47 protein-coding genes, 1 tRNA gene and 3 pseudogenes (2 of these 51 only partly in view) are annotated in these 57,671 nt (G+C 60.5%); 29 read left to right on the top strand and 22 right to left on the bottom strand.

Translation table 11 applies throughout. The features are described 5' to 3' along the window. Positions 1-261: the 5' portion of a LysR family transcriptional regulator gene (locus HAQ05_RS14230; protein WP_190421668.1), read on the bottom strand. Its footprint begins 639 nt before the window's first position; the window shows 261 of its 900 coding nt (coding positions 1-261); it begins with the start codon at positions 259-261; its stop codon lies beyond the left edge, outside the window. A gap of 600 nt (positions 262-861) precedes the next feature. Between HAQ05_RS14230 and nthA the strand changes: the two genes are divergently transcribed. The 13 genes from nthA to HAQ05_RS14170 all read left to right on the top strand — a co-directional run bounded on the left by nthA (position 862) and on the right by HAQ05_RS14170 (position 12,377). Further along, positions 862-1,476, top strand: coding sequence for a nitrile hydratase subunit alpha (nthA, locus tag HAQ05_RS14225; protein ID WP_190421666.1), 615 nt, complete (start codon positions 862-864; stop codon positions 1,474-1,476). Between the two features lie 21 nt (positions 1,477-1,497). Further along, positions 1,498-1,809 carry an SH3-like domain-containing protein gene (locus tag HAQ05_RS29155; RefSeq protein ID WP_202988080.1) on the top strand — a complete coding sequence of 104 codons (312 nt, stop codon included), beginning with the start codon at positions 1,498-1,500 and terminating at the stop codon, positions 1,807-1,809. Further along, complete coding sequence (locus HAQ05_RS29150; RefSeq protein WP_202988079.1) at positions 1,809-2,174, top strand: SH3-like domain-containing protein; 366 nt, start codon at positions 1,809-1,811, stop codon at positions 2,172-2,174. Before HAQ05_RS29155 ends, HAQ05_RS29150 begins: the two co-directional genes overlap by 1 nt. Then, the gene (locus tag HAQ05_RS14215) at positions 2,171-2,524 is read left to right on the top strand and encodes a nitrile hydratase accessory protein (protein WP_190421664.1); all 354 of its coding nucleotides are present in this window, start codon (positions 2,171-2,173) and stop codon (positions 2,522-2,524) included. The genes HAQ05_RS29150 and HAQ05_RS14215 overlap by 4 nt, the downstream gene beginning before the upstream one ends. Positions 2,525-2,541: 17 nt before the next feature. Beyond that, a complete protein-coding gene (locus HAQ05_RS14210; protein WP_190421662.1) occupies positions 2,542-2,733 on the top strand; it encodes a CbtB domain-containing protein in 192 nt (63 codons plus the stop codon). A gap of 174 nt (positions 2,734-2,907) precedes the next feature. After that, positions 2,908-3,900: an ABC transporter permease gene (locus HAQ05_RS14205; RefSeq protein ID WP_190421660.1), complete on the top strand. Its 993-nt coding sequence runs from the start codon at positions 2,908-2,910 to the stop codon at positions 3,898-3,900. Beyond that, positions 3,897-4,946 (top strand): ABC transporter permease, encoded by a 1,050-nt coding sequence (locus HAQ05_RS14200; protein ID WP_190421658.1) that lies wholly within the window; start codon positions 3,897-3,899, stop codon positions 4,944-4,946. Before HAQ05_RS14205 ends, HAQ05_RS14200 begins: the two co-directional genes overlap by 4 nt. Positions 4,947-5,025: 79 nt before the next feature. Next, on the top strand, positions 5,026-6,252 hold the full coding sequence (locus tag HAQ05_RS14195; protein WP_202988078.1) for a sugar ABC transporter substrate-binding protein: 1,227 nt from the start codon (positions 5,026-5,028) through the stop codon (positions 6,250-6,252). 47 nt (positions 6,253-6,299) lie between these two features. Next, positions 6,300-7,829 carry a sugar ABC transporter ATP-binding protein gene (locus HAQ05_RS14190; RefSeq protein ID WP_202988077.1) on the top strand — a complete coding sequence of 510 codons (1,530 nt, stop codon included), beginning with the start codon at positions 6,300-6,302 and terminating at the stop codon, positions 7,827-7,829. A gap of 16 nt (positions 7,830-7,845) precedes the next feature. Beyond that, entirely contained in the window at positions 7,846-9,606 is a 1,761-nt protein-coding gene (locus HAQ05_RS14185) for a nitrilase-related carbon-nitrogen hydrolase (protein WP_190421654.1), read from the top strand. Positions 9,607-9,822: 216 nt separating this feature from the next. After that, positions 9,823-10,986 carry a transporter substrate-binding domain-containing protein gene (locus HAQ05_RS14180; protein WP_190421652.1) on the top strand — a complete coding sequence of 388 codons (1,164 nt, stop codon included), beginning with the start codon at positions 9,823-9,825 and terminating at the stop codon, positions 10,984-10,986. Continuing rightward, positions 10,983-11,576 carry an ANTAR domain-containing response regulator gene (locus tag HAQ05_RS14175; protein ID WP_190421650.1) on the top strand — a complete coding sequence of 198 codons (594 nt, stop codon included), beginning with the start codon at positions 10,983-10,985 and terminating at the stop codon, positions 11,574-11,576. Before HAQ05_RS14180 ends, HAQ05_RS14175 begins: the two co-directional genes overlap by 4 nt. 63 nt (positions 11,577-11,639) lie before the next feature. Then, positions 11,640-12,377: a CbtA family protein gene (locus tag HAQ05_RS14170; RefSeq protein ID WP_190421648.1), complete on the top strand. Its 738-nt coding sequence runs from the start codon at positions 11,640-11,642 to the stop codon at positions 12,375-12,377. A gap of 176 nt (positions 12,378-12,553) precedes the next feature. Here HAQ05_RS14170 and proC read toward each other — a convergent pair whose 3' ends face one another. From proC to HAQ05_RS14145, 5 genes and pseudogenes are all read right to left on the bottom strand, one after another. Beyond that, positions 12,554-13,345 (bottom strand): pyrroline-5-carboxylate reductase, encoded by a 792-nt coding sequence (gene proC / locus HAQ05_RS14165; protein WP_190421646.1) that lies wholly within the window; start codon positions 13,343-13,345, stop codon positions 12,554-12,556. 68 nt (positions 13,346-13,413) lie between these two features. Next, on the bottom strand, positions 13,414-14,868 hold the full coding sequence (locus HAQ05_RS14160) for a short-chain fatty acid transporter (RefSeq protein ID WP_190421644.1): 1,455 nt from the start codon (positions 14,866-14,868) through the stop codon (positions 13,414-13,416). A gap of 48 nt (positions 14,869-14,916) precedes the next feature. Further along, complete coding sequence (locus HAQ05_RS14155; protein WP_190421643.1) at positions 14,917-18,300, bottom strand: molybdopterin-dependent oxidoreductase; 3,384 nt, start codon at positions 18,298-18,300, stop codon at positions 14,917-14,919. Between the two features lie 280 nt (positions 18,301-18,580). Next, positions 18,581-19,231: a GntR family transcriptional regulator gene (locus HAQ05_RS14150; RefSeq protein WP_190421641.1), complete on the bottom strand. Its 651-nt coding sequence runs from the start codon at positions 19,229-19,231 to the stop codon at positions 18,581-18,583. A 113-nt stretch (positions 19,232-19,344) separates the two neighbouring features. Further along, positions 19,345-20,247: pseudogene (locus tag HAQ05_RS14145) on the bottom strand (LysR family transcriptional regulator). A 157-nt stretch (positions 20,248-20,404) separates the two neighbouring features. Between HAQ05_RS14145 and HAQ05_RS14140 the strand changes: the two are divergent. Next, positions 20,405-21,448, top strand: a pseudogene (locus HAQ05_RS14140) (alpha/beta fold hydrolase). Positions 21,449-21,583: 135 nt separating this feature from the next. Here HAQ05_RS14140 and HAQ05_RS14135 read toward each other — a convergent pair. Then, positions 21,584-23,014 (bottom strand): site-specific integrase, encoded by a 1,431-nt coding sequence (locus HAQ05_RS14135; RefSeq protein ID WP_190421639.1) that lies wholly within the window; start codon positions 23,012-23,014, stop codon positions 21,584-21,586. A 130-nt stretch (positions 23,015-23,144) separates the two neighbouring features. Between HAQ05_RS14135 and HAQ05_RS14130 the strand changes: the two genes are divergently transcribed. Then, positions 23,145-23,219, top strand: a tRNA-Ile gene (locus HAQ05_RS14130). Between the two features lie 664 nt (positions 23,220-23,883). Then, positions 23,884-24,102, top strand: a complete 219-nt coding sequence (locus HAQ05_RS14125; protein WP_190421637.1) for a hypothetical protein — start codon at positions 23,884-23,886, stop codon at positions 24,100-24,102. Between the two features lie 490 nt (positions 24,103-24,592). Here the strand turns inward: HAQ05_RS14125 and HAQ05_RS14120 are convergent. The 3 genes from HAQ05_RS14120 to HAQ05_RS14110 form a co-directional block, all read right to left on the bottom strand. Further along, positions 24,593-25,754 (bottom strand): IS3 family transposase gene (locus HAQ05_RS14120; RefSeq protein ID WP_190421635.1). Its coding sequence is split into 2 segments (ribosomal slippage): positions 24,593-25,496 and positions 25,495-25,754, totalling 1,164 coding nucleotides; the frame shifts between segments, so codons are not numbered across the junction. A 59-nt stretch (positions 25,755-25,813) separates the two neighbouring features. After that, positions 25,814-26,119 (bottom strand): hypothetical protein, encoded by a 306-nt coding sequence (locus HAQ05_RS14115; protein WP_190421633.1) that lies wholly within the window; start codon positions 26,117-26,119, stop codon positions 25,814-25,816. A 106-nt stretch (positions 26,120-26,225) separates the two neighbouring features. Then, entirely contained in the window at positions 26,226-27,119 is an 894-nt protein-coding gene (locus HAQ05_RS14110; protein ID WP_190421631.1) for a phytanoyl-CoA dioxygenase family protein, read from the bottom strand. Between the two features lie 253 nt (positions 27,120-27,372). Here HAQ05_RS14110 and HAQ05_RS14105 point away from each other — a divergent pair, with 253 nt between their 5' ends. Continuing rightward, a complete protein-coding gene (locus HAQ05_RS14105; protein WP_190421629.1) occupies positions 27,373-28,266 on the top strand; it encodes an alpha/beta hydrolase in 894 nt (297 codons plus the stop codon). Positions 28,267-28,324: 58 nt separating this feature from the next. Continuing rightward, on the top strand, positions 28,325-29,659 hold the full coding sequence (locus HAQ05_RS14100) for an aspartate aminotransferase family protein (protein WP_190421627.1): 1,335 nt from the start codon (positions 28,325-28,327) through the stop codon (positions 29,657-29,659). Positions 29,660-29,816: 157 nt separating this feature from the next. Here HAQ05_RS14100 and HAQ05_RS14095 read toward each other — a convergent pair whose 3' ends face one another. Beyond that, positions 29,817-30,614: an SDR family NAD(P)-dependent oxidoreductase gene (locus tag HAQ05_RS14095; RefSeq protein ID WP_190421625.1), complete on the bottom strand. Its 798-nt coding sequence runs from the start codon at positions 30,612-30,614 to the stop codon at positions 29,817-29,819. Between the two features lie 247 nt (positions 30,615-30,861). Here HAQ05_RS14095 and HAQ05_RS14090 point away from each other — a divergent pair, with 247 nt between their 5' ends. Next, positions 30,862-32,265, top strand: coding sequence for an APC family permease (locus tag HAQ05_RS14090; protein ID WP_190421623.1), 1,404 nt, complete (start codon positions 30,862-30,864; stop codon positions 32,263-32,265). Between the two features lie 167 nt (positions 32,266-32,432). On the opposite strand, the gene HAQ05_RS14085 is transcribed toward HAQ05_RS14090, so the two are convergent. The 8 genes from HAQ05_RS14085 to HAQ05_RS14050 form a co-directional block, all read right to left on the bottom strand. Then, on the bottom strand, positions 32,433-33,407 hold the full coding sequence (locus HAQ05_RS14085) for an alpha/beta hydrolase (RefSeq protein ID WP_190421621.1): 975 nt from the start codon (positions 33,405-33,407) through the stop codon (positions 32,433-32,435). Further along, positions 33,404-34,885 (bottom strand): flavin-containing monooxygenase, encoded by a 1,482-nt coding sequence (locus HAQ05_RS14080; protein ID WP_190421619.1) that lies wholly within the window; start codon positions 34,883-34,885, stop codon positions 33,404-33,406. Before HAQ05_RS14080 ends, HAQ05_RS14085 begins: the two co-directional genes overlap by 4 nt. A gap of 48 nt (positions 34,886-34,933) precedes the next feature. Further along, positions 34,934-36,097, bottom strand: a complete 1,164-nt coding sequence (locus HAQ05_RS14075) for an iron-containing alcohol dehydrogenase (RefSeq protein WP_190421617.1) — start codon at positions 36,095-36,097, stop codon at positions 34,934-34,936. 46 nt (positions 36,098-36,143) lie between these two features. Then, a complete protein-coding gene (locus HAQ05_RS14070) occupies positions 36,144-36,944 on the bottom strand; it encodes an SDR family NAD(P)-dependent oxidoreductase (protein WP_190421615.1) in 801 nt (266 codons plus the stop codon). A gap of 51 nt (positions 36,945-36,995) precedes the next feature. After that, complete coding sequence (locus HAQ05_RS14065) at positions 36,996-38,138, bottom strand: AraC family transcriptional regulator (RefSeq protein WP_190421613.1); 1,143 nt, start codon at positions 38,136-38,138, stop codon at positions 36,996-36,998. A gap of 530 nt (positions 38,139-38,668) precedes the next feature. After that, positions 38,669-39,232, bottom strand: a complete 564-nt coding sequence (locus tag HAQ05_RS14060; RefSeq protein ID WP_190421611.1) for an NAD(P)-binding domain-containing protein — start codon at positions 39,230-39,232, stop codon at positions 38,669-38,671. A 28-nt stretch (positions 39,233-39,260) separates the two neighbouring features. Further along, positions 39,261-40,139: an NAD(P)-dependent oxidoreductase gene (locus HAQ05_RS14055; protein ID WP_190421609.1), complete on the bottom strand. Its 879-nt coding sequence runs from the start codon at positions 40,137-40,139 to the stop codon at positions 39,261-39,263. A gap of 61 nt (positions 40,140-40,200) precedes the next feature. Then, positions 40,201-41,187 carry an aminotransferase class IV gene (locus HAQ05_RS14050; RefSeq protein WP_190421607.1) on the bottom strand — a complete coding sequence of 329 codons (987 nt, stop codon included), beginning with the start codon at positions 41,185-41,187 and terminating at the stop codon, positions 40,201-40,203. Between the two features lie 304 nt (positions 41,188-41,491). Between HAQ05_RS14050 and HAQ05_RS14045 the strand changes: the two genes are divergently transcribed. The 4 genes from HAQ05_RS14045 to HAQ05_RS14030 all read left to right on the top strand — a co-directional run bounded on the left by HAQ05_RS14045 (position 41,492) and on the right by HAQ05_RS14030 (position 45,469). After that, positions 41,492-42,367: an NAD(P)-dependent oxidoreductase gene (locus HAQ05_RS14045; protein WP_190421605.1), complete on the top strand. Its 876-nt coding sequence runs from the start codon at positions 41,492-41,494 to the stop codon at positions 42,365-42,367. Positions 42,368-42,531: 164 nt separating this feature from the next. Beyond that, entirely contained in the window at positions 42,532-42,759 is a 228-nt protein-coding gene (locus HAQ05_RS14040) for a hypothetical protein (protein WP_190421603.1), read from the top strand. Positions 42,760-42,827: 68 nt separating this feature from the next. Next, a complete protein-coding gene (locus tag HAQ05_RS14035; RefSeq protein WP_190421601.1) occupies positions 42,828-43,955 on the top strand; it encodes a GDSL-type esterase/lipase family protein in 1,128 nt (375 codons plus the stop codon). 158 nt (positions 43,956-44,113) lie between these two features. Next, on the top strand, positions 44,114-45,469 hold the full coding sequence (locus tag HAQ05_RS14030) for a cytosine permease (protein ID WP_190421599.1): 1,356 nt from the start codon (positions 44,114-44,116) through the stop codon (positions 45,467-45,469). A 93-nt stretch (positions 45,470-45,562) separates the two neighbouring features. On the opposite strand, the gene HAQ05_RS14025 is transcribed toward HAQ05_RS14030, so the two are convergent. Continuing rightward, on the bottom strand, positions 45,563-46,678 hold the full coding sequence (locus HAQ05_RS14025) for an AraC family transcriptional regulator (protein ID WP_190421597.1): 1,116 nt from the start codon (positions 46,676-46,678) through the stop codon (positions 45,563-45,565). Positions 46,679-47,225: 547 nt separating this feature from the next. Between HAQ05_RS14025 and HAQ05_RS14020 the strand changes: the two genes are divergently transcribed. From HAQ05_RS14020 to HAQ05_RS13990, 6 genes and pseudogenes are all read left to right on the top strand, one after another. Then, positions 47,226-48,719, top strand: coding sequence for an APC family permease (locus HAQ05_RS14020; RefSeq protein WP_190421595.1), 1,494 nt, complete (start codon positions 47,226-47,228; stop codon positions 48,717-48,719). 187 nt (positions 48,720-48,906) lie between these two features. Then, on the top strand, positions 48,907-49,548 hold the full coding sequence (locus HAQ05_RS14015; protein WP_190421593.1) for a TetR/AcrR family transcriptional regulator: 642 nt from the start codon (positions 48,907-48,909) through the stop codon (positions 49,546-49,548). A 108-nt stretch (positions 49,549-49,656) separates the two neighbouring features. Further along, on the top strand, positions 49,657-50,685 hold the full coding sequence (locus HAQ05_RS14010) for an AraC family transcriptional regulator (RefSeq protein ID WP_190421591.1): 1,029 nt from the start codon (positions 49,657-49,659) through the stop codon (positions 50,683-50,685). Positions 50,686-50,817: 132 nt separating this feature from the next. Then, a complete protein-coding gene (locus tag HAQ05_RS14005) occupies positions 50,818-52,122 on the top strand; it encodes an alginate export family protein (protein WP_190421589.1) in 1,305 nt (434 codons plus the stop codon). Positions 52,123-52,290: 168 nt separating this feature from the next. Continuing rightward, the gene (locus HAQ05_RS14000) at positions 52,291-53,190 is read left to right on the top strand and encodes a phytanoyl-CoA dioxygenase family protein (RefSeq protein ID WP_190421587.1); all 900 of its coding nucleotides are present in this window, start codon (positions 52,291-52,293) and stop codon (positions 53,188-53,190) included. A 694-nt stretch (positions 53,191-53,884) separates the two neighbouring features. Continuing rightward, positions 53,885-54,729, top strand: a pseudogene (locus HAQ05_RS13990) (IS66 family transposase). On the opposite strand, the gene HAQ05_RS13985 reads toward HAQ05_RS13990, so the two are convergent. After that, positions 54,645-55,877 (bottom strand): aminotransferase class V-fold PLP-dependent enzyme, encoded by a 1,233-nt coding sequence (locus HAQ05_RS13985; protein ID WP_190421585.1) that lies wholly within the window; start codon positions 55,875-55,877, stop codon positions 54,645-54,647. The pseudogene HAQ05_RS13990 and the gene HAQ05_RS13985 overlap by 85 nt on opposite strands. A 320-nt stretch (positions 55,878-56,197) precedes the next feature. Then, a protein-coding gene (locus HAQ05_RS13980; protein WP_190421583.1) for an ABC transporter ATP-binding protein crosses the window boundary here: on the bottom strand, positions 56,198-57,671 show its 3' portion. Its footprint extends 266 nt past the window's final position; the window shows 1,474 of its 1,740 coding nt (coding positions 267-1,740); the start codon falls outside the window, past its right edge; its stop codon occupies positions 56,198-56,200.

The raw sequence follows: 57,671 nt of genomic DNA, 5'->3' as shown, positions 1-57,671 counted from the left end.
CAATTGCTCCAGCAGCCCGGAAAACCCGTTGCCCATCAACTCCACCTGCGCGAGCAGGCGGGCGCCTTGGTCATTTAGCTGCAAGCCTGAGCTGCTGCGTTCGAAGACGCTGAAGCCCAGGGCGTATTCCAGCTGATTGATTCTGCGGCTAACGGTCGACTGGTCGATCTTCAGTTGCTTGCCCGCCCGCGAAAGGTTCTGGCACCGGGCGACGTGCATGAAGATCCGTAGGTCATCCCAGCTTAGATTTTCCGGCTTCATGGTGTGCTCGTTGGCGGAAGGAAGGAGGTATTCTGGGCTGCTATGTAGCCAACCTCAAGCATACGGTGCTGGAAATCCACCCAAGTTATCCCGCACTCGTCGCCAATAAATATGGCACAAATCAGTGCGTCCCTCGTAGGCATATAAGCATCGAAGTCATATGCGCGCACCGGATCAGTGCAAGATGGCTAAGTGTGAGAAAAGATTTAAGTTCAGGGTTGCGCAAGCCAACTCGATGTGATTATTCTTGCGCCATCACCGAGTTGGGTAGTTGCTCGGCGACAATAGATTGGACCGCCCCCCTTGCTTAAGGCCGCTGTTCAATCCGCCATACGGACATTGCTGTCCAAGATGGCAACGGCAAAGTAGCCCGTAAGTCTCCAAGAGGCCTACGGTATTTTTTTTGCCCAGAATCCGACAACGACGTCGGCACTAAATGATTTCTTCGAGCTGTTGGTCGAGGAGCCTGTGCCGTACTTCAGTCATGTTGTCGTGACCGATTCCAGCACAAGTGCTTCGGCTCCGGACCCAGGTCTGGAACGACAGCGTTTCGCGGGAGATGACTCTCGCGTACCGATCACTTGCATGCTGGAGTTTCGTATGAGTAGACATGGTCACAATCATTCCCCTTCTCCTTCGCAGTTGTCGCTGCGCGTCAAGGCGCTGGAGTCGTTACTGGTCGAAAAAGGCTACTTCGAATCCGCTGCGCTGGACCGTATCGTCGAGACCTTCGAGCACAAGGTCGGCCCCCGCAACGGCGCGAAAGTGATTGCCAAGGCCTGGGTCGATCCCGCTTACAAGCAGCGCTTGCTGGCAGACAGCACTGCAGCCATCGCTGAACTGGGCTATTCCGGTGCCCAGGGCGAGGACATGGTGGTGGTGGAAAACACTCCCACCGTGCACAACCTAGTGGTTTGCACGCTGTGCTCCTGCTATCCATGGCCGACCCTCGGCTTGCCGCCGACCTGGTACAAGATGCCGCCGTTTCGCTCGCGCGCAGTGATAGATCCGCGCGGCTTGCTCAAGGATGAATTCGACCTTGAGATCGCGGCCAATGTGCAGTTGCGCGTATGGGACAGCAACGCTGAATTGCGTTACCTGGTCATGCCGATGCGCCCAGCAGGGACCGAAGGCTACAGCGAAGAGCAACTGGCCGAGCTGGTGACCCGTGATTCCATGATCGGAGTGGGTCTCGCCCTGGCCGCCACTGCCTGAGACCCCGAGAGGAGTTAGCTAATGAATGGTGCACATGATCTGGGCGGTATGCACGGCCTCGGGCCAGTCAACCCCTATCCCGAAGAGCCACTGTTTCACGAAGAGTGGGAGCGCCGCATCTTTGCCATGTACGTTGCCACGCTGTTTGTCGGTATCTACGCCATCGACGAATTGCGCAAGAACATCGAGGTGATGCATCCCACCCACTATCTCGACTCGACCTATTACGAACACTGGGCGTACTGCGTGGAGAAATCCTTGATCGACCGCGATGTGATCAGCGAAGCGCAAGTGCTCGAACGCATGAACCAATTGGCAGGGGAGGCCGCCTGATGCCGACATTGACCGTAGACCAAGTAGACGCGCGCATCCTCAAGGGCGGCTCTTGCCGCTCCCAGGAGGTCGTCGACGCGGGCTTTGCCGCCGGTGACAGCGTGATCGCCCTGAACATCAACCCGGCCACCCATACCCGTTTGCCCCGTTACATCCGTGGCAAACGCGGCACGGTAGCGTTCGATCACGGTGTGTTCGTGTTTCCGGACACGCTCGCCGAGCGTCAGGGCGAGCAGCCGCAGCACTGCTACAGCGTGTGTTTCACGTTCCAGGAATTATGGGGGCCGCAGGCATCGGCGATCGACTGTCTGTACATCGACATGTTCGAAAGCTACATCGAGCACATCGAGGGGGCGCAGCCATGAGCGACGTCGACCTGAACCTGCTGCCGGCGCGCTACAAAGACATCGAAGGGCCGGTATTTCGCGAGCCTTGGGAAGCCCAGGCGTTCGCCATGACCCTGAAGCTGCACGAAGCCGGGCATTTTACTTGGGTTGAGTGGGCCGATTACCTCAGCCACGAAGTCAGCCATGGCAGCGCTGACGCCGACGGCGGCAGTGATTACTACCGTCTTTGGGTCAATGCGTTGGAGCGCCTGGTGGAGCACAAGCAGCTCTTGAGCGATCACGATCTTCACGGTCGCACCGAGTACCTGGTGGCAAACCCGGTACCCCATGTACATGTCGCCAAGCGCGATCCCATTTTTGTTTGCTGATCGTCGGAGTTAGTCGCATGACCTATTACACTCGCCACAGCAGTACCCATGCGCACACTGACTTGTCGGTCGTCGCGCGTGTCACGCAATTGGGCATGGCTGCCCTGTTGGGGTTGTTCATCGTCGGTATGGTGGGGTTCGCCCACATCGAAGCGGTACACAACGCCGCCCACGATGTACGCCACTCCCTGGCGTTTCCTTGCCATTGAGTGAGCACCTTCGGCGGGTGCCATGGGGACCCGCTGAAGTAATGGCTACACGCAAAACACGCTCCCGTTGAATACATGATTGACAGGGCATCGAGTGCTTCGGTATCGGCCCTGCGGGTACCCTGTGCCCGCGATTTGGATTCTGCCCCTGACCGCGTTAGCAAGGAGGCCACTATGGCCACCCTCATACAGAATACCGTTGAAGCGCCGCCGCCCTGGCGCGGCGTGATGGGCCGGCATCCGGCCTGTTTTACCCTGATGTTGTACATTGTGATGTATGGGATGTACGCAATGTTCGATAGCAAGGCGCTGTCCAGCTACACCTTCACCAACTTGATCAACAATGCCAGCCCGCTTGCGTTGGCGGCGGCAGGCCAGACGCTGGTGGTGTTGGCGCGCGGCTTCGACCTGTCCATTGTCGGCACCTTGTCCATTGCCAACGTGATCATGGCGGTATTGCCGCTGGACGGGCCATGGGGGGCCCTGGCCAGCTTCGCCATCTGTGTCGGCGTCGGTGCCTTGGTGGGCAGCGCCAGTGGTTACCTGGTGGCCTATCGCGGGGTGCAGTCGGTGGCCGCCACCTTGGGCGTGATGATCATTTGCCAAGGTATCGCGCTGCTGATCTTGCCAGCCCCTGGCGGCATGGTGGCGGAGTGGGTCAGCGACGAAATGACCTCCACCCTGTTCTCCCTCGTGCCTGCCTCGATCATCCTGCCGGTCATCGTTGCCGGTCTTTGGATGCTGCTGGGCAAGACCGACCTGGGGACCGCGCTGTACGCGGTGGGGGCTGACCAGGCCGCCGCCGAGCTGTCGGGCATCCCGGTCAAGCGGACCCGCTTGCTGGCTTATGTGATGGCGGGGGCCCTGTATGGCGTCGCCGGCTTCATGCTCAGCGCGCAGACGGCTACTGGCGATCCCAATGCCGGCATGCCATTCCTGCTGCTGTCGTTTGCCGCCGTGGCATTGGGGGGCACCAGCCTTGCCGGCGGGCAGGGTGGCCTGATCGGCAGCCTGATCGGCGCCGCCACCTTGATGCTGATGCAGAAGGTGCTGTTCTCCGGCGGCGTTTCCTCATTCTACATCGGCTTGTTTCAGGGTGTGTTGCTTATCGTCGCGATCGTCATCGGTCGCTTGATCAATCGCAGCCGTACAGGAGATCGCCCATGAATGCCTCACCAGAAACGCTACCGTCCGCCCTGGCGGTGGTTGACCAGCGCGCCGCAGCGAAAACCAATCCCGAAACCGTCACGGCGATCATGCTGTTGCTGGCGACCGTGCTGCTGATATTCGGCTCGAAGCTGATCAGCCCCGCGCTAGGTTCATGGGAGCAGGTGCTGACGATTCTTACCCTGGGCTCGTTCCTGCTGGTGGCAGCCTTCGGTCAAGGCCTGGTGATTCTGACGGGGGGGCTGGACCTGTCGGTGCCGGGCACCTTCATGCTCGGTGGTGTGCTCTCGGCGGCCTGGATCGGCAGCGGCGACGTGCACCTGTGGTTCTTCCTGCCGACCATCCTGCTGCTGGGCGGGGTGGTCGGTGCGGCCAATGGGCTGGGGGTCGTGCTGCTCAAAGTGCCGCCTTTCATCATGACCATGGGCATGAGCATCATCGTCGGCTCGATCGCCCTGGGTTACACCGGTGGGAGCACCTTGGGCGCGGCGCCAACCCTGCTCAAGGCGTTGATGAAGGGTGACACTCTGGGCGTGCCCAACATCGTGTTGCTGATCCTGGTGTTCTCGATAGCGGGCTGGTTGCTGCAAAGCCGGACCCACTTCGGACGCAACCTCTATGCCGTGGGCTGCAGCCCAGCCGCCGCGAGGATCGCGGGCATTCCCATCACGCGCACACTGGTGCTGGTCTATGCGCTCAGCGGTATCGCTTCGGCCTTCGCTGGCGCCTTGCTCACCGGCTACTCCAACGGCGCGACATTGCGAATGGGCGATGCCTACCTGCTGCCCACAGTGGCTGCCGTGATCCTGGGCGGAGCTTCGATTCTGGGCGGCTCCGGCAGCTTCATCAATACCCTGTGCGGGGTGTTGTTCCTGTCCACGGTCGAATCGGTCATCGCCGCTACGGGGCTGGACCAAGGATGGCGGTTGATCATCTCCGGGACCATCATCGTCCTGGCGATATTGATCCAGCAGGCACAAGCGTCGGGTGCCAGGCCGGGCCTCAGCCGCTTGTTCAAACGGTCTTCGGGCCAGCCGAAGTCATAAAAAACCAGCAGCAATCGAGCATCAATCTGCCGAACTGAACGCACTGTTCAATCACTTTCGCTGTATGGGGATACTTAAGATGATTCAATCGATGACTCGTCGGTGGCACGCGCTCGCCCTGACTTTGACCATTGCCGCCGGTGCAGTATTCATGGCTCCGGTGCATGCGGACGAACCAAAGAAGTTCAAGATCTACCTCAGCTTGAGTTACAGCGGCAACAACTGGATGAGTGAGACCGCCAACATCATCAAGGCGCTGGCAAAAACACCGCCCTATGACAAGTTGGTGGATTTGAAGGAAGTGATCTCCGGCACCGACCCACAGGCGCAGATCGCCGCCTATGAAAGCATGATCGATGCCGGTGCCGACGGCGTGATCAGTTTCCCGATTTCGCCCACGGCGCTCAACCGCGTGGTCAAGCGTGGTTGCGAGCGAGGTGTGAAGTTTTTCATGTATGACTCGACCGTCACCGAGAGCTGCGCTTACAACGTGAGCTATATCTCGGCGGGCTTCGGGGAAAACACCGCGCAGGCGCTGGTCAACGAACTAGGCGGGAAGGGCAAGATCTTCATGGTGCGCGGTGTACCTGGCACCTCCGTGGACAAGCGCCACGCCGACGGCGCCAAAGCCATTTTCGCCAAGTACCCGGGGATCGAAGTGGTCTCCGAGTACTACGGCATGTGGGACGACCGTATCGCTCAACAGGAAACCGCCAAGGCGTTGGCTGCTCACCCCGATGTAGACGGAATCTGGTCTGAGCTGGGCGAAGCAGGAACATTGAATGCCGTGGCTGATCGCGGCGGCAAGATGGTACCAATCGTGGGCGAAAACATGAACGGCTTCCGCCTTGGTTTCCTCAACCCCGATTACCAGAAGCGTGGCCTGCAGGGTGTGTCTTCCGGGTCGCCACCCGCGACCGCAGGCTACGCGTTCAAGCTGATGATGGAAATCCTTACCGGCAAGCGCAAGCAGGAGCCGGTCAGCATCGAGTACCCATTGCCATGGGCCACTTCCGAGCAGATCAAGCTGTGCAACGGCAGCAAGATCGAGAATGGCTGCAACGTATTCGACGCTTCGCTAGTACCACAAGGTTTCTCGACCGTGATTCATGACGACGTGCTGCTGCCCGAGATCGACCTGCGCGCGGCGCTGGAAGGCAAGCCGGTGGACGGCATGACCATCCAGCCGCTACCTGCCGCGATTCACCAGGCGCCACCGGAGCCGGGCATCAACTGCCAGCGCTGCGAAGCCCCCGCCGACCATTACAAGCTTACTGTCGTGCAACCCACCGTCGCGGGTCAGTAATCGCGGCTTGATGAGCGCCGGGCGCGCCCGGCGTACAGGAGATGAACATGCCTGATGCAACTGCAGCGACCCTACAAATGCAGGGGATTTCCAAATCCTACGGTGCCACTGTCGCTTTGGAAAATGTCACGCTGACCATTGGCCCCGGCGAGGTTCAGGCCCTGCTGGGGGAGAACGGGGCGGGTAAATCCACCCTGGTCAAGATCCTGAGCGGGGTCGTGCGCCCGGACAGTGGCACCTTGCGCTTGAATGGCGAGGTCTATGCGCCGGGCAGCATTTTGCAGGCCCGCCGATCCGGCGTGACGACGGCATTTCAGGAGTTGAGCCTGGTGCAGAACTTGAGCGTGGCACAGAACCTGTTTTTGCCTTCTGCGCTCAAGGGCATTGCCGGTTTGTCCTCGACCAAAGCCATGCACGCCGCTGCGCGAGATATTCTCGAGCGCTACGGTATTGGCCACCTAGGCGTGGCGACCCAGGTCTCGGAGCTGGCGCTGGCGGAGCGTCAACGCCTGGAAATCGTGCGGGCCATGCAGTTCAAGCCGTCGTTGCTGGTATTGGATGAGCCCACCGCGGCCCTGGCCGACGTGCAATGGCTGTTTCGCCTGGTACGCGAGCTGCAGGTGCAAGGCACGGCGATTCTGTATATCTCCCACCGTCTGGCCGAGATCCGCGAGCTGGCCCAGCGCGCGACCATTCTGCGCAGTGGCCGCAGCGTCAGTACGGTCGACCTCGGCGCTGCCTCCGACGGCGATATATTCGAAATGATGGCCGGCCACGGTGTGGTGCGCAGCACTGTGGTACCACTCAAGCGTGCCAGTCGGCCCAGGCCGGTGCTGGTGGTCAATGACCTGGAAGGCTGTAACGTCAAGGGCGTTTCGCTGACCGTGGGCGAAGGTGAGATCGTCGGCATGGCGGGCCTCGAAGGCCAGGGGCAGCGGGAGTTATTCCGCCTGCTTGCGGGGGACGGCCAACCCAAGGCCGGGCAGATTCTGCTCAACGGCAAGTTGCTGCGCTTGACCTGCCCGCGCGATGCCTTGCGGGCTCCGGGCGGCATTGCCTTCGTACCCGAAGAGCGCAAGGTGGAAGGTATCTTCGCCAGCTTGAGCTCGGCCAATAACATCACCCTGCCGGTACTCGATCGCCTGTCGACCGTGGGGCTGGTGTCGCCACACCGCGAAGCGCGCGCGGCGAAGGCGCCGGCCAAAGAGGTCGATCTCAGCGACCGTTATCTTAATTTTCGCATCGGCAATCTTTCCGGTGGGAATCAACAGAAGGCAATCATCGCCCGAGCCTTGCTCAGTGGCGCCAAGACCTTGCTGTTGTTCGACCCCACCCGGGGTGTCGATGTCGCGACCAAGGAGGCCATCTACCACGCGATACGCCGCCATGCCGCCAACGGCGGCAGTGTGCTGGTGTACTCCTCCGAATTGCCCGAGCTGATCGCTCTGAGCGAGCGTTGCCTGGTGATGTACGGCTCGCGGATCGTGGCCGACGTTGCCGGCTCGGACATGCGCGAAAGCTATCTGGTCGGCCTGCTGACCGGTAACGCCCAGGTCGCCGACGCTGTTTCCCATTGATTGTCGAGTGCGCATCATGAATGAACAAACACAGTACACCGCTGCGGCGGTGCAATTCGAACCGCTGATGTTCGAGAAGGCGCGCAACATCGAGCGCCTCTCGGAACTGGTGATCGACGCGGCCCGCCAGGGCGCGAAGTTGATCGCTACCCCGGAAATGGGTATTACTGGCTATTGCTGGCTGGACCGTGAAGAAGTCCGGCCGATGGTCGAGACCATTCCCGGCCCGACCACCGAACATTTTCACCAGATTGCCCGCGAGCATGATTGCTACATCGTGATCGGCCTGCCGGAAGTCGATCCGCTGACTGGGCTGTACTACAACAGTGCCGCCCTGATCGGCCCGCAGGGCGTGGTCGGTACCCACCGCAAGACGCACCCTTATATCGCCGAGCCCAAATGGGCCGTGTCCGGTGACAAGGGCCACCAGGTATTCGATACGCCCATTGGCCGCATCGCGGTACTGATCTGCATGGACATCCACTTCATCGAGACCGCGCGCCTGGCCGGTGTAGGCCAAGCCGACGTGATCTGCCATATCAGCGCGTGGCTGGCGGAGCGTGCGCCGGCACCTTATTGGATCAGCCGGGCCATGGAGAACCATTGCTACCTGCTGGAAAGCAATCGTTGGGGCCTGGAGCGGACGGTACAGTTCAGTGGTGGCAGTTGCCTGATCGAGCCCGATGGCAAGGTCGCAGCCACGCGCGACACCGGCGATGGCCTGGTGCTGGGTGAGATCGACCTGAGCCGAACCCGTGCCCGGCCTCGTCTGGTCAAGGGGCAAGCGGTGTTCCAGGATCGCCGGCCACAGCTGTATGCGACGCTGATGACCGATACCTACAGCTGGAACCCCAGCGATTTTTTCCCCCTGTACGGCATGAATCCGTTGTCGCCGGGAAAGGCATCGCACATCGCCGTTGCGCAGATGGCGCCAAGCGAAGAGGTCGAACAGAACCTGCAGGCGATCGAACGGCTGGTGGCGCAGGCCAGCGCCGAGCAGCGATGCGACGTTCTGGTGTTTCCAGAAAGAGCCCTTACCGGCCTGCAAGACCGGGGCACCAACAGCCTGCCAGTACCGGGCGCCGTGACCGACAAGCTAGTCGCATTGGCGACCAGGTATCGTCTGCATATCGTCGTTGGCCTGGCTGAACTGGCCGGCACGCGGCGCTACAACAGCGCCATACTGGTGGGGCCCGAGGGGCTGGTCGGCACTTACCGACAGATTCATCTGCGCCAGGAAGATTGTGCCTGGGCCACGCCTGGCGAGCGCTGGGCGAGCTTCGATATCCCTGCGGGACGCCTGGGCCTGTTGATTGGTTACGACGCCTATTTCCCAGAAGCGGGGCGGGTGTTGAGCCTCAGCGGTTGCGACCTGATCGCGGTACCCAGTGCCGAGCGCGAAGGGTTTTTCAGCGCGCACCCGGGCAGTGAAATTCGGCAGAATTATCCGATCCCTACCGGCGCGGATCCTTTGCACTGGCACCACTACCGGGTGCGCGCCGGGGAGAACAATGTTTACCTGGCGTTTGCCAATGTGGCGTCAGCGGCGTTGAATTACCCGGGGGCCAGCGGTGTGTTCGGGCCCGATACCTTCGAGTTTCCGCGTCGTGAAGCGATAGTCGCACGGGGAGCATCGCTTGCGGTACTGGCTGTGGATACGTCGAGCCAGCAGCCTGGCATGTTCACCCGCACGGTGCGCCGCAAGGATCTGGTCTCGATGCGGTTGCCCCATCACTATGTGCCACTGGTCCTGTCGAATAGCAGCGAAAGTGAATGACGACAGTTATATGTGCCCTTTATTGGTGCTGAAAAAGCCATTTAAACATTCGCTGCATTGATATGGCTCGGTCGGCGGTAGTCTTGATTAATTTCGCGGAAAATAGTTGCCCGGGATATTACATCAAGCGTTGCGGTCGACTCGCGCTGCGCTCACACTTGTCGATGTATTCCAGTCAGCCGTCCGATAAGGTCGGCTCTGTTTGAAGAGGATGACATGACGTCGGAAACATGGCGAGTCGGTGTACTATTCTCCACCTCCGGTATTACCGCAGCGGTGGAGCGCACCCAACGAAACGCAACCCTTCTGGCGATTGAGCAGATTAATGCCAATGGTGGCATCGATGGTCGCCTGATCGAGCCTATCGCATATAACCCTGGGTCAGATCCCAAGCAATACCGCGACCAGGCGGAGCTTTTGTGTGACCAGCACAAGGTGTCGGTCATTTTTGGCTGCTATATGTCCAGCTCGCGCAAGGCTGCGTTGCCAATTATCGAGGCCCGCGGCGCACTGTTGTTCTATCCAACGCTGTATGAAGGTTTTGAATACTCGCCCCACTGTATCTACACCGGGCCGGCGCCGAATCAGAACTCCGTGCAGTTGGTCAATTATGTCAGCCAGAAATTTGGTAACCGTATCGCGATGATCGGTTCCAACTACGTATACCCCTACGAGTCGAATAGAGTGATTGCCGACTTGTTCACTCAGACCGGTGGGCGCGTGCTGCATGAACAGTATGTGCCGCTGACCGCCACTGCTGACGTGTTCGCCAGGATCATCGAGCAAGTGGCAAAGCTGCAGCCAGATGCTATTTATTCGACGGTGGTCGGTGATGGCATCGCATTGTTCTATCAGGCTTACCGCGCTGCCGGCCTGGACCCGGCGACCATGCCGATCATCAGCTTGTCCACTTCCGAAGCAGAGGTCGCGCAGATGGCACCGGGCACGGCCGTTGGCCACATTACCGCCTCGCCTTATTTCGAGGGCCTGCGCACGCCACAAAGCGAGGCGTTCGTCGCGGCATATCGGGCCCGCTTCGGTGCGGATGCGCGGATTACCGCGTGCGCGGAAGCTGCCTATTTTCAGGTGTATCTCTATGCCTTGGGGGTAGCCCGCGCACAGACCGATCGTTTTGCCTTGCTGTTGCCCCACCTGCATGACCTTGAATTCGATGCCCCGCAAGGTCGGGTCAAGATCGATGGCGCGACCAACCATACCCATGTCTGGTCGCGGGTCGGGCAAGTCAATGCACAGGGCTTGTTCGATGTGGTGGACGAGCCGGGTGTGCGGGTTGCGCCAGACCCGTACATGCTCAAATACAGCCTGGATGCGGAAACGCCCTTGGCCGTGCGCCTTAACTTCCAGCCCATGGGGTCATGACTTTGAGAATTCTTCATGATTTGCGCGGGCTGAAGGTGTTGGTGATTCACCCCTTCGACGAGGCCGGGCTGTCGCTCACCGACCACCTGCGCCGCATCGGTTGCATGGTGTTCCCCGTGTGGCCAGTCCCAACGGAGTTGCCGCATCCGGCGGAGATTGTATTTCTGACGATAGACAACGAGTTTCGCCCGGATATCGAGCAGTTGCTCAAATCCTTTCGGGACCCAAAGCCAATGGTGCTGGCGATGATCAGCTACGAAAACCCCACCACCTTGCAGATGGTTCTGGAGAGCGGCGCCATTGGTATTGTCGAGCGGCCGGTCAAGCCATTTGGCCTGCTGGGGCATTTGGCACTGGCGCGGCATATCTGGCTGGAGCAGCAGGTCCAGGCCAAGGAAATCACCAAACTCAGGCGAAAGATGGCGGGGGAGCGCCGCCTTGCCAAGGCGAAGACCATCTTGATGGCTGCCAAGCGGCTGACAGAAGAACAGGCGCACCAATACATACGGCAACAAGCAATGGCCAAGCGCCAAGCCATTGAAGAAGTGGCGAACATGATTATTCAGGCAGAGGATTTATTGCGCTCCTGATCGATTTATCTGCGGCATGTAAATACAACTTTCAGATTTTTCCAATTATCGAGGGCTCTCGACATGAAGCTTTTCAGGGGTATCGTATTGACTGCAGTTTTAGCCGGGGCACTGGCGGGAACAGTAATGACCGGCGCTCACCATCTATGGACGGTGCCGTTGATTCTTGAAGCTGAAGTCTATGAAGACCAGGCACCGGCGCCGGCGCACGAACATTCTCCAACGGGTGGCCAAGCGCATGCCGCCGTGGCTGAGCCGGCACATGAACACAGTCACGAGGGGTGGAAACCTGAAGATGGGTTTTCTCGCACGGCCTTCACCTGGTTGGCCGATGTGCTCGCGGCGATCGGCTTTGGCGTGTTGCTGGTCACCGCATCGGAGGCTTTTGGCGGGATTCGCAGTCGTCGCCACGGCCTGCTCTGGGGCGGCGCAGGTGGCTTGATCTTCATCGTCGCGCCCCTGTCTGGTCTGCCGCCCGAGCTTCCGGGCATGCCGGCAGCAGCGCTGGAGCCACGTCAGCTCTGGTGGTTGGCCACCGCGGCCTGCACTGCGGCGGGCCTAGGTTTGCTGGCGTTCAAGCGCCGCCCGCTGACATCCGTCATCGCCGTTCTACTGCTGGTGGTGCCGCATTTTATCTGGGTCCCGCAAGCGGGCTCCCATGAAACAGCGATACCGTTGCAGTTGCTGCGTGACTTTCAAGCCGGCTCGGTAGTGATCGGAGTGGCTTTCTGGCTGTTGCTGGGAGTGCTGGTCGCTCAATTTCGTGGGTTGTTCGTGTCGCCAGACGTTTCCCGACGTTAAGGGCCAGGGTGGCAGAAATCGCTGCAAACTGAAACGCCCGATGCAGTGCATCGGGCGTTTTCCATTCAGGTCTGGATAGGGCGCTACAACGGCCGTTCCCTAGGTATTCGGCGCCCGATCAAGTCGATGACTTTCACCACAGAGGAGGCATTTGCAAAGGATGATGCCACGCGCGCTCATTCGCCCCGTGACAGTTCCTGCGACCGCACGGCGGCCGCAGTGGCCGCCCTCAGAACCAGGGCGCGAAGCGTTTGGTCCTGATCGAATACCTCGATTGCCGCGGCGGTCGTGCCGTTGGGAGAAGTCACGGCCAGTCGCAAGGCCGCGAAGTCAGCCTCGGGCCTGCGCTGCAACGACGCAGCGCCAAACGCCGTATCGGCTGCCAGCCGGCGTGCCAGTTCCGCAGGCAGACCTAGGGCCACCCCAGCCTGGGCCAATGCTTCGCTGAACAGATGGTAATAGGCTGGGCCACTTCCGGACAGCGCAGTCACGGCGTCGAGCTGTGTTTCCCGGTCAACCCAATGGGCGCTGCCCACGGCGGCGAACAAGCGACCAACCAGCTGATGTTGCGCTACGGTGAGTCGGCTGCCGCCGAACAGTCCGGTGCAACCCGCACCCACTAGCACTGGAGTGTTGGGCATCGCCCGCACAACGGGGCAACGACCCTGGAGCGCCTGTTCCAGCACGGCCAGGGGGATGCCAGCAGCCACCGAAATCACAACCGCCTGGGCGCAGAGCGCTTCCCCGAGGCCGGCCAAGGCGCTAGCGACCAGCGCCGGTTTGACAGCGACCAGGATAATGTCGAAAGGTTCTGGTGGCACCGCTTCCAGGGTAGGGTAGACCAAGGTTTGCTCACAGTTGGGCAATCCCGGATCCACGGCTATCACCTGCTCGACGAGGTCCGCCTCGCGCCACGCATTGCCAATGGCACTGCCCATCCGACCATAGCCGAGAAATAACGCTTTCATCGGGATTACCCCTTTTAGTGATGGTGAGACGCCCAAAGGCGTTTGTGTATTCAGGTTGCGGGTAAGTGTTACTTCGCCGGGATCACTGGCGCGATGTAAGTAAAGGTCGACATCAGCAGGGTGGCGAGCAGGATCATGATGGGGAAGTGCACCATGAACTGCATGACCGTATAACCGATCAAGTCTTTCGAGCGTAGCCGCAGGATCCCTAGCAATGGCAGCATCCAGAACGGGTTGAGAAAGTTCGGCAAGGACTCGGCGATGTTATAGACCATCAGCGTCCAGCCCAGATGAGCGTGCAAGTCGTTTGCCGCGGACATTATGTAAGGTGCTTCGATCACCCACTTGCCGCCCGCAGAGGGAATGAAGAAGCCCAGCACAGCCGAATAACCACTGACCAGGAACGAGAACGTGCCAGGGTCATTGGCGAAACTCACGAACCAATGCGCGATGGCGTCCGACAGCGAATGTCCATCCGCGCCCATCACCTTGGTCAACATGAAGCCAATGCCACCATAAAATGGAAACTGCAGGAGCACGCCGGAAATGCTCGGCATGGCTTTGACGAAGCTTTCCAAAAAGCTTCTTGCGCGCCAATGCAACAGCAAGCCCAGTAGCAGGAACACGAAGTTATAGGTATTCAATTGCGACAGGCTGATCAGTGGGTTGCCGCTTTTGAAGGTCTCCCACAGCCAGCCCGAAGCCAGCGCCAACACGACCAGGGTCAATATCGGCGAGAACTCGAAATAGTCGCCTGGCCGTTGGCGCTTCAAGGCGGGCAGGCTGTCTTCGCCCAGGTCGATGCCAAGGTCCTGTGCGGTTTTTACCTGGCTGTCACTGGGTGATGTCAGGTAGCAGACCAGCGCCGAGATCAGCGTCAATACCGTGATCACTACCAGGTTTTGCCAGGTCAGAATCGTCTGGTCGAAACCAATCACACCGGTGATGGGCATGAGTGAGGTCGGAATACTGGCAGGAGTGGCCTGGAACTGCGCCGCGGAAGAGCTCATGCCAAGGGTGAAGCCGCAACCCAGGCTCAGATAGGCAGCGGCTCCAGCCGCGCGGTAGTCCAGGCGCAGGTTTGTGCGACGTGCCATCTCTCGGACAAGCAGGCCGCAGAAAATCAGCGCCAGCCCCCAGTTGATCAACGACAGCAGCAAGCTCAATACGCCGGTCATGACCACCGCGCTACGCGAGGTTTTAGGCACGGCGGCCAGCTTGCGCAGGCATTTGGCAACGGGTGGGGACATCGCCAGCACATAACCGCTGATCGCCACCAACGCCATTTGCATGGTGAAGGGAATGATGCTCCAGAACCCTTCGGAAAAGGCCTTGCTGATTGCCAGCGGCTGTCCGCCATTGGCCAAGGCGGCCAGTGCGACGACCGCGCAAGCCGCTACGACAAAGACATACGCATCGGGAAACCAGCGTTCCGCGTAGTAGACAATCCGTTGTGAGAATCTTTCGATCAATCCTATTTTGGCCTGCGCTTCATAACCGGACTTATGGCTTAACGTCGACATCGAATACCTCATTGGCCTTTGTACAAGGCCTGGCTTGCATATGGATAGTTATCGTCTCAAGACGAGGGGCGTAAGGGGGACTGCACGGCAGGTCAAACATCTGTCACTTGGGCCGTCATACGGTGAGAGGTGCGCCACTGTTCCTGACACTACTTGCACCGAACAGCTTTCACACTGGCCGACACGGCAACCGCTGGGCAGGGCAATAGCCGCCTTGTCCGCGGCATCTAGCAAGGTGCCGACCTCGGGCTTCCAAGTGAAACTTTCTTCTTCACCTTCTATTTGCACGGTTTGCGGACCAAGCCCGCTGGGTACCGTTGTCTGGACGCTAAAGGTTTCATCAAAGACCTCGTAGTCGGCGAGGCCCCGGCCATAGAGGCCTTGTCGTGTGGTTTCCAGAAATGAGGGCGACCCGCATAGATAGGCGAGCGGGCGGGCTGCGAGCAGTGCATCGTCAAGCCAGGCGAAGTCGATGCGGCCGGTGTAGTCGTAGTGCGTACCCTGTTCGTCGTCAGCCAGCGGGTCCCAGTAGACAGTGATCGACTCTACCCTGGGGCAGGCGCGAGTCAGCGCGCGTAAGCGAGCCGCGAGCGGGTGAAAATGACTGTTCCGGCAGATATTGATCAGCAACACCCGGGGAGGGCTCTGGGCGCTCGCCAGCAACGCTTCCAGATAGCCGACGAAGGGCGTTATGCCGATCCCGCTGCCGATCAACACCAAAGGTCGAGATGACTCGGTCGGAAGGGTGAATACCCCACTCGGTTCCGACAGCATGACCGTGCTGCCGACTGCCAGCTGATGCAGGCGCGCGGACATCGAGGTTGCTGGCAGGGCGTCGGCATTGGCAAGGCGCACGCCGAGTTCCAGAGCCCCTGGTTGCTTGTTCGAACCGATCAACGAATAGCTGCGCTTGAGGGGGCCATCGGGCAACTGCACGGTGACGTGCTGACCGGGCAAAAAGTCCGGCAATGGCGCGCCGTCCATGGGTTGGAAGACCAAGTGCATGACATCTTTCGATACCAGGGTTTTGGACGACAGGCGCATTGCCTTGGTACCAGACCATCGCCCTTGATTCAGATCCGCCGCGGCGCTGATCCGGCAGTTGACCGCACGCAAGGGGACGGAGCCACTGGTGGGATCGCGATGCCGGTCTTCAAGGATGGCGTTGATGTTGGCCGAACCGTCGCCCAGGCGCCTGGACGCCGACAGGCCCAGCGGTTCGCAAGCCTGCCACCAGCCAAAGTCGGCGATAGCGACTTTTTCATGGAGCCGCGCATCCAGCTTCGCCTGCAGGTGGACGTAGCCTGTGGGGGTATCGACGCGCACCCAGTCGCCCTCGGCGATGCCGCTGGCTCGGGCAAGCTGGGCGGATATCTGCACCTGGGGAGCCGGAGCCTTGCGTCGTAGCGAGGCGATATGGCGGTGCGAGGTGTGCACATACCAACCGGATTTAGCCGTGGACAGTACGACCGGGAACGCCGAGTCGGCGCTGTTGCTGTACGGCGACCCAAAGGGCTCCACGAACGTGGGTAATGCCGGTTGACCGATCTTCAGCAGGGCCTCGCAGTAGAGCTCGACGCGCCCGGTGGGGGTATTGAACCCCTTGGGCGCACCGTCACCGTCCAGTGCTCGATACTTTTCGTATGCGAACGGTTGGGGAAAGCGCAGGCCCTCAGGATGGGCCCGAAGTTCATCGACCGTGATGCCCAGGGGCTCGAGTTGGTAGTTCCAGGCGGCGTCGATGGAGCCGTCGAAGAAGGCCTTCTGCAACCCGAGCCGTTGCGCCAGACTGAAGGCAATCTCCATGTCGGAGCGGCATTGCCCCAAGGTCGGGAGCATCTTGGGACGCAACTGTATGTGCTCGACCGCGGCCTGGGATATCTCGAAGCCGCAGCGCAACGCCTCGCGCTCCCACGGCATGCTTGCGGGAAGCACGATGTCGGCGTTCTCGGCGGTAGGGTTCATGTACATATCGACATGGACATGGAATTCGAGCGACTGCAGGGCTTGCTGGTTTCTGGCTGTTTCGGCCTGCGACACGAGCAGGTTGGTGCCGAAGGACATGAGATCGGTGACCCTGTAGGGATCACCCTGCAACACTGCCTTGGCAAAATCTCGGGAAGTGATCCAGCCCAGGCGTGGCGGCCCTAGCGGTAGCTCCTTGAGGCCTAGGGCCTTGGCGCGTTGGCTGGCATCCAGCAGCGCGTCATACTGGTTCATGACTCGCCATGGCGGTGCCACGGTCCAGAGATTTCCGCCCTGGCGATCACAGGCGCCAGTCAGCGCATAGAGGGTGCCTATCGCCCGTTCGGTCTGCGATGCGTTGGAATGCTGCCCGACACCGGTCCAGGCGTGGTAGGCCAGCTTCGGAGCGTCGCAGAACAGCTCATTGAAAGCTTCGACCTTGTGTTGGTCGATCCAGGTGAGCTTCGCGACGTATTCGGCGTCGTAGACGGCGACCGAGCGCTCCAGCAGCAGCAACACGCTGGCATAATGTGTCAGCTGACCGTTTGCGGTAATCAGGCTGCCTTCTGCGCGCAGGTCAGCCTGTTCAAGCCGGGATGGTGCGGGGCAGGGGATCGCCTTGTTCTCGCAGGAGCTGAAAACCAGCGGAGAGTCGCTCGTGTCGCCGAGGTCGGTACCGCGCAGCAGCAGACCGGTGCCGAGGTCGACAAGAAACGGCGCGCTGGTCCATTGGTTGACGAACTCGACATCAAAGCGGTTGCTGCTCAGCAAATGCCTGATCGCACCCAGTGCCAAGGCGGCATCGGCACCTGGCCGGACGTTCATCCACAGGTCAGCTTGTTCGCCAGAACCGTCCATCTTGGGATCGACTACCACCAGTTTGGCCCCGCGTTGGCGCGCAGCTGCGATCCGCGTGGCCTGCGCCAACCAGGTCCGTGCCGGGTTATGCCCCCACAGCACCACCGTATCAGCGTGGTCCACGTCGGGTACGCCGATGCCGCGCCCGAAGGTCAGGGCGTGGGCGTAGTCCTTGTGCCAGCCGCACACCTCGACGGCATAGATGAGGTTGGGGCTACCGAAGCAGCGGATGAACCGCTCGACCCATTCGTAGCTGTCCACCATGGGCGTTCCGCTCGGCGTGGTCACGGCGAAGGCAACGGCCTCAGCGCCTCGAGCCGCCCGAGTCTTGGTCAGGCGATTGGCGATGGTGCTCAGGGCGTCATCCCAGGAGATCTCGACCCAACCGGGATCGACGGCGCCGCGCGGTGCGCAGCGCTTCATGGGGTGGGTCAGGCGAAGCGGGCTGCGCACATGCTCGGGGGCGGAGCGACCCTTTGCGCACAGCGCACCACCGGTTGGATGCTCCGGATCAGGGGTTACTTTTATCAGTCGGCCATTCTCGACCTGGTTGATCGAGCCGCACCTGGATCGACACAGGGTGCAATAGCCTCGGAATTTTTCTGCCATCAACGATTCCATGAATACGTATGCGCCAAAAGAGTAGCGCGTCACACATTACATGGTAAGCATGAATCATGCCTATTGGCGACCTACGTAAATGAGCACTAGCCAACGGAAGCGGGCCAAAATTGTGCGGTGGGCCGAAAAATGACGAGATGGGTGCGCTGATAGGGTGCGCGCTACCTGGTGCGCGCGATTCCATAAGTTTTGGCTGTCGCTATTGCCGATTGGCAGGGGGCGGGAGGGAAGAAGCTGCCCCTTATTGACTGGCGCCGATCATAGGGGGCTATTCGCGACCCTGTACGATCTGGCTGTTGCCTTCCAGTGCGTTCAGGAAGATCGGTTGCCAGTCGAGGATGTGCTGTTGGATCAGCTTGCAGGCTTGAGCATTTTGGCCATTGACCAACAACCGTATCAGTTCGAAGTGCTCTTCGACGGATTTTTGCTGACGCTCCAGCCCTGCTTGCGTCTCGATTCCATACAAACGCATGTTATCGCGCAACTCCATGATGATCTGCGCCAGTTTCGGATTGTTCGCCAGCATGATCAGTCGATCATGAAAATCTCGGTCGCTGGAAATATAGCCAACGGTGTCCAGGTTACGAACCGCCTCCGCCACACGTTCTGCCAAAGCGTTCAACTGGTCGGCTTGTTCGGCAGTACAACTATCGATCAGTGATAAGGCGAACGCTTCCAGCTGCGCGCGGATAGCGAAGATGTCCTTGAGCTCCTTGGGAGAAGTTTCACGCACCTGGAAGCCCCTGTTGCGTCGAGGCTCGATCAGGCCCGCGTTACTGAGTTCCAGCAACGCTTCTCGGATAGGCGTGGTGGAAACGCCAAATTGCTTGGACAGAGAAGGGACCGTGAGTAGCTGATTTGAGGGGATTTGGCCGGAGACGATGCGAATGCGGATGTATTGCAGGATTGATTCGCGCAAGTTGGCCTCTGACTGACCGACAGGGTTCCAATCCTGGCCTATTGGCGATGTATATGGCTGCGATGACACTCACTGGACTCCTGGCTGCTTGCGGTGACCGATTGTACTGCTTATCACGCGTTGAAATGTAGGTCCCGCCTTAGCACCTCCACGCAAAAGTCCACGAAGGAGCGCACTTTGGCCGAGGCGCGGCGCCCCTCCACGTAGACGATATGAACGGGCTCAGGTGAAATCTCGAACGGTTCCAGAACGCACTTGAGCCTTCCCGCCAGTAAATGCTCATTGATCTGGTAAGACGGCACCTGGGTCAGCCCCCAATGATCTTGCACCGCCCGGATGGCGGCATTGAAAGACGTGACGCTCAATCTGGTGCTGACATCCACCCAATGGTCCTTTCCATCAATCCGGAACGGCCATTAAGGTGCTCGTTCGGCGGTGGCAGTCGAGATGGTCAAATGCTGCCGCAGCTCGTCTGGGTGTTGCGGCGCACCGTGCGTTGCCAGGTAGGTGCTCGAGGCACAGACCATCCGGCGCACGCTCCCTACGGGAATTGCCGTCAGGGTTGAATCAGGTAGCGCGCCGATTCGTACAGCGACATCGATGCCTTCATCCAGCATATGCACCACGCGGTCAACCAGGACGGCACGAATATCTATCAACGGGTACTGGCTTAAAAACCGGGTGAGCACAGGGGTTACGTGCAGGGCTCCGAACATCTGCGGCGCTGTGACTGTGAGCAACCCGCTCGGTTGCGCATGCGCTCCGCATGCTGCGCTTTCCGCTGCGTCAAGATCGGCAAGCAACCGGCGGCAATCGAGCGCGAAGCGCTCCCCAGCTTCGGTCAGTCGAAGGCTTCGCGTGGTGCGCACTACCAGCAGAACCCCCAAACGCCGTTCGAGCCTCGACAATGCCCGGGTCACTGTAGCGGTTGATAAACCAAAATGACGCGCAACGCTAGCGAGGCTTGCCCGTTCGGCCAGCGCGGCGAAAAGGGTCATGTCTTGAATCCGGTCCATGGGCCTCCTGACCGCTTGTGGGGAAGGTAGTGTCGACGTAGCGAATTATTCTACCGGTATTGCGTCATCTGCAATGGTCAATTGTTGTTGTTAGTTATTCTTGACAGGTATAGCAATGATTAGAATCGGTCGTAACCCCACACACCGAGTCCAGATCATGAATAATCTCGATCCACGTAACGCCGCCGTTATTGCTTCAGGATCGGCAACCGTCAGTCGTCGCAACGTTCTACTCGCTTCAGCAGCAGGTGCGGTGTGCGCCCTCACTTCATCGGTCGTTATCGCAGCGCCGCGCTCCGGTGACGAGGTGAGGGGAGGTGCAACCGATAACGCGTTCCGTACTACGTTCCATACCCAGAAAGTCGGCGAGGTAGAGGTCTTTTACCGCGAAGCTGGCCCCAAAGATGCCCCCGTGATCCTGCTACTTCACGGGTTCCCTACGTCTAGCCATATGTTCCGTAACTTAATGCCGCTGCTGGCAACACAATACCGTTTGATTGCACCGGATTTGCCGGGATTCGGAAACACCAAAGCGCCGCCTCGTGGTCAGTTCGACTACACCTTCGAGAATCTCTATTAAGTGATAGAAGGATTCACCGAGGCCTTGGGGCTGGAAAAATACAGCCTCTATGCGTTTGACTATGGCGCCCCCACCGGTTTTCGCCTTGCAGCGGCCAACCCGCACAAGGTGTCTGCAATCATCAGCCAGAACGGCAACGCGTATCTTGAAGGCTTCAGCGATCAGTGGGATGCCTGGCAAGCCTATTGGCGGGACCCGTCAACGGCCAACCGCGAAGCGTGTCGCGCCTCGCTGTCGCCGGACACTATCCGGGATTGGCAATACGGTACGGGCGCCGATCCGGCGAAGCTTTCTCCGGACGGCTACAACCTCGACATCTTCTACATGGCCCGCCCCGGGGCAGAAGAAATTCAACTCGATCTGATTCTCGATTACCGCACCAATGTGGCAGCGTATCCAGCTTTTCAAGAATATTTCCGTAAGTACCAGCCGCCCTTGCTGGCGGTCTGGGGCGAGCATGATCCCGCCTTCATCCCGCCAGGCGCATATGCGTATCGTCGGGATATCCCATCGGCGCAAGTGCATCTTTTGGATGCCGGTCACTTCGCTCTGGAAACCCACGGGCCAGAAGTGGCTGAGTACATCCGTGATTTCCTATCGCATAAGCTGCCTAATTCGTGAGTCAAGGGCAAAAAAAATGAGCTCGCCCGGCCAGTAGACCGGGCGATCTGAAGCTGCTGGGAACCCGTTCCTGCAAGCCCGTTCAGCCACAAAGCAAATTCTGATGATAGGACAGCCTTTTAAGTTGCTTCTGCCTCATTTGACGTCGCTGTAAATGGCCTTAGCTACAATAGACCTAGCGCTTAGGTCTTCCGTTTGAGGTAGCTGACTTGATACTGTTTCTGTGCTTCTTATAAGCGCCTCAAGGTGTTGCCCTAGTCGACGCCACGCGTCTTCCATTTCTGACTGGTAGCTGTGGCGCTGGTAAGTGCGTTTGATTTTGTTCTCTTCTAAGTGATTGAGGCAACGCTCAGCTACCTCGGGCAAAACTCCCAGAGCAGTCATCATTGTTGCGCCGGTTCGTCGAAGGTCATGGGGCGTCCATTTTCCACCAGGCAGCAGTAGGGCTTTTGAGTTGGCGCTCCTGCCGGCAATGATGCTGTCTTCCGTCAGCCTCTGCCGGTCACCAAGCTGCTTTGTAACCGTCTTGGAGCTGACTGCGCCGTTATTGGTGACGTTGGGATAGCACCATGCGAGCGCGGAGTTTATTGCGTAAACACGCTTAAACTGGGCCAGCGCCAACTCAGACAAGGACACCGTGTGAGTCTTGCCGTTTTTGCTGTGTTCAGCCGGGATCAGCCAAGTCTTGCGTTCGAAGTCTATGTGCTCCCATCGAGCAGAAAGTAGCTCTCCAACCCTGCAGCAGGTCGAAAGCGCAATCCAGATTGCTGCCTCAGTTGTCTTCAGCAACCCGGCGTTCGGCGCTTTTTTTGCTAGCAGCTTGATCTCGTCGTTCGACAGTACTCGATCCCGCTCTACATCCTTACCACCAATTTTTGCTTTACGGAGCGTTGCTGTTGGATCGTGATCTATCAGATCGCGGTCAAGCGCAAACCGAAACATCTGGCGTAATAAGCTGAAAATCAGCTTCGCCATCCGGTTCACACCTCGTGCGAGGAGTGCGTCAGTGACCTCGGTGATGTGGCTTTTCTTTATGTCCGCCACTGCGATAGATCCCAAGATGGGTAACACGTCTTTTCGAAACATTCTGCGAACCTCAGCGCCTTGATCTTTACGGTTCACCAAGTCTATTTTCGCCCATTGTTCAAATAGCCCTTCCACGGACTTTCTGGACGAAAGGGCGAGCTGATGCGCAACGGCTGCAGCTTTCTCGATTTCCGCCCGGGAAATAGCTGCGGCTCTGGCTTCAGTTTTCGCTAGCTCTTCAGCTTCGAGATGCTCGCGAATATCCTTTATCCCCGATTTATGCAGGCTAGCAAGCTCCATCGCTTTTTGACGCGCTTCTGATAGTGTCATAGTTGCGCCGTCGCCACCCGGGCCGTAGGTGCCAATGGGAAGGGAGTAGCGCTTCGATTGACCGTTGGTGTACTGAAAATAGAAAAGGCGATCACCACCCGGGGTGATTCGAGCGAGCAGGGTGCCATGCCCCCAGATCGCCACCTCGCTCAGCCATTTGTGGGTCGCCCCAGGCTTGGCTTTCATCGCTTTGTCCGTAAGGTTTGCCATGGGCACACGCTGGTAGTGAATTGGTAGTGAATTAGGATTGGCTGCAGAGGGATCTTATCGGATGCTATCGGACAGCGAAACGGCTAAGATGCTCGTATTCATTGGGTTTAGTTTGGAAGATTGAATCTCTTGGGATGTGGCTGGACGGCGATTTACCCTTATGGGGTGCAAGGGGTCGAGTGTTCGAATCACTCCGTCCCGACCAATATATTCAATGACTTAGCCCGGTTTCGAGAGATCCGGGCTTTTTCATGTGCGTGAGTTTTGAGTGACTTCTCTGTTTATCATGCCCGCTTCCTCTCTGAAATGTCAGAACCGGCCCGGGGGAAGTCGGTAGCTGACTGCTGGATCTACGCCAGGCTGCACAGACTATTGAAGCCTCGGCACTGGGATGCGCTGTCGCTAAGTACAGTACGCACCGCGTGCCGCGAGGTCCGGGCTATCGCCAAACGGCACCCGTTGATCGCGAGCCACGCGCCGAAGCTGTTCGTGATCGATGCGGTGATGGCCTGGGCCATTCCTAGGCTGCTCAGTGCTCAAGTAAACGCTTCACCGATATGATCGTGCTGCCCCAGGAATTCTGGGGTGTGAACTGCTAGGGCCCCGAGGCCCACCCGGAGCGAACCCGGCGGCGGTGGTGGAAGGGGGGCGAGGTGCACTTAAAGGTATGATGCGCGAGGCATCTAAACGCTGCGGGAAAGCTCTTGGACTATGAAGGGCACTTTTTCGCAGAGCCAGCTTGACATCACATGGCCGTATGACCGACGATTTCGCCATCCTGTTATTTTTGTTCACATCGGGGATAGACCCCATGGCCTCGCCAGAGAAATCTGCCGGGGCTTCGTCATATCTGGCTATTGGAGACGGATATGACGAGAGCACAAAGGCGCCACGACACCCGCCGTATCAAAGCGCGGTTCTACGCCAAGCAGAAAGTTCATGAGTGTTGGAGCACTACCGAGCGGAACGCCGGCCTGTTCGCCAACCATGGCAAGATTTGCTCATGCTGGACGTGTGGGAATCCACGCAAGTTGGGTGAACTGACGATGCAAGAGAAACGGGCCGACTTGAGCGAGGTCTTCGACTGAGTAAAGCCTCGCCTCTTGCGGCCATTTTTCAGTCACATAATGTGCAGCCTTCATCCGAAGGTGGCGTGTTGTGAAAGACGCATTGGTACTTGTAAAAGGAAAGGCCCGCGGAAAGTCTTCATCGGCCAGCTCGCGCTTGACCGAGCGCTCAGTGAGGCTGACGCACCCGAATCGTCGATATGGGAGATGGACGAGTGGGATGCACGATCAAAACGCCTGTTGCATCTTTCTACCGATTTTCATATCAACGATTTTGCAATAGCCGCTGACGACTACCGAGAAGGCCCGGAGGCCGCCAGCGCGGCCCTTGGGCGGCTCGGACCAGCTTGTCAGGTGTATCTCAGCACATTTGAAGACTTGTTTGGAGAGTCCCTTGTAGATAAATTCATGGATCCATGCTATCGATGGGGCGTTAATTTACCTGCTTGTTGCAGATCGATAATCAGCACGTCGGCGTTGCTGCACCGAAATCCAGGTCCGTATGTAGTGGTCAACTGATCCCGGACACTGAATTGAGCTTTTCCTCGGCAACGGCAGGCGCCAAGCCCTCGTTGAACTGATGTGGTCGCCGCCAGTTGTACCGCTCCATCAGAAAACGACTGATATCTTGTTTAGCCAACGCGGCGCTCATGTAGCCCACCGTCGGTATCCATTCAGTTTTCAGGCTGCGAAATAGCCGCTCCATTGGCGCGTTGTCGTGGCAGTTGCCGCGCCGACTCATGCTCTGTGTGAAACGGTATCGCCATAGTCTCTGGCGGAAACTCCGGCTGCCGTATTGGCTGCCCTGATCGCTGTGAAACAGCACATTCTGGGGCCGGCCACGCTGCTCATAGGCCATATCCAATGCCTTGATCACCAGGTCAGCGTCAGGCTTGGCTGAGAACGCCCAGCCTACGACCCGGCGCGCATAAAGATCGATTACGGCCGCTAGATAGTGCCATCGACCTTCGGCCCAAACATACGTGATGTCACCGCACCAGACCTTGTTGGGGGATGCCACGCTGAACTCTCGATCAAGTACGTTCGGGATATCAGGTCGCTCCACGGTGGCCTTTTTGTAGGCATGGGAGCCCGGTTGTTTGCTGATCAGGTTCATCTCGCGCATCAACTTACGTACCTTGAATCGCCCGATTTGCATGCCGTCCTCTTTCATCATCAGCATGATGCTTCGACTGCCCGCAGCGCTTCGGCTTTGGGTAAACAATTCGCTCACGCGGCTGCGCAAAATCACCCGTTCGGCATCAGGGGATCGGCGTTTTCGACAGTGTGCGTAGTAGCAAGATCGGGTGACTTCAAATAGCGAGCACAACAGATCAACCGGCTCCTCGGAGCGAAGCTGATCGATTAACGCGAGCGCTCGTGCTCCTCGGCCATCAAGAGCGCTGTAGCCTTTTTAGGATCGATTTTTCCCGTTCCAGCCGATTGATTCGGGCTTCCCGTTCTTGGATTTTTTGCTGCTCAGGCGTCAACGCCTTGCTGGCCGGGGTAACACCGCCGCGTTCTTGCTGGAGCTGGCTGACCCACCGACGCAATGCTGACTCGACCAACCCGACCGATCGAGCTGCCTCGATATGACTGTAGCCCTGGTCTAGCACCAGGCTGGCGGCTTCACGTTTGAATTCGGGAGTAAAGGTACGGCGTTGCTTGGTCATCGGACACCTCTCTATGGCGAGCATTCTCGCCTAAATGGGTGTCCGGTTTGATTAGACCACTACACACCTTGCTCATGGGGACCGGTGCTAGCTCGATCAGGCGTTCGGCCAAGGCGATGCTCGAGGGGTGCGATTTGTGCTCGAACGTATGATAGAAGGGCAGGCTCTGCAGTTGCTGGTGGGCAGGCGTCCACCAACCGCTGCTCGCTGAAACCCGGGGCCACGCTCCATAGGCCGGACATGGCCTCCAGATAACGCTTGCGCTGGTCGTCGATGACGAACACCCCGTCGCCACGCTCGATGATCAATGGCCCCTGCGCTTCGTGCGCACGGGCATGGGCGAAGGAATGCAGCTGAAAATGCACATCTCTTGTCGTTAGCGAATCATTCGAGCCCGGCATTCACATTTCCTGATTGAGCATAGCGTTGACCAGGCACGTGCGAGTGAGCACGTGCGCGAGCGGCTGGCGATCAGTCCAGTTCGAGGACCTTGGCCAGTTCGACGTAGTCCAGGCTCCACAAGGTGCCGCCACCGAGTTTCTCGTTGTGCTGCGAACGGAAGCCGGTCAGTTGCTGGCCGCGCTTGCTCAGCGTGCGGGCCATCTCCAGCGGTACGGCGAACGGGTAGGCTTCTTCGGGAACCAGCCAGCCGGGGCAGAACGCCAGGGCCAAGGCGCGGCGCGGGCGGTTGGAGACGTTGGCGCCACCGCCATGCACGACCTTGCCGGAATACAGGAACGCGTCGCCTTTTTCCATCACCACCGGGATGGTCGCGCTGTTCTCAATGCGCTCGCGATCGTTGAAGTTGGGCCAGGCCTGGCTACCCGGAATGATACGCGTGGCACCCATCTCTTCGGTGTACTCGGACAGCGCCACCAAGCAGTTACACATGACCTCCGGACCGGTTGGGCCGAGGCTGCGGAATACCGGGTAGTTTTCCAGGTCGCGGTGCAGGTATTGACGTTTTTCGCCTGGCTGGATCTCGATGATCTGCGCGGCGTTCATCCAGTAGGCATCGCTGGTTTCGAGCATCATGGTGTCGATGTACGACAGCAGAATGTCGTGGTCCAGCATCTCTTCGCGAAAGGTCTTGCTCCGGCGGATCAACTGGGTCACGCGCTTGGTCTTCTTGCCGGTGAACTCCTGCATCCATTGCGGGCAAGTGCTGTTGCCCGAGGCCCAGTCGGCGACGATCGGGTCCATCTCGGCATTGAAGCGGTCGACCTGGGCGCTGAACAGGCCCTTGATGATCACGCCGCCGTCTTCGTCGATGATCTGCTTGACGATCTCGGGGGCGGTACCTGCGGGGACTTCACGCAGTTGAGTCAGGGTGGGCGCTTGGGCTTGGATCTGGGGGGCGGGCATGAGGTTCTCCAGTCGTATGGGACGCTGAGTGACTTGCGCGATGTCGCAAGGCATGGACCGATAGTAGGACCGGCCAATGGGGCCAAACAGGTGGACAGAGGCCATTTATCTGCGCTTTGACGGCCACCGCCAGATTTGGCTGGTGTGCACAGAAGTTTGGCCACCGCGAACCTGTCCGCCGTTGCCGCGCGCCCGCACCATCTGCTGAAAAAGGCCGGCGTGATGCCCGGTTCGCCCATTGCAGGAGATGCCCATGCGTAGCGATATCAGCTTCAAGACCACCGACGGCCTGATCTTGAAAGGTTGGCTATATGTGCCGGCAGGCGCGGCAGGCCAGCACCCGGTGATCGTCATGGCCCATGGCTTTACCGCGGTCAAGGAGCAGTACCTGGATCGTTATGCTGAGCTGTTCGCGCAAAACGGCTTCGCGGTGCTGGTCTTCGACAACCGCAATTTCGGCGCCAGCGAAGGCCTGCCGCGCCAGGAGGCCGATCCGCAGTTGCAGGTGCGCGATTACCGCGACGCCATCACCTATGTCAGCAGCCTGGACAACATCGATGCATCGCGCATCGGCGTGTGGGGCTCGAGCTACAGCGGCGGCCACGTATTGCAGGTGGCGGCGTTCGACCGTCGGGTCAAATGCGTATCGTCCCAGGTGCCGGCCATCAGCGGCTCGGCCGATGTGCGCATGGCCGTGCGCCCTGACTTGATGCCCGGCCTGATCGAAGCCTTCGAGGCCGATCGCGCCGCCCGTTACGCCGGCGAAGAGCCGCTGCTGATGGAGGTGGTGGCCGAGGACCCGAAAGCCGATTGCGCCTTGCCTGGCCAGGACTGCTACGATTTCTTCACCCAGAGCGGCGATACCGTGGCTCCGGCCTGGCGCAACGAGGTCACGCTCAAGAGCATCGAGCTGCTCAACGAGTACGAGCCCGGTTATGCCATCGACCGCATCAGTCCGACGCCACTGCAACTGATCGTCGCCCTCAAGGACACCGTCACGGTGCCGGATGCCGCGCTCAAGGCGTACGAAACAGCCTTGATGCCCAAGCACCTGGTGCTGCTGAACTGCGGTCACTTCGATCCGTACCTGAGTGAATTCAAAGCCTCCAGCGGCGCTGCCTTGGAGTGGTTCAAGCGCCACCTGTAACCCTTTACTAAAACCCGGTCCGCGCGCCGTACTCAAGACAGCTTCAAGGAATCCCACTATGTCCGCTGCAAAATGGCCCGAAAACCACAGTCGCTCCAAAGCCCTCTACGACCGCGCCACCAAGGTCATGCCAGGTGGCATCACCCGCATCCTGCCCTGGCAGGAGCCGTTCCCGGTCTATGCCGGCAGTGGCTCGGGTGCCTATGTCACTGATGTAGACGGTACGCGCCGGCTCGACCTGCTGAACAACTTCGCGTCCTTGATCCACGGCCATGCACACCCGGCGATCGTCGCGGCAATCCAGGAGCAGGTCACCAAGGGCACCGCCTTCACGCTGCCGACCGAGCCCGAAGTGGCCCTGGCCGAAACCGTGTGCGAACGCGCCGAGAGCTTTGAATGGATTCGCTTCTCCAACTCCGGTACCGAAGCGGTGATGTGCGCGATCAAGGCGGCACGGGCGTTCACTGGCCGCTCGAAAATCGTCAAATGCGAAGGCGTTTACCACGGCTCGTACGACTATGCCGAAGTGAGCCTGGACTCGTCCCCGGAAAACTGGGGCGATGACCCCAAGTCCACGGGCTATTCCAAGGGCGTGCCCGAAGGCGTCAAGAACGACGTGGTGGTGATTCCGTTCAATGACGTCGAAGCGGCCGAGCGCATCATCCTCGCCAACCGCTACGCCATCGCCGCGATCCTGATCGACCCGGCACCGAGCTACTTCGGTTTCGTTCCGGTCACCCAGGAATTCATCCAGATGATCCGCCGTGTGTCGACCGAGATCGGCGCCGTGTTCATCCTCGATGAAGTGATCACCTTCCGCGTCCACCGCGGCGGCGCGCAGACGCGCTTCAACATCAAGCCGGACCTCACCGTGTTGGCGAAGATCATCGGTGGTGGCTTCCCGGTGGGCGCCGTAGCCGGCCTGCGCTCGTTCATGCAGGTGTTCGATCACCGCGAGGGCAAGCCGTTGCTGCCGTGGAGCGGTACCTTCACTGCCAACCCGATCACCATGACCGCGGGCAAGATCTGCCTCGACCTGTATACCCAGGCCGAATCCGATCGCCTGGACGTGCTGGGTGATCGCCTGCGCGCCGGAGTTACCGAAGCGTTCGCCAAGGCCGGTTTCCCGGGTCAGGTTACCGGTTTCTCCTCGATGTTCATGGTGTTCGGTCATCAGCGCGAAATCGCTGATTACCGCAGCGGCTATTCCAGCGAGGAGGAGTCCAAGTGGGTGACACGCCTGCAGCGCAATCTGGTGCTCGAGGGCTATCACATCGCCAAGACCGGCAAGGCGTTCCTGTCGACGGTCATGACCGAAGCGGACGTCGATGGCTTTATCGCCGCAACCGAGCATGCCGCGCGTCAGGCGGTCAAGGAAGCTGCCGAGGGCTGATGGCTCGGCAATGAAAAAAGAGGCGCTGCCCTTCGGTAGCGCCGCTTTTTTATGCTCGACAATGAAAGAGTTTCGCGTGCAGAACTCGCTCCCGCGGTTGAGCGGTGTACACCGGTGGGAGCGGGCTCTGCCCGCGAAACTTCGGCTTATAGGCGATTTACTGAGCGGTATAGGCGCCGTCCACCGTCAGCAGTGAACCGGTCATCCACTGGGCGTCTTCGGAGGCGAGGAAGGTCACCGCCTTGGCGACGTCCTGAACGTTGCCGATACGCGGCCAGGGCGTGAGGTTTTCGAGCAGTGTCCTGATCTCCGGATCGTCCAGTTCCTGGCGCACCATGGCCGTGGCGAGAAAGCCCGGGCACACGGCGTTGACGTTGATCTTGTGCGCGGCGAAGTCCACCGCCAGTTGCCGGGTCAGGTTGTTGACCGCGCCCTTGGAGGCGCAGTAGGACGCCTCCTGGGCCAGGCCCACTAGGCCGCCGATCGAAGAGATATTGACGATCTTGCCGCGGGTACCGGTGTCGCTGACGTCCTGCTTCATCATCTGGGTGATCGCGAACTTGCAGCCCAGCCAAGTGCCCTTGGTATTGACGTTCATGGTCAGGTCGTAATCGGCTTCGGTTTCTTCGACAATGGTCTTGAGCTCCACCGCCACGCCAGCGTTGTTGATCATGATGTCCAGGCGCCCGAAGCGCTCGACGGCGGCCGCTACGAGCCCTTCCATGTCAGCGTAGCGAGAGACGTCGGCCTTGATGAAGATGGCTTCACCGCCGTTGTCACGGATCAGTTGATCGGTGTCGAAGTGCCGGTCGCTCTCGAAACCTTCCGGACGGGCACTGCTTTTGAGGTCGGAGCACACCAGGCGGGCGCCTTCGGCCGCCAGCGCCAGGGAAATAGCGCGGCCGTTGCCGGAACTGGAACCCGTGACAATGGCTATTTTATTGTTGAATCGCATTGAGTCGCCTCCATCGGCAAGCAGGGGTTGAACAGAGGGAAACTCCCTCGTGCAAGGTGTCTCGCCTAAGAGTCTAAAAAGCCCCTGCGGGCATTAACAGGTGCGAAACGGACAACGCGTACACGCTGTTGGAAATGGCTGGGGAGGTCGCCGGGCGAAGCGAAATTGGCCGCTGGAAACCTGTTGAACAGCGGCGCTGCGACGTTAGCCTTGGGCCGTTCCGTTCTGTTTTCGAGGCCCTGAAATCATGTCGCATCCCGCAGACAGTTCACTTAAACGCGACACCCTGGACACCAAGGATCTGGTGCTGCTGGTGCTGGCCGCAGTCGCGCCCATGGGCATCGTGGTGTCGCTGACCACGCTGTCCATCGCCCTAGGTACCGGCGCCGGTACGCCTGGCACCTACATCGTCGCGGCGCTAATCTTTTCGGTGTTCGCCGTGGGCTATTTGAAGATGAGCCAGCGCATCACCAACGCCGGGGCGTTCTACGCCTATATCAGCGCCGGCTTCGGCGAGCGGGCAGGGCGCATCGCCGCCTGGCTGGCGGTGATGACTTACAACGCGATTACCATCGGCACCTTCGGCAGCCTGTCGTTCTTCAGCAGCCTGGTGCTCAAGGACCTGACCGGCATCGACATCGGTTGGCAGTGGTTCGGCGTGTTATGGCTGGCCGCGACCTTGATACTGGGCTACCTCGATGTCGGTGCCAGCGCCAAGGTGCTGGCTATCGCCCTGTTGCTGGAGGTGATCAGCTTATTCGCCTTCGACTTGGCGGTGCTGTGGGACAAAGGCTTTCACGGCTTCTCCCTGGAGGTGTTCAATCCCTCCCTGGTGCTGGGCAGCGGCGCGGGCCTGAGCTTGATCCTCGGGCTGGGCTCGTTCATCGGTTTCGAGGCAACGGTGATCTACGGGGAAGAGGCCCGCGATGCACGGCGCACGGTGTCGCGCGCGACCTATATCGCCATTGCCCTGATCGCGGTGTTCTACCTGACCACTACCTGGGCGATGGTCTCTGCGGCGGGTGTCGAACAGGCCAAGGCCACTGCGGCGGCCGATCCGGCGTCGTTCCTGTTCATCATCAACACGCAATACGTCGGCACCCTGGCGACGCAGGTCATGCAGGTGCTGGTGATCACCAGTCTGTTCGCCGGCTTCCTGGCGTTACACATGAGCGCGGCGCGCTATCACTTTTCGCTGGCGCGCAGCGGCATCCTGCCGGCATGGATGGGCAAGACTCACCCCAAATATCACTCGCCGTTCAACGGCACGGTGGTGCAACTGGCGTTGGTGGCGGGCGTGACTGTGGCCTTTGTCGCCGCGGGTCAGCACCCGTATCTGCAGATGGGCGTGGCGCTGTTCGGTATGGGCGTGCTGGGCATCGTGTTGTTGCAGTGTCTGACCAGCTTTGCGGTCTTTCGCTATTTTCGGCGCGAGCCTTTTGGTGAGCCGCTATGGAGCACAGCGATCGCGCCGTTGCTGGGTGGGGTGAGCATGCTGGTGGCGTTCTTGATGATGATCGACAACTACGCGGTAATGACGGGCAGTGATCAGTGGTGGATCAATCATCTGCCGCTGGTGTTCCTGCTCGCTCCGGTGCTGGGATTGGCGGGTTCGATGGCAGCGGGCAAAGCGCAGGTGGCCCAGTCCTGATCGAGCAAGGTACCTGAGGCGAGGGAGCAAACATCCTCGCCGTAAATCGATGCGACAGCGCAATTTAGTGCAGTTTTTGCCGTCCCTTTCGCGACCAGAACTCGCTCCCGCATTGGCAGGGTGTGCACCTATGGGAGTGGGCTCTGCCCGCAAAGGGGCCGTTACCGTCAGCGCGAAACCTTCGCTCGATCGGCAATAAACCCCGCCGCCTCGGCCAGCAACCGTCGGCCGCTCTCGATCCTGCCGGCGTTGGTCATTACCCCATGGGCATGGCGGGGCAGGTGGTGATGCACCACCGCCGTACCCGCCCTGGCCGCCGCGGCGGCATAGGCGATGCCCTCATCCGCAAGCGGGTCATGCCCCGCCGTAAGGATGAACAGATCCGGCTGCGTGCGCCCCTCGGCATGCAGCAGTGGCGATAGCCGCGCGTCACTCAGGTTCTGACCTGCGGGCACATACTGCTCCCGGAACCAGTACATCGACTTGGCCGTCAGCGAGAAACCGTCAGTGATCCGTTGATACGAGCCGTGGCTGGCGGTCAGGTCGGTGACCGGATAGAACAGCACCTGCGCCTTGAACGCGATCCCCTCGACCTGATACGCCGGATGGTTGGCCAGCACTGTGGCCATGTTGCCGCCGGCGCTGTCCCCGGCCACCACGGCGTTGTCCAGATCCAGCCGCAGAGCGCTGGCATTGTCGCGTACGAACTGTAGCGCCGCCCGGCAGTCGTCCAGCGGCGCGGGAAAGGGATGCTCCGGCGCCAGGCGATAATCCACCGCCACCACACTGGCGCCGGACTGGTTGGCCAAGCTGCGACAGAGACTGTCGTGGCTGTCGAGGTTGCCGATCACCCAACCGCCGCCATGGATGAACAACACCCATGGGGTCAGCGTGTCGGCAGCGCTGCCTGCCGGGCGATATAGGCGCAAGGCGGCATTGCCTTGGATGACCGGATAGGCCAGCGTACTGACTTCGGCGACCGCTTCCCAGGCCACCCCATTGGCGGAGCAGACCTTGAGGTAGTTGGCCCGAGCATCGGCCAGAGGGACATCCTTGAAGGACACCTCGCCGTTGTCGCGAAATGCGCGGACCAGGTCCACCGCATCGGCGGCGACCAGGTCCAGTGCAATGCGTTGCCTCATGAGACGACCTCGCTGTAAAAACCCAACAGATGGTAGTCGCTCGCGCGCCAGTCGGTGGCCAGAGCGCGGTATTCATCCACGGTGCCCGACCAGTTATTGATTACCTTGCCGGCGGCATTCTTGTACCAGCTGGAGCAATCGGAGGAGAACGCTGAAGACTGCATGTTTGTCTGCAGCGCGTCATTGTAGGCACTGAAGGCTTCTTCGGTGACGTCCAAAGCCGGTGCTTCAAGGCACTGCACGGCCTGGATGATGTAGCGCTGCTGGATTTCCAGCATGGTGATGATCGAGTTGTGGTTCAGGTTGGTGTTCGGGCCATAGATCATGAACAGGTTGGGGAATCCCGGTACGGTCATGCCCAGGTAGGCTTCGGCCCCGTTCTGCCAGCGCTGGTGCAGGGTCTGGCCGTTACGGCCGATCACTTGAAGGTCGCCCTGAAAGGCCTGGCTCTCGAAGCCGGTGCCGAAGATCACCACGTCGAATTCATGCAGGGTGCCGTTCTTGTCGACGATGCCCTGGGGCGCGAAGTGGTCGATGGCGGTGGTTTCGAGGCTGACGTTGCTGCGTATCAAGGCCGGGTAGTAGTCGTCGGAGCGCAGGATGCGCTTGCAGGCGAACTCGTAGTCGGGGGTGAGCTTGGCGCGCAGCTCGGCGTCCGGCACCTGGGCGGCGAGGTGACCGCTGGCTATTTTGATGCCTTCCTGCTGCGCGTCGGTGCCGTGGCGGGTGCGGGCAAAACCGTTCTCGCGAAAGGCGTGCAGGTCGCGGCGGCTCTCGTGGAACAACTCGGGTCTGGCGCTATAGGCATCGAGCTGTTCCTGGGTGAAGACGATCTGGTTGCGCGGCATGATCCAGTTGGCGCTGCGTTGGAACACGGTCAACTGTGCGGCCTCCTTCGCCACTTCTGGCACGTACTGCACGGCGCTGGCGGCGGCGCCGATGCTGGCGACTTTCTTACCGGCCAGTTGTGCATCGTCCGGCCATTGTGCGGAGTGGAAGTACTGCCCGGCGAAGCTGTCCAGGCCCTTGAAGGCGGGGATCGCCGGCTTGTTCAACTGACCCCAGGCGGGGACGAAGAAGCGCCCTTGCAGGTGCGAGCCGTCGGCCAGTACAAAGGCCCAGCGCTGGGCGCTGTCATCCCAGCGCGCCTCGGTCAGTTCGCTGTTCAACTGAACGTGCGGCAGCACTTCGTAATGTGCGGCCAGGGCGTCCATGTAGCGCAACAGCTCATCGCGCTCGGCGTACATCTTGCTGACCCGCAGGTGCGGGAAAAAACTGTAGCAGTACAGGTGGGATTCGGTGTCGCAGGCCGCGCCGGGGTAGGCGTTGTCGCGCCACACGCCGCCGATGCGGTTGCCGCGCTCGAGCACCATGAAGTTGTCGATGCCCTGCATTTTCAGTTGGGCGGCCATGCCCAGGCCGCCGAAGCCGGCACCCAGGATAACGATGTCGTAGGTCGATTGTGCTGCGTTCAACATGAGCTTGGTCCTTGTTTTTAGACGCTGGAAGAAGTCGAAGCGCCTGGGTTAGAAGGCGGCCTGGTAGAGCGCCAGCGCATCGGCTTCGCACAGCTCTACGGGGTTGTTCTGCAGTAGGCGTTCCTGCTTCATGGCATCGCTGGCCAGCAGCGCCAGGCTGTCCTCGGTGACCTTGACGTCCCGCAGGCGGCGCGGCGCACCGGAGCGATTCATCAGGTCATCCATGAACGCCACGAAGCCTGTCGCGCGGTCAGTGACGGTGCCGTCGCTGGGGCCCAGCAGCACGTCGGCCAGCTCGGCATACAACGGCGCGGCGGCGCTGAGGTTGAAGCGCAATACCGGGCCGAGCATCAGTGCGTTGGAGAGGCCATGGGGGATGTGGTAATGGCCGCCCAGCGGATAGGCCAAGGCATGCACGGCGGCCACTGGCGCGTTGGCGAAGGCCTGGCCGGCCAGGGTTGCGCCCAGCAGCATGGCTTCGCGTGCCGGGCGATTGTTGCCGTCTTCGCAGGTGGCTACCAGGTTGTTCGCCAGCAGCCGCAGGGCTTCGCGGGCGAGGGCGTCGGAGAGTGGATTCTTGCGACGGCGGCTGGTGTAGGCCTCGATAGCGTGCACCATGGCGTCGATGCCAGTGGCGGCGGTGATCAGCGCTGGCAGGCCGGTGGTCAGCTCGGCGTCGAGGATGACTTTGTCGGCGTACAACTGCTGCGCCACGACGCCCATCTTGGTGGTTTCGCCGGTGGTCAGGATGGTGATGTTGGTGACCTCCGAACCGGTACCTGCAGTGGTCGGGATCTGCACCAGCGGTAAGCGGCTGCCCTTGACCTGGCCGATGCCGTAGAGATCGGCCAGCTGCTGGCTCGAAGGGATGAGCACGGCGGCGAGCTTGGCGATGTCCATGGATGAGCCGCCCCCCAGGCCCAGTACCAGGTCGACGTTGGCGGCGCGCGCCTGGCCGACGCAATCGTGCAGCACCGACTCGGGCGGATCGGCGACCACGTCGTCGAAGACGCTCAGGGTGAAGCCGGCCTTTAGCAGCGAAGCCTTGGCGGCATCCAGCAGGCCGTTGCTGTGCAGGAACTTGTCGGTGACAATCAGCAAGTTGCGCGACTCGGTCCAGCTGCCGAGAATCTCGCCGACGCGCCGCGCAGCACCCCATTCGGTGACGATTGAGGCGACGGTATCGAAGGTAAACGGCTTGAAGGTACTCATGGGCTCGGTTCCATAGCAGGCAGTCAGGTAAAGGAGGGATCTGGCTTTACACCGAATAGCGCGACAAGGTCTCGCCGCCATCGATGCGGATCAGGTCGCCATGAATATAACTGGAGCGCTCCGAGGCCAAAAAAACCGCCAGGTCGGCAACGTCATCGATTTCGCCCCAGCGCTTGAGTGGGATGGTCTCGGCGAAGTCATCGGCGTACCCCGGTTGCTCCATCAGGGCGCGGGTGAGGGCGGTCTTGGCATAGGTAGGGCAAATGCCATTGACGCGAATGCCATGGTGACCGTATTCGATCGCCAGGCAACGGGTCATGTTGGCCTGGGCCGCCTTGGAAATGTTGTACACCGACTGCCAAGGGTGGCCGCCCAAGCCGGCGGTGGACACCAAATTGATGATATTGCCGCCACCGCCTTGAGCGAGGAACGCGGTCACGGCCGCCTGGGCGCCGAAGAAGGTGCCTTTGACGTTGACGTTCAGGCACAGGTCGAGTTCTTCCTCGCTAAAATCATGGATCAACTTGCCGTCGCGGTAGACGCCGGCGTTGTTGATTATCACGTCGATGCGGCCAAATCGCTCGGTCGCGGCCTGCACCAGGCGGGTCAGGTCGTCGCGACGGGTCACGTCGCACGGTTGAAAGAGGGCCTGGCCGCCGCGCTGGCCGATCAGTTGGCTGGTGGTCAGTTCAGGCTGTTCGTCGAAGCCGTTGGGATTGCTGGCCTCGGCGATATCGCCGATCACCAGATGGGCACCTTCGGCGGCCAGTTTGAGAGCGATGCCGCGGCCCAGGCCGGTGCTCGCACCGGTGATCACCACGACTTTGCCTGCCAGTTTCATGTCCATCGATGTGTTCCTTGTAGGGAGTGATGCGTGGTAGGGGCTGCGTAGGCGGCCTTAACCGACCGCGGCCATGCTCTGTTCGGCCCAGGCAGCCGGCGAGTGCAGCGGTACGCTGCTGCTATTGCCATGGCCGAAGCGCAAGGCATATTTGCCGCCGTTGTTGAGCACCCGGTACTCGCGCGGCGAGCGGCCGGTCCAACGCTTGAAGGCGTGGCGGAAGTTCGCGGCATCGCTGTAGTTGAGCAGCTCGGAAATCGCCTCGGTGGTCATCGGCGTGTTGAGCAGATACCGAATGGCCAACTTCTTGCGCACTTCCACCAGCAGGGCGTTGTACGAGGTGCCCAGCGCGTCGAGGCGACGGCGCAGGGTGCGCGGCGACAGATGCAGGCGATCGGCGATATCCGACAGCGAGGCGATGCATTGGCCAGAGGCCAGCAGCAGGTTCTGCACTTGATAGCTGAGGTCGTATTTCTGCACCACTTCGCGCATCTGTGCCTGGCACGTGGCCTTGCAACTGGCATGGGTGATGCTGCTGGCCTGGGCCAATTTGGCGTCGAGCCAATGCCCGGCGAAGCGGATGGCAGTGCGCTGGCAATTGAAGCGCACGTCGATACCCAGGCTGTCGCTAACGCGGACTTGTTCATCGGCCGGGGCGTCGATTGCCAGGTCGATGCCTTCGCATTGGAAGCCCAGGCCGAGGATGTCCTGCAGCAAGGTAAGGAGCTTGGAGGTTTCCAGGTAGTACCAGAAGCCTTGCTGGTTGTTGCTCAAGCCATACTGATCGTTGAGTTCGAGGCGCGCGCTGTCGTCATCGTCATTGATGTGCAGGCCGAGCTTGAAGTTCATCAGCAGTCCGAACTGCGCGGCAACGGTCAGCGCTTCACGCAGGGTGGCGCTGCTGAGCAGGGCGAAGCCGACGATGCCGTAGGAGGTCAGGTGCAGGCGCTTGCCTGTTTCCAGACCCAGCAACGGGTTGTTGCAGCTGCGATGGAGGGCGCCATGGATCAGCGCGTGCTGATTGAGCGAGATTCTGCTCTGAGGGTTATGCAGATCGGCCAGGGTCAGGCCGCCGACTGCCAGGCATTGGCCAAGCTGGTGCTCGTCACAGCCGCTGGCATTGGCGGCGGCGAGGATTTCCGCGGTGGAGAAAATCTTGTCGTCGCACGTTACAGGTGTAGTGTCGATCAGTCCCATCATGCAGCCCTCACAGCGATAATCACGCAAATGGATCGCGCCGAGGCGCAATCGAGAGGAGATATCCACATCGAATTCAACCTGGAGAAACGCATTCCAAATTCGACGCATTGGCTTGGGCAGGCCGGGGAGCTCCGTGTACGAACAAGGCATCGATAGGGGATGCCACGCCGATACAAGCGGATACATTGAAAACAGCGAAAAAAGGTGTTTCTGCACGCTTCGGGGCAACGCTTTCACAACGGGTCTTTGACCTCATTTTTTATCTCCTGACCTTTCGGGTCCGGCACGCGGAACCCTGTTTTTGTTGGTCTATCAGGTAGGAATTGCGTCTGCACCCAAGACCGAGGGGAGCGCCAGGCGATCACATAGGTCGAGTGACCGATTAGATTCGGTCAATCGACCTAGGTCAAGTGACAAATATGCGTTTCTGACAAAAAAAGCTCACTTTTCGGAGTGAGCTTTTCGTTGATGCACAGCGGCGTTCAGGAGGGAGGCAGAGCCGGGATGTCACTGAGGAGCTGCGTGAGGGGTTATCCGCAGACTGTTTCGGGGCGGTGTTCCAGCGTGGCGCCACAGTCGCTGCCCAGATAGGTCAACGAGGCGCCGAGGCTGCGGCACAGTGGCTTGAGGCGCTCGTACACACGCCGCGGGCCGGCGCATACCAGCTCGCAGTCGCTCCGGCCGATGCTGTCGGCCTGGCCACTGAGGCTGATCTCCAGATAGTCGATGTGCTCGCTGTGCGCCCACTCGCCCATGGAGCGCGCCGAGGAGGCCGGGCGTGTCTGGGTGGTGTTGAAGCTGATCAGCGCCTTGCCGTGCAGGCCGAAGGTGGTTTCCGGGCTGCACAGCCGCGCGCTCATCAGCAGTTGGTCGCGGAAGCAGGTGATCACCACGTCGCTGCTCTCGACGGCCTGTTCAAGGTTGCGCAGCAGGGTGAAGCCCTCGCAGGGCGCCACCAGGTTGTTGCGCAGAGGGTCCAGGCCGGCCACTGCAAAGCCCTGCTGCGACAGCGTGCGGGCAATGCTGCTGCCGAAGTGATCGAGGCCGATGATGGCGACGCGCTGAGGGTGAAGCGGGCGGGCTGCAATGGTCATGATGAAGCGCTCTGTGGTTGGACGTTGTTCAGGGTTGCATGGCTTTGTAGACGGCGGCGATATCCTGATCGCCCATGCTGGCGGCCTGGGCCAGGCGGCAGTAACTCAGGTAGGCATCGGTGCTGGCGTGGGGCACCTTGGCGCTCACCAGGGCATCGAGGACCACTTCCTGGCCGGCGACGTGGACATCCACCGAGGCCTGTTCGCCCCCGTATTCGCCCGCGGTGATGCGGTCGGCGGCAGTGTCGATGCCGTCCACCAGCATGTCGGTCATGATCGACGACAGATGCTTGAAGTCATCCACCGAAACCCCAGCGGATGAAGCCAGCACCGTGCCTTCGAGCCAGGCGGCGAAGGCGCCGAAATAGAAGGCGTAAAGCGCCAGGTAGGTCGGGGTACAGGCTTGCGGGTCGGCGCCCAGGTAGTGGGGATTGCCGGCCAGGATTTTCAGGGTCAGTTGGTGTTCTTCCCAGGCTTGCGGGTGGCCGGAATACAGAATCGCGGTCTTTGCCGCGCCGATATCCTTGGGATAGCAGAGGATGCCGCCATCCAGGTATCGCGCGTTGTGCTCGTCGGCCCAGCGCGCAAGGCGTTCGACGTCGGCGACGGTACCGGTGCTCATGTTGACGAGGGTCTTGCCACCCAGATCGAAGGTCGGCCCAAGGCTCGACAGCACGGTCTCGGAGGTTGCCTTGTCGATCATGCAGATGACGATCAGGTCGCTGGCCTGCAGTGCTGATTGCACGTCTACAGCCAGGATCGCACCCGCTTTTACCACAGGTGCCGCGCGTTCCGCGTTGCGGTTCCATACGGTCACCGCACAACCGGATTGCAGCAGCGTTTGAGCGAGCACGCCGCCCATGGCACCGAGGCCCAGAACGCTGACGGAAGGATTGGTTCGGGACATGGACATTCCTCTGCGAGTGGGTGGCGGCGGCCTTGGGGCCGCCGCTGGATGGCGGCTCGGGTCAGACCTTTGCCGGGGTGTCGTAGTCAACCGCAGTACCCAACCACCCGTCCCAGCGCTTGGTCCAGTACAGGTTGTGCAGTTGGGTGGTCAGTTCACCCGGGCCAGCTTTGCCGCCCAGCACGCGGTCGTCGACGCTGTTGATCGGCATCACGCCACCGGCAGTGGAGGTCAGGAAAGCCTCGTCGGCATTGAGCAGTTGCTCGACGTGCACTCGCTCGACGTGCAGCGGCAGGCCCAGCTCCTTGGCCAGCTCCAGGGTGGTCTTGCGGGTGATGCCTTCCAGGCAGCCGGAATCCGGGGTGTACAGCGCACTGTCCTTGATGAAGAAGATGTTCGAGCCCGGCGCTTCGGTCAGGTAGCCGTCGGCATCGCACAGGATCGACCATTCTTTTTGCGCCGCCTGGGCTTCGAACAGAGACAGCTTGAGATCCATCCAGTGGAAGTTCTTGGCGGTAGGATCGACCGCTTTCGGTGGGATACGGATGAATAGTTTGCTGACCATGACATCGATGCCGCGGGCGCGCTGTTCGTCGTCGGAGATGAACACGTACGGCACCACGAAGGCATAAAAACGGTTTTCGTAGGCGACCGGATTGATGCGGTCGTTGCCATCGGGCATGAAGCCGCGGGTCACGGCCCACCATACGTAAGCTTCCTTGGTCCCAGCCTGTTTGATCAGGTTCTCGAGGATCTCGATGGTTTCGGCTTTGCTGTAGGGGTTGGTCAACTGGAACTTGCGGCAGGCGTTTTCGAAGCGCTCCAGGTGATCTTCAAGGCGGAACAGATAACCCTTGCTGACGCTGACCACGTCGTAGCAGGCGTCGGCCTGGGTGAACCCCAGATCGGATATCGGGATGCCGGCGTTGTCGATGTCGACATAGGTGCCGTGGATGAAAGCCGAACCGTGACCGTACTTGGGATCGTGCGCCAACCGGACGTGCGCCGGGTCGTTCAACATGATGTGGTCTGCTTTGATGATAGTCATCGCTCGCTCTCTCTTCAGTGGATGGAATCATGCCCCTCGGCGCTGCGTACGGGCCGCTTGTCTGCGGGGCTGTGTCAGGGGCCATATTAGGTGCCCGATGGCGACGGCCAACAGGTGAGCAGGGGCCAACTTAGCAAGGGGGGGCGGCCAGCGTGGTGGTTGGCCGAGGTGTCCCGCCAGGGTCATTTTGTTGGCCGCAAATCACCTTTTGCGCAGGCGGGGGGATGCCTAGAGTCTTGGCATGCCGGCGCACTGGCGTCGACGCAAAGCACCTGAACGCATACCACTTGAAGGGAAATCCACCATGAAACATTCGAACGTGACGTTCATCGGTCTTGGGCAAATGGGCGCGGCATTGGTACCACCCTTTATCGACGCAGGCCTGCAGGTCACGGTATGGAACCGCTCGATCGCCAAGGCCGAACCCTTGGTGGCCCTGGGCGCGGTGGCGCAGGCCAGTTTCGTCAAGGCGCTCAAGGCCTCCGAACTGATCATCGTGTGCCTATCCGATTACGCCAGCACCAACGACCTGTTCCTGCAGGACGACATCGCGCCGTTGCTCAAGGGCAAAACTCTGGTGCAGTTCACCACCGGTGACGCCCGACAGGCCCTGGCAGGTGCCCAGTGGGCAGCGGAGATCGGCCTGGATTACCTGGACGGCGCGATCATGGATTACCCCACCAAGGTCGGCACCGCTGAATGCATGCTGCTGGTCTCGGGGCCCAAGGCGGTGTGGGACAGCTGTGACCAGGAGATGATGCTGCTGGGCGGGCGCATGACGTATGTGGGTGAAAATCCTGGCTCGTCCAATGTGCTCGACGGCACCCTGCTGACCATGTACTACGGCAACACCTTCGCCTTGATGCAAAGCGCGGCGATGCTTCAGGCCGAGCACCTCGATATCAACGATTTCGCCACGGCGTTGCAAGCGTTCAAACCGGTGATCGAAAGCGCCTGGAAGCGCACCATCGACGCCATCGACCGTCAGGATTACTCCGGCAACGAAGCGTCGATCCATGTGCATTCCCTGGGTGTGCAGTCGTTGGTCGATCGGGCCAAGAACATGGGTATCGAACATAGCCTGTTGAAGTTGTTTTCGGGTTACGTAGACCAGGCCGTGAGCAAGGGTCACGAGGCGGACGAACTACCGGCCGCTTATGAGGGCTTTCGTCCGAGCTGACCTTGCACCTTGTGCAGAATGGCCGTTATGCACCTGTTGGCCATCCTCGGCACGGGCATAATCCGCCCACGCCAGATGCGCGCTCTGGAATACGGGCGCCACTGTCTGCCAGAACAATAATGATTCCTTGGAAATCCTGCCTTCTTCAGTTTCAGGAGCACCCTATGCGTGACGCATCCAGCTTTCATCTACTGGGCGATCATCCTTTCTTGATTGACGAATCCATTGGCGATCTCGACCTCGACCTGGTGAAAAGCCTGGTCGCGTTGGACTCCCCCGAGAATATGCTGGACGAGACCCGCCAGCCGACCGGTTCGATTCTCGTCACGGCTGCCAGCTGGTTCGTCGTCGGCATCATGCTGTGGGCCTTGGTGGGCTTCATCTACCTCTGATGGCAAACCACATCACTTCATCGCCATTGGTCCCGGCTTCACGCTGGACGGCGACCTGGCGCGCGGCAATGCAATCCTTGAATGACCCACTGGTCGCCTATCCCTATGTGGTGCCGCGGCTCGACGGGGTGACCTTGCGACAGTTGGTGAAACTGCGCAGCTCAGGCAGTGCCTTGCGAGTGTGGCTTTCCAATGAATATGGCTTGCGGCCTATCCATATTGGCGCCGCGTACATGGCCCCGGCAGGTGCTGACGGCGGCCATGCCGGCCCTGGCAGAGCAATCACTTTTGCGGGTAGCGCCGGGATCGTTATCGCAGCGGGCACCCAATGGGTCTCTGACCCTGTCGAGCTGTCGTCAGACGCTGATTCCACCTGGTTGGTCAGTCTGTATATCGAGCGTGCCGATGAAGCGGCCAGAACGCTGCATCGTCAAGGCAGCGAAACCGCTTGGTTGTCGGCGCCTGGCAATTTTGTCGCGCACCAGGCCTTCGAGCCTGAGCAGATACTGGATTGTCGTTACATCCTGTCAGGTGTGGATGTACTGGATTCGACCACGCCTTCCGTGCTGGTCGCCATAGGTGACTCGCTCACCGACGGCGACGGCAGTACTCCCGACAGCTATGGCCGCTGGACCGACCAGGCGGTCACGCGCCTGCGTGCGCTTTCGCCGGCGAGCCTGTGTGTGGTCAACCAGGGAATCAGCGGTGGTCGCTTGTTGTATGGCGGCTACGGCGACGCGCTATTGGCCCGATTCGACCGTGATGTGCTGGCGGTTTCGGGCGTGACCGCGGTGTTCGTATTGTGCGGCCTGAACGACCTGTATATGCCGGGTGTCTTGCGCGCGCCTGGGGAGCAGATCGACGCCAAGATCCTCTGCGCCGCGTTGGCGCAAGTGCGTGACCGGGCCAGAGGACGCGGCCTGAAGGTCTACGCGGGTACCTTGACGCCGACCGGCGGAACCACCGGCTTGTTCGATTATTTCTCGGCCACCGGTGAGTCGCATCGGCAAGCAGTGAACCACTGGTTGCGTAATACCGCGGGCTTCGATGGCGTCGCTGATTTCGATGCTGCCTTGAGTGATCCGCGCGACCCGACCCGGCTGGCTGCAAGATTCGATTGCGGTGACCACCTGCACCTCAACAACTCCGGCTACAGGGCCATGGCAGATACGGTGGTGGCCATGTTGCAACGCTGAAGATCGGCTGTTTTTTTACGTTCGTAATGGGGAAGTAGATGAGTCATTCGGATACAGAGGTGAGCGGGGTCACTACGCGCGAGGCTCTGGCAGGGCGCTTGCCGATTCAAAGGAGTGATCGCCTGTACAAGGGCTTCGGCACCCTGGTTGCCGCATGCGTGGCGATCGGCGCCGCCAGTTTCAACTACCTGTTCGGCGCCTCTATTGCCTATATCGGTAATACCAGCATCGGCATCCTCGGCTATCTGATCGGTTTGATCGTCGGACTGGCGCCGGTCTACGTCGCCTCAGGACTGATCAGTTACCGCCTCGGCGTCGATCCGGTGGACGCATCCAAAAGCTCGATGGGCACCCGCGGTTCGTCGCTGCTGCTGGCGTTGATCCTGGTCACCACGCTGGGCTGGTCCTTTGTGCTGATCGCCATGACCGGGCAGGTTGCCGGCCGGTTGCAGCAGATCCTGTTCAATCCCGGTGGCGAGATCGACAACGGCTTCGTTGCCGCCGTTTCGGTGGCGATGCTGCTGCTGGTTTGGCTGCTGCTGAAGAAAGGCCCGGCGATGATCGCCTTGCTGACGCGCTTCACGTCTCCGGCGATCCTGATCATCGCCTGCGTGCTGCTGTATCTGATCACCCGCGATGTCAGCTTGGTCGACCTGCTGCACACCAATGTCGATCCCAAGCAGGCCTATGCCACCGATCCGCTCTTGCAACTGGCCTATGGTGTCGAGTTCGGGGCGTCCAACGCGCTGACCAGCGTGCCGTTCTTCGGTGGCATCGCGCGGCTGATCCACAAGCGCAAACACCTCATCACCCCCTCGCTGGTTGGTGCCGGGGTCATCGGCGCCGGGTTCACCTCGGCGGTTGGTGCGCTGGCGGCCATTGCCACCGGCTCGACCGAACCTGCCGAATGGGTGGTCAAGACCGCGGGTAACGGCCTGGGCACGGTGATCGTGTCGTTGTTGCTGCTGGCTAACCTGGGCACTTTGCTCAGCTTCTTCTACTTTGCCGGGGTGTCGGTGCAGCAGGTCCGCTTCTTCGCCAGGATGCGTTGGGATCTGATCGTCGCCATCTTGCTGCTGCCAGGGCTGGTGGTCGCGTTCAATACTCAATGGCTGATCAGTCACGTGATGAATTGGCTGGCCTACAACAGTGCGATGTTCATCGGTATCGCTGCCGTGATGCTCACCGATTACGTGCTGCTGCGCCGTCAGGTGGTGTTGCCGGCCCACCTGTTCGTCAAGGACAAGCAGAGCGCCTACTGGTTCTGGGGTGGGGTCAACTGGGTGGCGATGCTGATCATCGTGCTGGGCGTGGTCGTGTACCTGATGCTGTTCGATCCGTTGTCGCTGCAGGTCGGGCCGACGTTCCGTTATGTGGGGGCGTCCATTCCGACGCTGGCGATCTGTATCACGGCGTACTACGTGCTGATGCGCCTGGTGATCGCCACGAGCTATCGCGGCGGTTATCGCAACGCCAAGCAACTGGCCGAGAAGAAGGTAAGGGTAGGGTTGTAAGCATCAGTTGCCCAGAGCTCCAAACGACAAAGGCGTTCATATGAACGCCTTTGTTATTTATGCGCAAACCATACGGCGCCGAGCCCGGATTGATCAGGCGTGGGCGTGGACCCGTGCGCCGGTATTGGCGCCGGGAAGGGTGAAGGCGGGCGGCATGCTCCAGTGGATCTCGCGGTTCTGCGAGCGGAAGGCCCGCGGTGCGGTACCGGTCCAGCGCTTGAAGGCGTGACGGAAGTTGGCGGCATCGCTGTAGCTGAGCTTCTCGGAAATCGCCTCGGTGGTCAGAGGTGTGTCGAGCAGGTAGCGGATGGCGAGTTTCTTGCGCACGTCTTCGAGGATCGAATTGTAGGAACTGCCGACGGCTTCAAGCTTGCGCCGCAGGGTGCGCGGCGACAGGTGCAGGCGCGAGGCGACTTCGGGCAGTGGCGGGATGCGGCTGGGCGAGCCCAGCAGCATCTTCTGGATCTGGTAGCAGAGGTCGTAGCGCTGGCTGAGCTCACGCAGCTGCGCGCTGCACAGGGCCTTGCACGACTGGTGGGTCATGGCGTGGCATTGGGGCAGCGGCTGGTCGACATAGTGGCTGCTGAAACTGATGCAGTTGTCCAGGCAGTTGACCTGCACTGGGACACCCAGGGCCTGGGAAATACCCTGGGCATCGCCCGGCTCGGCGTTGAGGTTGAGGCGCAGGGCGTGGGCCTTGAAGCCGTGGCCGAGCATGTCACCGAGCAGGGTGAGGATCTTAGCGCTCTCGAGCAGGGTGGAAAAGTATTTCTCGGTGCCCAGCAAGGCGAAGTTCTCGCGCAGGTACAGGTGGGCGACCTCGCCCTCCACCTGCAGATGCAGCTGGTGCTTGAGGTTGGCCAGCAGCCCGAAGTGATTGGCGATGTCCAGGGCTTCATGCAGCGAGGCGCTGCTGAGCAGGGTAAAACCGAGCATCCCGTAGGCGGTCAGGTGCATCTGTTGGCCTACCCGCAGGGCCAGTAGCGGATCCTGACGGTCATGGCAGCAGCCGGTAAGGGTACCCAGCCATTGGCTCAGGGACAGGCGGGTAGCGGGGTCGTCCAGCGCCTCGGCGTGCACCCCGTTGAGTGCCAGCACCGGCATCAGGGACGCGCGCCCGTCACTATGGCGGGCCAGCAGCGCCTGCAGTTCGACGGTGGAGAAGACGCGGTCTTCCGGAGTGATGGGTGACGCTTGCACTGACACCATTGTACGGCCCTCATCGGCTAGCCAAGTCGTTCCAGGGCAACGCGCAATGGCGGCTGCGGTTGGAACAGTTGCAGGTGACGCGGTCTTGGCAGGCCGGGGATCATGGATGCAATGCAAGGACAATGCGGTAGGTCGGTACGTGTCGCTGCGCCTGAATTTGTGTCGATCAGGTCGTGCGACCTATAAAGCACGGTCGATTGACCTAAGTCAACTTTTTCATTGCCTCTCTGTCGTGGGGGTCGCGGATAGACATGTCCGACCAACCGCGCCGGTTTCGGCGCGGTTCGCCCGGCTATATGCTCGGCGGGACGGATTGCCGGGTAGCACAAATGATCCCCCAAAATGACCCTTCGGCACCTGTTTGGCCAACGCGCCGGGCCCTACTTTTAGCACCCACGAGGTCCCGGTTGCGGGGCCGAGTCATCAGCTGCACGCGGGACCGGGCGCTGGCGCCGCATCCCCAACTACCTCTCAGGGTCAACAGAAGGGTTATCCGGTGAGTACGACAAACAATCTCTCCAATCTCCACCCAGACGGTGTGCCGAGGATGGCCACTGAAAACATCAGCCAGGTGTTCACACCCGGCGCCGGTGCGTCCTTGGATGGCCATCGCGCGGTCGACCTGGTCAACCACGGCCTTGAAGGCGACATGGGGCTGTTCCGGCTGATGGGCGCGGTGCTGGCCTTTGCGGCGCCGCTGGTGACCGTGGCTGGCTATATTTCCATCATCGTCATGTTCGGCGGCATCGGCGCCCCGGCGGTGTACCTGTCCGGGCTGGTGCTGGTAGGCATCTTTGCCGCCGGCTTTACCGCCATGAGTCGCTTCCTGCCCAATCCGGGCGCCTACTACGCCTACATCACTGCCGGCCTGGGCCGGGTGGCGGGGCTGGGTTCGGCGTTCCTGGCGGTGTTCACCTACCTGATGATGTCGGCCTGTACCTACACCTTCTTCGGCATCTCGGCCTCGACCCTAGTGGCGAGCACCCTGGGCGGGCCGGTGATCGAGTGGTACTGGTACGCCATCGCCATCTGGGCGATCGTCGGCTACTGCGGTTACCTGAAACTCGAGGTATCGTCGCACCTTCTGGTGGTGGCCATGGTCATCGAGCTGGTGGTGATCTCGGTATTCGATCTCGCAGTGCTGATCAACGGCGGGCCGGAAGGGCGCTCCATGGAGCCTTTCACCTGGCACGCTTTGACCGGCGGCCAGTTCGGCCTGGCCATGCTGTTCGCGGTGCTGTGCTTCAACGGCTTTGAAGCGACCGCGGTTTTCCGCGAAGAAACCAAGAACCCCGAGCGCACCATTCCGCGGGCCACCGGCCTGGTGGTGGCGCTGATCGGCTTGTTCTTCGCCGCCTCCGCCTGGGTGATGGTGACGGCCTACGGTGTGAGCAATGCGATGGCAGTGGCCACCAACAACACCGTCGGCATGTTCCCGGACGCCATGGGCAAGTACGTCGGTCAGTTCGGCGTCAACCTCGCCGCGGTGCTGGTGGTGACTTCGATCTTCGCCGGCCTGCTGTGCATGCAGAACATCATGTCGCGCTATCTGTACTCGCTGGGCATGGACGGTGCGCTTCCCAAGGTACTGGCCAAGGTACACCCACGCAACAAATCGCCGTACATGGGCTCCCTGGTGGCAACCATCATCGTTGCCTTGCTGGAAGTGCCGTTCATTTTCAACGGCGCCGATCCGGCCACGCTCTACGCGCATCAATCCGGTGTGGGCGCTTACGGCTACCTGACCTTGATGCTGATCACCAGCGTGGCGATTGCGGCCTACTTCCTGCGCAAACCGACGCCAGTGAAAGTCTCCAAGCTGCGTACCTTCGTCGCGCCGGTGGCTGCGGCTCTGGGCCTGGGCTACGTATTCTTTCTGGCCGTAACGAACTTCGAGACCCTGGTCGGAGTCACCGGCGACGCTGCGGTGTTCATGCAATTCGGGATCTGGGCGGTACCGGTCGTCGGCATGCTGCTGGCGCTGTACCTGCGGGCCGCCAAGCCGGCTTCCTACCGCCGCATCGGTCGTCAAGACCTGTAGAACCCGAACATCGGCAAACCAGATCGGCTGCCCTAATAATTAGGTCGATTGACCTTGGTTTGCCCGGTTTAGTACACTTCAAGCAATCTGGGCGGCGAACCGGCAACAGCACCCCTTGCCGCAGGGTTGCGCCACCCGTTCTGCGGCAGGCATTCTGTGTTACCGGCTACTGGTTTGGAGTACGTCAATGTTGAGTGAAGCTTCGCGCGCCGAGTCGCTGTTCGAGCGTACTGCCAGCCCTCGCGAAAAGAAACGCGTGCAGCGCATCGAAGACATTATCGATACCGCCGCTATGATTTTCGTGCGCGATGGTTATGCGCAGTTTTCCGCGCGCCGGGTCGCCAGCGAGATGGGCATCAGCCTGAGCAACCTTCAACATTACTGCGGCACCACCGAAAATCTCTTGCTGTCGATGATCCGCGCCAAGATCGAGGTTTTCGTGACGCAGTTCGTCGCCATCGCCAGTGACACCTCGCGCACCGCTGAAGAGCGTCTGGTCGACGTGATAGAGCAAGACATGGAAGCGGCGCGCGATCCGTGGATCGCCTCGTTTTCCTTCCAGAGCTGGGCCTTGGCCGAGCACGATCACGCTGTCGGCGAACACCTGACTGTCATCTACGAGACATTCTGCCGGGTGATGGGGCAGTTGATTCAGGAGGTGAATCCACAACTGACCAAAGCTCGGGCAGATGTCTTTGCGGTGTTGATCGCTTCGCAAATAGAAGGGCTGCTGTTCTACCACAAGCACACCAACGCCCTGTCGCAGAATTGGCAAGAAACCGTCGATACCACCGTTGCCATGTGGCTGACGATGATTCGCGCCGGTTGACCTGATCCGGTCGGCCATCACTCCCCGCTTTTAGGTCACTGCTCACCTGTTGGTACCGCTAGCCCACGCTTTATGCTCACGGCCGAATCGGACTCCCGGGTGTGCACCATGGCTACTTCTCACCAGTACATCGACCGCCTGGCAACCTTGCACTTCATTACCTTGGTCAATGCCTTCGTCGCTGAGTCGAGGCATGCGACCGAGAGCATGTTGCAGGGCACTCAGTTGGTTGCCGATGATTTGCGCACCGGCAACAAGCTGATTTCGGTAGAACAGGAATGCATGATCCTGCGCAACGCCCAGCGCCTGACCCAGGCACAGCATCTGGGCCTGGAACTGGGGCACCGATGCCGGCTGGCTGCCTATGGCGTGTTCGGTTTTACCTTGTTGTCGAGCCGCGACCTGCGCTCGGCCCTCGAGCTGTTTTTCGAATACCCGTTGCCACTGGGCACCGGCTTCGAACTGCGCCTGGTGCAGGAGCAAGGCAGCGCCTGGCTGAATGTCGATGCGACCTTCGACATCGAAGACGAGTTGCGCGGGCTGGCGATCGAGTTCTCGCTTACGGCGCTGCAGTGCGTCATGGCCGATCTGCTGTATCAGCCGTTGCCGCTGACGGCAATCAATATCGGCTTTGCCAGGGCGCCCGAGGGCGCGCCGTACCAGCGGTACTTCGATTGCCCGGTGACGTTCGACGTGTCCCGCCCCACCAGCCTGGCTTTCGATGCTGCGTGGCTGGAGCAGCCTTTACCCTGTGCCAACGCCACTGCGCATAACGAGATGAAAGCTCATTGTTCGGTGCTCAAATCCCATCTGGAAAGCCCGCGGGATTTTCTCGCCAGCGTCAAATCGGCTATCTGCGCCGGCTTTGATACCTCACCGTCGTTGAGCAACGTCGCCACCTCCATGGCCTGTTCCAGCAAGACCTTGCAGCGCCACTTGCGCGCGGCTGGCACCAGCTTCAACGAACTGCTTTGCGAGGCGCGTTATCAGCGCGCCCAGGAGTTGTTGTTGCGGCAGATACCGGTGGCTCGGATCGCCGAGAACCTGGGTTTCAGTGAAGCCGCGGCGTTTCGCCGGGCGTTCCGGCGCTGGAGTGGTTGCACGCCGTCGCAATACCGTTTGCAGGTCAAACACTGAATCAGCGGTGTCTTCGACGATCCCCTTTTTTGACCTGTTTGCGCCTTCAGCCCACTGCCCCCAGCCCCGACAATCGGTCTCAAGCGGCCAGCATCGGTCGCGGTTTCGATCACGCCAATGGGGAGAGCAGTGATGAAGTATGCAGCAGGTTTTATCGCGGCCGGGGTAGGGGCGCTGTACGCGAGTTCGAGTTTTGCGCTCGATAGTTTCCAGATCGGCGATGTGCTGATCGAGCCCAGCGTCACGGTAGGCGCGGCCTATCTCTACGACAAACATCAGGCCTTTGGCGGACGCACCAGCTACATCGGCTTGCCGGTGGACCGTACCTCCAGCCGCTTCGAAGGCTTCGTGCTCCCGGGCTTCAAGATCGCTGGCCCGCAAACGGCGTACGGCAGCTTCTTCGGTGGCGTCTCGGCAGTCGGCGCAATGACCCGCGGTGGCAGCGATGCCGCCGGCCTGACCCATGACGATCCGGAGCGCGCCAGCCTGGAAACGGCCTTCGTCGGCTGGAAAAGCGGTGATGTGTTCTCTGGCTTGGGCAAAGACGCGATCACTTTGAGCGCTGGCAAGCAGACCTTCATGGTCGGCGACGGCTTTCTGGTGGGCGACGGCCATGCCGACCAGGGCAAGGACGGCGCTGCCTGGATCGGGCCGCGCACTTCGTTCAGCAACACCCTGATCGCTCAGCTCAACACCGGCAAGGTGCACGCCGACCTGTTCGACCTGCGCGCCAACGCCAACACCGATTACTTCGATTACCACGAACACCTGCGCTTGCGCGGTGCCAACCTGGAGTGGCGTGACACTCTGGGCACGCTGGGCGCCACTTACCTGCGCACTGTGGACGCCGACAACGCCGCGCGCGATGGCCTGAATGTGTACGACGTACGCGCCAAGGGCACACCGTTCACCGCAGTGCCACAGCTTGGCCTGGCCGGTGAGTACGTCTGGGAAAAAGGCGGCGATACCAGCAAGTCCGGCCAAGGCTGGTATGCCCAGGCCAGCTACGCCTTCACTAACGTGCCTTGGACCCCGACCCTTACCTACCGTCGCTCCCAGTACAGCGATGACTACGATCCGTTGACCTACGGTTACGGGGGTCAATACGGAGACTGGTATCAGGGCGAAATCGTTGGCGAATACATGCTGTTCAACAGCAACGTCGATATCGACCTGCTCAAGTTGGCCGTGGCACCACGCCAGGATCTGACCGTCGGTCTAATGGCCTACAAGTTCCAGTTCGACAAGAAGCCGGACGGCATTACTAGCCGTGATTTCGCCAAGGAAATCGACCTGTATGCCAACTGGACCGTCACGCCTGCGGTCACGCTGAGTGCCGTGTATGGCCTGGCCACACCGGGTGACGGCGCCAAGCAGGCATTCGGCAACAATGCTCGCTCCAATCTGTTCGAGACCCTGGTGACCTGGACCTTCTGATCCGTACGACTGGCCACGCGGGCGTGCTGTCCGTGTGGCCGTTATTCACCTGTTAATGTCTGGCGCCAACCTGTCCGCCCCTCTGGCGCCACACTATATTCCCTCCAACGAATCCATTCACTTGCGCACCAGGCGCTGCGCGGTTAACCGATCCGCAAGGAACCCATCATGTCCAAGGCTTCCCTCGTTACTCTGCCAGGCAATGCGTCCGTCGAGCAGGTGGTTGAAATCATCGAGCGTGATGGCGGCGTCATCGTTGCCGATTTCATGACCGGCACGGCGTTCCAGGAGCTCAAGCAACAGATCGATGCCGCGTTGGATACGTCCACCTTTGGTCACGAGAACTTTTTCGTTGGCACCTCGACCCGCCGCGCCAGCCGCTTGTTCGCACGCGCCCCGCGCATGGTCGATGTGGTCATGCACCCGCTGTATCTGGGTGCGGCACGCAAGATCCTGCAAAAGCCGGTATCAGTATGGTTTGGCCACGAGCGCACTACCGTGACCCCGCAGATCCAGATCGGCATGACCCAGGCCATCGAGATCCATCCGGGCCAGGGCAAGCAGCCGTTGCATCGTGACGATACCAGCTTCCTCTGGCGCCACCCGCAATATGGCCGCGAGGCGCGTCTGCAGATCATGCTGGCGATGACCGAGTTCACTGAAAAAACCGGTGCCACCAAGGTCATCCCGGGCAGCCACAAGTGGGATGACGAGCGTCGCCCCGAGCCTGAGGAAACCGTTGATGCGGAAATGACAGTGGGTTCGGCTCTGCTGTTCATCGGCTCCACCTACCATGGCGGCGGCACCAACAGTAGCGACGAAGCGCGTCAGGGCCTGACCATGGGCATCGACTTGGGCTGCGTGCGTCAGGAAGAGAACCAGTACCTGTCGGTGCCTTTCGACATTCTCAAGGGCTTGCCCGAAGAAGTGCAGCGGTTGTTGGGTTGGGATGCTGGCGAGAACTTCATGGGCTGGGTCGAGCAGGGTGGCAAGATGGTCAGCCCGCACACGCATTTGCAGTCCGAGGATGTTCTGCGTTCTCTCGGGCTTGTGGGTGGTATGCACTGACGGTTTGATCGAAGGCAGCCTGCGGGCTGCCTTTTTTTTGGTCAGGGCATGTGTTTGTTGTTTGGATGGGGGGGTGCTTTCGAGCCGACCTTAGTGTCGCCGCCGCTGCATTGGCCCTTCGCTGGGGCTCAGGGTTCCCGCGCTTCGGCACGCTTGCACAGGGCACGCCGCGGTGGGCCTTCCATGGCCCAGCGCTGCTTACCCGGCATCTGAAGTACGACCCCGAGGCCGACTCGAAAGTAAAACAGTAACAGGTGTGTTGTCTGCTCACCTTTAAAAAGCCGTTCCCGTGCAAGCAGGACCACACCCCAATCCCAAAGCCCCCACCACGTGCTTGACCACCGCCTTGGCAAAAAAGCACCGGCCATAAAGAAGGCGCCACGAGGGCGCCTGGAGGTAATCACCTGTACCAAGGGCAAAGCCAGGTGAGCCAGGCATGCGAGTGGAGCGCTGGTAAGACGCAGCATCTGCCGGGCATCGACGATAATCGATGGGGCTATTTTAGGGCCGGCTGTGCGCGGGCACAGGGGCGCAGCGGCCAATAGCCCTTTAAGCGTTCCGGGAACACACCTTCCGAACTCCAGCATTAAGGGCAATGTTGCCCGCGTATTTTTTAGCGGACGCGATCGCCCTTATCGCTAGGATTTCCATGCGCCAATGAAGCTCTTACCCCAAACCCTTCAAGGCCCAGGTCGTGCAGGAATGCCTGCAACCGGGCGCAACGGTTTCCAGTGTTGCCATCAGACACGGCATCAACGCGGGGCTGTTGGCCCACGTGATGGTGGCCAAATTCGCCGATCATCTTCCGTTTTATCGGCAGGAAAAGATCTTTGGCAGGGCTGGCCTGGCTATCCCGCGCTCTACGCTGGCTCAGTGGGTGGGCCAAACCGGCTTACAGTTGCAACCGCTAGTTGTGCGCTGCGCGAGGCGGTGCTAGCTCAGCGGGTCGTGCACGCCGATGAGACACCCGTGCAGATGCTGGCGCCTGGTGAGAAGAAAACGCACCGAGCCTACGTCTGGGCCTACTGCACTACACCGTTTTCGGCACTGAAGGCCGTGGTCTACGACTTCAGCCCCAGCCCTGCTGGCGAACATGCGCGTAACTTCCTGGGCACGTGGAACGGCAAGCAAACGCTGGGTAGCGCTGCCGCGCTACCTTGATGATGGTGCTGTGCCCGCCGACAACAATGCGGTGGAGAACCAGATCAGACCGTGGGCGCGGGGTCGTTCGAACGGGCTCTTCGCAGGATCACTGCGACGCGGTAAACGGGCAGCGGCGATCATGAGTCTGATCCAGTCGGCACGCATAGGCTGTTTGATGAGGTAGGCCTGCAAGACTTATACGGTACGCGTGTTGGCCCATATGCCCACCTTACAGATGTGCTGGCGCTGCTGGCCCCGCAGCAGGGCCGTGAGGCTGATCCTAAGCGTCTGCTCAAGCGCTTGGTCAGGGTTCAACCATTGTTCACAAATAATGATGCCGGCCACCCGGAAAGAACCTGGAGCAGCCGTTCAATTTCAGCGTCAGAGGTGAAGTAATGGGGGGTCAAGCGAAGCAACACGTTATGGCTGCGGGCCTGCAGTGCCCATCTTGCGTATTGCTGTGTGATGAGGTTGGCGTTGATTCCGGCTGCCTCTAGGGTTTTTAGCAGGGGGTTGGCACTGGATTCGTCGATGCGGAACGTCATTAACGCGCTGGGGCGCGCCGATGGCAGGGCTTGAAGCGCGGGACTGCTTTGCAGCGCTGCGGCGATTTTTTCCCGGATCAACTGGTTGTGAGCCGCCACCCGCTTCGGGCCGACCGCCAGGAGGTAATCACAGGCTGCTTTCAGCGCAAGGCGTGTTCCGGGACTGAATTCATAGGTTTCAAACCGACGCGCGTCTGGATAAGGCAAGCACTTTTGCTTCGACTGCCACACGGCACTGGCAATATCCAACACTGGCGGCGCGCCCAGCATGGCCAGGGCGCGGTCCGAGAGATAAAGCACGCTTATGCCCTTTGGACCGCGCAACCATTTGCGCGCCGGGAATACCAGCACGTCGCAACCATTGTCTTGAACGTTAACGGGTAATTGCCCGACCGCCTGGCTGGCGTCGATGAACAACAGCCCGTCACGGTGCTGCACCGCCGCGGCGATACCTTGCGTCTGCGTGATGCTCCCGTCGATGGGGTTCACTGCTTGTAGCGCAACCACTGGCAGGCTGTTGGCGTTGGCGTTGGCGCTGGAAAGCCGTTCCACCGTTTGTGCAGATGCGGGCGTCTCCTGGTCGTACAGAATATGCAGGCTGGCGATCCTGCCTTGGCTGCGGGCGTACAACAGATTCATCGCGTTGGCGCCCCATTCGTGTTCCGTGGTTATCACTTCGACCGGCCTTGCACCGTCGTAGGCCGCTGCTAGGGCGAGTGCCCAGCCGCGAGAGGTTGAATCCAGGAAGGCGATTTGATGTTCCTGTGCACCGATCAAGCGCGCGACGGATTGGCGGGTCTGGGCCAGTTCGTCTTTGAACAGGTGCAGCGACCGAAAGGTACCGTGTCGCTCTTCGGCGTCAAGCCAGCGACGTTGCGCCTCGAACACGGAAAAGGGTGGCAGGCTTGAGGACCCATGTGCAAAGTGCGCCCACCTGCCATACGCCGGCGTGTCAGCACGAAATCGCAACAGCTCGGAATCGTTGAAGAGGCTTTGCATGATCGGCTTACTCCTCGGTTGCGACGGTGGTTTCTATTGCACTGAAGCCACTCAGCTTAAGCCCCTGGTGTGATGTTTCAGATGTTGGCTGCAGCCTTTTGACGGTGCCTTTTGGCCTGCATTGCTGCGCCTCGCCATAGCGCTAACCCTGCAGGGTCCGTCACGGCGCCTTGCCCGACAGCAATATTCACACGCCGGTTCTTGTGCGAACTTTTCAAACACCACATTAGTTCATGATCCGGGAGCGCTAGGTATTGGCTGGCGCCATGTCGTGCTTGCGCCACGCCAATCGAATCATCGGTGTTGCTACAGTACTGCGATCATTCCAATGCCACCCAATGATCGGCCGCCACCGCGGCAAACTGCTGCGGGGGCGCCACGAAGCCTGCCTGCTTGATGGGGTCGGGGCGCTCCAATTCCTTGAGCAGTTTCTTGAAGTCGCGCCGGTGGCCAACCTTCGGCACCGGCACTGCGGCCAACAGGCGCTGGGTATAAGGGTGCTGCGGGTTATGCAGCACCTTGTCGCGTGGCCCGATCTCGACAATGCGCCCGCCGTACATCACCGCCACGCGATGGCAAATTCGTTCCACTACCGCCATGTCATGGGAAATGAACAGATAACTCAAACGGTGTTCGGCGCGCAGCCGCTCGAGCAGTTCCAGTACCTGGGCCTGAACCGACACATCCAGCGCCGATACTGACTCGTCGGCAATTATTACCTTGGGGTTCAACGCCAAGGCCCGGGCGATGCAAATGCGCTGGCGCTGGCCACCGGAGAACTGGTGAGGGTAGCGCTCGAGGGCATCGCGCGGCAGGTCGACCTGTTGCAACAGTTGTGCGACCCTCTCGCGACGCTCGGGCTCGGCCATGCGGTCGTGGATCAACAACGGTTCGCCGACCAGATCGAACACTGATTTACGCGGGTTGAGGGCGGCATAGGGGTCTTGAAAGACCATCTGTACGTCGCGGCGCACCCGTTGCAGTGCGGTGCCTTGCAAGCCGTTGAGCTCTTGCCCCAGCAGCTTCACGCTGCCCTGGTAGGCCAGCATGTTCATCAACGCTTTGCCGGTGCTGGATTTGCCGCAGCCGCTTTCGCCTACCAAGCCCAGAGTTTCGCCCAGGTGCAGGTCGAAACTCACACCCTCTACGGCATGGACGGTGCGGGGGCGTTCGAACCAGCCGTGGCGCAAGGCGAAGCGCACGCTGAGGTCTTTTACCCCCAGCACCACCGGTTGTTCGCCCAACACCGCCGGTGCCGGCGCGCTGCCCAGCACGGGGACGGCGGCCAACAGTTTGCGCGTGTAGGTAGCTTGGGGCGCCGTGAACACCTGCTGCAGGGTGCCACGCTCTTCCATGCGGCCCTGGTTCATCACCACCACCTGGTCGGCCATTTCGGCGACCACGCCCATGTCGTGGGTGATCAGCAACAGGCTGGTATTGAACTGCTGCTGTAGCTCGCGCATCAGCTCCAGGATCTGCGCCTGGATGGTCACGTCCAGGGCGGTAGTCGGCTCGTCGGCGATCAGCACCTCGGGCTGGCAGAGCATGGCCATGGCGATCATCACCCGCTGGCGCATGCCCCCAGACAATTCGTGAGGGTACTGCGCCAGGCGTTTGTCGACCTGGGGCATGCGCACCGCATCGAGCACGGCCCGGCAGCGTTGGCGTACCTCGCTGCGGCTGAGGGCCTCGTGCCGGCGCAGTGTCTCGGCCAATTGCTGGCCCACGGTCAGCAAGGGGTTGAGCGACGTCATCGGCTCTTGGAAGATCATCCCGATGCGCTTGCCGCGCAAG

The sequence above is a fragment of the Pseudomonas typographi genome, from assembly GCF_014694385.1.
In the GTDB taxonomy this organism is placed as follows: domain Bacteria; phylum Pseudomonadota; class Gammaproteobacteria; order Pseudomonadales; family Pseudomonadaceae; genus Aquipseudomonas; species Aquipseudomonas typographi.
This window is presented reverse-complemented; position numbering and strand designations above follow the sequence as displayed.

Bases quoted from the DNA above. Each gene is read 5' to 3' on its own strand.
- nthA (WP_190421666.1), top strand. From the start codon at position 862: ATGAGTAGACATGGTCACAATCATTCCCCTTCTCCTTCGCAGTTGTCG.
- HAQ05_RS29155 (WP_202988080.1), top strand. From the start codon at position 1,498: ATGAATGGTGCACATGATCTGGGCGGTATGCACGGCCTCGGGCCAGTC.
- HAQ05_RS29150 (WP_202988079.1), top strand. From the start codon at position 1,809: ATGCCGACATTGACCGTAGACCAAGTAGACGCGCGCATCCTCAAGGGC.
- HAQ05_RS14215 (WP_190421664.1), top strand. From the start codon at position 2,171: ATGAGCGACGTCGACCTGAACCTGCTGCCGGCGCGCTACAAAGACATC.
- HAQ05_RS14210 (WP_190421662.1), top strand. From the start codon at position 2,542: ATGACCTATTACACTCGCCACAGCAGTACCCATGCGCACACTGACTTG.
- HAQ05_RS14205 (WP_190421660.1), top strand. From the start codon at position 2,908: ATGGCCACCCTCATACAGAATACCGTTGAAGCGCCGCCGCCCTGGCGC.
- HAQ05_RS14200 (WP_190421658.1), top strand. From the start codon at position 3,897: ATGAATGCCTCACCAGAAACGCTACCGTCCGCCCTGGCGGTGGTTGAC.
- HAQ05_RS14195 (WP_202988078.1), top strand. From the start codon at position 5,026: ATGATTCAATCGATGACTCGTCGGTGGCACGCGCTCGCCCTGACTTTG.
- HAQ05_RS14190 (WP_202988077.1), top strand. From the start codon at position 6,300: ATGCCTGATGCAACTGCAGCGACCCTACAAATGCAGGGGATTTCCAAA.
- HAQ05_RS14185 (WP_190421654.1), top strand. From the start codon at position 7,846: ATGAATGAACAAACACAGTACACCGCTGCGGCGGTGCAATTCGAACCG.
- HAQ05_RS14180 (WP_190421652.1), top strand. From the start codon at position 9,823: ATGACGTCGGAAACATGGCGAGTCGGTGTACTATTCTCCACCTCCGGT.
- HAQ05_RS14175 (WP_190421650.1), top strand. From the start codon at position 10,983: ATGACTTTGAGAATTCTTCATGATTTGCGCGGGCTGAAGGTGTTGGTG.
- HAQ05_RS14170 (WP_190421648.1), top strand. From the start codon at position 11,640: ATGAAGCTTTTCAGGGGTATCGTATTGACTGCAGTTTTAGCCGGGGCA.
- proC (WP_190421646.1), bottom strand. From the start codon at position 13,345: ATGAAAGCGTTATTTCTCGGCTATGGTCGGATGGGCAGTGCCATTGGC.
- HAQ05_RS14160 (WP_190421644.1), bottom strand. From the start codon at position 14,868: ATGTCGACGTTAAGCCATAAGTCCGGTTATGAAGCGCAGGCCAAAATA.
- HAQ05_RS14155 (WP_190421643.1), bottom strand. From the start codon at position 18,300: ATGGCAGAAAAATTCCGAGGCTATTGCACCCTGTGTCGATCCAGGTGC.
- HAQ05_RS14135 (WP_190421639.1), bottom strand. From the start codon at position 23,014: ATGGCAAACCTTACGGACAAAGCGATGAAAGCCAAGCCTGGGGCGACC.
- HAQ05_RS14125 (WP_190421637.1), top strand. From the start codon at position 23,884: ATGACGAGAGCACAAAGGCGCCACGACACCCGCCGTATCAAAGCGCGG.
- HAQ05_RS14110 (WP_190421631.1), bottom strand. From the start codon at position 27,119: ATGCCCGCCCCCCAGATCCAAGCCCAAGCGCCCACCCTGACTCAACTG.
- HAQ05_RS14105 (WP_190421629.1), top strand. From the start codon at position 27,373: ATGCGTAGCGATATCAGCTTCAAGACCACCGACGGCCTGATCTTGAAA.
- HAQ05_RS14100 (WP_190421627.1), top strand. From the start codon at position 28,325: ATGTCCGCTGCAAAATGGCCCGAAAACCACAGTCGCTCCAAAGCCCTC.
- HAQ05_RS14095 (WP_190421625.1), bottom strand. From the start codon at position 30,614: ATGCGATTCAACAATAAAATAGCCATTGTCACGGGTTCCAGTTCCGGC.
- HAQ05_RS14090 (WP_190421623.1), top strand. From the start codon at position 30,862: ATGTCGCATCCCGCAGACAGTTCACTTAAACGCGACACCCTGGACACC.
- HAQ05_RS14085 (WP_190421621.1), bottom strand. From the start codon at position 33,407: ATGAGGCAACGCATTGCACTGGACCTGGTCGCCGCCGATGCGGTGGAC.
- HAQ05_RS14080 (WP_190421619.1), bottom strand. From the start codon at position 34,885: ATGTTGAACGCAGCACAATCGACCTACGACATCGTTATCCTGGGTGCC.
- HAQ05_RS14075 (WP_190421617.1), bottom strand. From the start codon at position 36,097: ATGAGTACCTTCAAGCCGTTTACCTTCGATACCGTCGCCTCAATCGTC.
- HAQ05_RS14070 (WP_190421615.1), bottom strand. From the start codon at position 36,944: ATGGACATGAAACTGGCAGGCAAAGTCGTGGTGATCACCGGTGCGAGC.
- HAQ05_RS14065 (WP_190421613.1), bottom strand. From the start codon at position 38,138: ATGATGGGACTGATCGACACTACACCTGTAACGTGCGACGACAAGATT.
- HAQ05_RS14060 (WP_190421611.1), bottom strand. From the start codon at position 39,232: ATGACCATTGCAGCCCGCCCGCTTCACCCTCAGCGCGTCGCCATCATC.
- HAQ05_RS14055 (WP_190421609.1), bottom strand. From the start codon at position 40,139: ATGTCCCGAACCAATCCTTCCGTCAGCGTTCTGGGCCTCGGTGCCATG.
- HAQ05_RS14050 (WP_190421607.1), bottom strand. From the start codon at position 41,187: ATGACTATCATCAAAGCAGACCACATCATGTTGAACGACCCGGCGCAC.
- HAQ05_RS14045 (WP_190421605.1), top strand. From the start codon at position 41,492: ATGAAACATTCGAACGTGACGTTCATCGGTCTTGGGCAAATGGGCGCG.
- HAQ05_RS14040 (WP_190421603.1), top strand. From the start codon at position 42,532: ATGCGTGACGCATCCAGCTTTCATCTACTGGGCGATCATCCTTTCTTG.
- HAQ05_RS14035 (WP_190421601.1), top strand. From the start codon at position 42,828: ATGCAATCCTTGAATGACCCACTGGTCGCCTATCCCTATGTGGTGCCG.
- HAQ05_RS14025 (WP_190421597.1), bottom strand. From the start codon at position 46,678: ATGGTGTCAGTGCAAGCGTCACCCATCACTCCGGAAGACCGCGTCTTC.
- HAQ05_RS14020 (WP_190421595.1), top strand. From the start codon at position 47,226: ATGGCCACTGAAAACATCAGCCAGGTGTTCACACCCGGCGCCGGTGCG.
- HAQ05_RS14015 (WP_190421593.1), top strand. From the start codon at position 48,907: ATGTTGAGTGAAGCTTCGCGCGCCGAGTCGCTGTTCGAGCGTACTGCC.
- HAQ05_RS14010 (WP_190421591.1), top strand. From the start codon at position 49,657: ATGGCTACTTCTCACCAGTACATCGACCGCCTGGCAACCTTGCACTTC.
- HAQ05_RS14005 (WP_190421589.1), top strand. From the start codon at position 50,818: ATGAAGTATGCAGCAGGTTTTATCGCGGCCGGGGTAGGGGCGCTGTAC.
- HAQ05_RS14000 (WP_190421587.1), top strand. From the start codon at position 52,291: ATGTCCAAGGCTTCCCTCGTTACTCTGCCAGGCAATGCGTCCGTCGAG.
- HAQ05_RS13985 (WP_190421585.1), bottom strand. From the start codon at position 55,877: ATGCAAAGCCTCTTCAACGATTCCGAGCTGTTGCGATTTCGTGCTGAC.